At 68.2% G+C, this 57671-nt stretch carries 52 protein-coding genes (1 of these 52 running past the window's edge); 43 read left to right on the top strand and 9 right to left on the bottom strand.

The window, feature by feature from the left end; translation table 11 throughout:
• The 3 genes from ACFVWR_RS08615 to ACFVWR_RS08605 form a co-directional block, all read left to right on the top strand.
• Positions 1-854, top strand: partial view of a DNA-directed RNA polymerase subunit alpha gene (locus tag ACFVWR_RS08615; protein WP_387210079.1) — the 3' portion only. Its footprint begins 142 nt before the window's first position; 854 of the gene's 996 nt are visible here — the last part of the coding sequence; the start codon falls outside the window, past its left edge; the stop codon is at positions 852-854.
• Between the two features lie 68 nt (positions 855-922).
• Entirely contained in the window at positions 923-1471 is a 549-nt protein-coding gene (gene rplQ / locus ACFVWR_RS08610) for a 50S ribosomal protein L17 (RefSeq protein ID WP_387210077.1), read from the top strand.
• Positions 1472-1584: 113 nt separating this feature from the next.
• The gene (locus ACFVWR_RS08605) at positions 1585-2634 is read left to right on the top strand and encodes a GNAT family N-acetyltransferase (protein ID WP_387210075.1); all 1050 of its coding nucleotides are present in this window, start codon (positions 1585-1587) and stop codon (positions 2632-2634) included.
• Positions 2635-2661: 27 nt separating this feature from the next.
• Here ACFVWR_RS08605 and ACFVWR_RS08600 read toward each other — a convergent pair whose 3' ends face one another.
• On the bottom strand, positions 2662-4641 hold the full coding sequence (locus ACFVWR_RS08600; protein ID WP_387210073.1) for an acyltransferase family protein: 1980 nt from the start codon (positions 4639-4641) through the stop codon (positions 2662-2664).
• An 89-nt stretch (positions 4642-4730) separates the two neighbouring features.
• On the opposite strand from ACFVWR_RS08600, the gene ACFVWR_RS08595 reads away from it, so the two are divergent.
• The 4 genes from ACFVWR_RS08595 to glmM all read left to right on the top strand — a co-directional run bounded on the left by ACFVWR_RS08595 (position 4731) and on the right by glmM (position 8275).
• On the top strand, positions 4731-5600 hold the full coding sequence (locus ACFVWR_RS08595) for a tRNA pseudouridine synthase A (RefSeq protein WP_387210071.1): 870 nt from the start codon (positions 4731-4733) through the stop codon (positions 5598-5600).
• A gap of 293 nt (positions 5601-5893) precedes the next feature.
• Positions 5894-6340, top strand: coding sequence for a 50S ribosomal protein L13 (rplM, locus tag ACFVWR_RS08590; protein WP_387210069.1), 447 nt, complete (start codon positions 5894-5896; stop codon positions 6338-6340).
• Positions 6341-6388: 48 nt separating this feature from the next.
• Positions 6389-6886 (top strand): 30S ribosomal protein S9, encoded by a 498-nt coding sequence (gene rpsI / locus ACFVWR_RS08585; protein ID WP_387210067.1) that lies wholly within the window; start codon positions 6389-6391, stop codon positions 6884-6886.
• Between the two features lie 27 nt (positions 6887-6913).
• Positions 6914-8275: a phosphoglucosamine mutase gene (gene glmM / locus ACFVWR_RS08580; RefSeq protein ID WP_387210065.1), complete on the top strand. Its 1362-nt coding sequence runs from the start codon at positions 6914-6916 to the stop codon at positions 8273-8275.
• 356 nt (positions 8276-8631) lie between these two features.
• Here glmM and ACFVWR_RS08575 read toward each other — a convergent pair whose 3' ends face one another.
• Together ACFVWR_RS08575 and coaA are read right to left on the bottom strand one after the other, a co-directional pair.
• Positions 8632-8937 carry a helix-turn-helix domain-containing protein gene (locus ACFVWR_RS08575; protein ID WP_387210063.1) on the bottom strand — a complete coding sequence of 102 codons (306 nt, stop codon included), beginning with the start codon at positions 8935-8937 and terminating at the stop codon, positions 8632-8634.
• Between the two features lie 78 nt (positions 8938-9015).
• Positions 9016-9981: a type I pantothenate kinase gene (gene coaA / locus ACFVWR_RS08570; RefSeq protein WP_387210061.1), complete on the bottom strand. Its 966-nt coding sequence runs from the start codon at positions 9979-9981 to the stop codon at positions 9016-9018.
• Positions 9982-10024: 43 nt separating this feature from the next.
• Between coaA and glmS the strand changes: the two genes are divergently transcribed.
• From glmS to ACFVWR_RS08530, 8 genes are all read left to right on the top strand, one after another.
• Positions 10025-11875: a glutamine--fructose-6-phosphate transaminase (isomerizing) gene (glmS, locus tag ACFVWR_RS08565; RefSeq protein WP_387210059.1), complete on the top strand. Its 1851-nt coding sequence runs from the start codon at positions 10025-10027 to the stop codon at positions 11873-11875.
• 8 nt (positions 11876-11883) lie between these two features.
• On the top strand, positions 11884-12246 hold the full coding sequence (locus ACFVWR_RS08560) for a holo-ACP synthase (protein WP_387210057.1): 363 nt from the start codon (positions 11884-11886) through the stop codon (positions 12244-12246).
• A complete protein-coding gene (gene alr / locus ACFVWR_RS08555; RefSeq protein WP_387210055.1) occupies positions 12239-13384 on the top strand; it encodes an alanine racemase in 1146 nt (381 codons plus the stop codon). Before ACFVWR_RS08560 ends, alr begins: the two co-directional genes overlap by 8 nt.
• Entirely contained in the window at positions 13381-13926 is a 546-nt protein-coding gene (gene tsaE, locus ACFVWR_RS08550) for a tRNA (adenosine(37)-N6)-threonylcarbamoyltransferase complex ATPase subunit type 1 TsaE (protein WP_387210053.1), read from the top strand. Before alr ends, tsaE begins: the two co-directional genes overlap by 4 nt.
• 9 nt (positions 13927-13935) lie before the next feature.
• Positions 13936-14556: a tRNA (adenosine(37)-N6)-threonylcarbamoyltransferase complex dimerization subunit type 1 TsaB gene (gene tsaB / locus ACFVWR_RS08545; protein WP_387210051.1), complete on the top strand. Its 621-nt coding sequence runs from the start codon at positions 13936-13938 to the stop codon at positions 14554-14556.
• Positions 14553-15056 carry a ribosomal protein S18-alanine N-acetyltransferase gene (gene rimI, locus ACFVWR_RS08540; RefSeq protein ID WP_387210049.1) on the top strand — a complete coding sequence of 168 codons (504 nt, stop codon included), beginning with the start codon at positions 14553-14555 and terminating at the stop codon, positions 15054-15056. The genes tsaB and rimI overlap by 4 nt, the downstream gene beginning before the upstream one ends.
• Positions 15053-16123: a tRNA (adenosine(37)-N6)-threonylcarbamoyltransferase complex transferase subunit TsaD gene (tsaD, locus tag ACFVWR_RS08535; RefSeq protein ID WP_387210047.1), complete on the top strand. Its 1071-nt coding sequence runs from the start codon at positions 15053-15055 to the stop codon at positions 16121-16123. Before rimI ends, tsaD begins: the two co-directional genes overlap by 4 nt.
• Positions 16124-16305: 182 nt before the next feature.
• Complete coding sequence (locus ACFVWR_RS08530) at positions 16306-16905, top strand: DUF4190 domain-containing protein (protein WP_387210045.1); 600 nt, start codon at positions 16306-16308, stop codon at positions 16903-16905.
• Positions 16906-16980: 75 nt separating this feature from the next.
• Here ACFVWR_RS08530 and ACFVWR_RS08525 read toward each other — a convergent pair whose 3' ends face one another.
• A complete protein-coding gene (locus tag ACFVWR_RS08525; protein WP_387210043.1) occupies positions 16981-18174 on the bottom strand; it encodes an SAM-dependent methyltransferase in 1194 nt (397 codons plus the stop codon).
• A 128-nt stretch (positions 18175-18302) separates the two neighbouring features.
• Between ACFVWR_RS08525 and groES the strand changes: the two genes are divergently transcribed.
• The 4 genes from groES (at position 18303) to ACFVWR_RS08505 (ending at position 23019) form a co-directional block, all read left to right on the top strand.
• Complete coding sequence (groES, locus tag ACFVWR_RS08520; protein WP_387210041.1) at positions 18303-18599, top strand: co-chaperone GroES; 297 nt, start codon at positions 18303-18305, stop codon at positions 18597-18599.
• Between the two features lie 74 nt (positions 18600-18673).
• Complete coding sequence (gene rarD / locus ACFVWR_RS08515; RefSeq protein ID WP_387210039.1) at positions 18674-19633, top strand: EamA family transporter RarD; 960 nt, start codon at positions 18674-18676, stop codon at positions 19631-19633.
• 99 nt (positions 19634-19732) lie between these two features.
• Entirely contained in the window at positions 19733-21235 is a 1503-nt protein-coding gene (guaB, locus tag ACFVWR_RS08510; protein ID WP_387210037.1) for an IMP dehydrogenase, read from the top strand.
• A 95-nt stretch (positions 21236-21330) separates the two neighbouring features.
• Positions 21331-23019: an ABC-F family ATP-binding cassette domain-containing protein gene (locus tag ACFVWR_RS08505; RefSeq protein WP_387210035.1), complete on the top strand. Its 1689-nt coding sequence runs from the start codon at positions 21331-21333 to the stop codon at positions 23017-23019.
• A 10-nt stretch (positions 23020-23029) separates the two neighbouring features.
• Here ACFVWR_RS08505 and ACFVWR_RS08500 read toward each other — a convergent pair whose 3' ends face one another.
• Positions 23030-24175 carry a MalY/PatB family protein gene (locus tag ACFVWR_RS08500; RefSeq protein ID WP_387210033.1) on the bottom strand — a complete coding sequence of 382 codons (1146 nt, stop codon included), beginning with the start codon at positions 24173-24175 and terminating at the stop codon, positions 23030-23032.
• 70 nt (positions 24176-24245) lie between these two features.
• Between ACFVWR_RS08500 and ACFVWR_RS08495 the strand changes: the two genes are divergently transcribed.
• The 7 genes from ACFVWR_RS08495 (at position 24246) to guaA (ending at position 32128) form a co-directional block, all read left to right on the top strand.
• Entirely contained in the window at positions 24246-25364 is a 1119-nt protein-coding gene (locus tag ACFVWR_RS08495; RefSeq protein WP_387210154.1) for a GuaB3 family IMP dehydrogenase-related protein, read from the top strand.
• A 37-nt stretch (positions 25365-25401) separates the two neighbouring features.
• Positions 25402-27237: a glycerol-3-phosphate dehydrogenase/oxidase gene (locus ACFVWR_RS08490; protein ID WP_387210031.1), complete on the top strand. Its 1836-nt coding sequence runs from the start codon at positions 25402-25404 to the stop codon at positions 27235-27237.
• Between the two features lie 90 nt (positions 27238-27327).
• Positions 27328-27858, top strand: coding sequence for a cation:proton antiporter regulatory subunit (locus ACFVWR_RS08485; protein WP_387210029.1), 531 nt, complete (start codon positions 27328-27330; stop codon positions 27856-27858).
• Positions 27859-27860: 2 nt separating this feature from the next.
• Positions 27861-29234, top strand: coding sequence for a cation:proton antiporter (locus tag ACFVWR_RS08480; RefSeq protein WP_387210027.1), 1374 nt, complete (start codon positions 27861-27863; stop codon positions 29232-29234).
• A 45-nt stretch (positions 29235-29279) separates the two neighbouring features.
• Entirely contained in the window at positions 29280-30074 is a 795-nt protein-coding gene (locus ACFVWR_RS08475) for an SURF1 family cytochrome oxidase biogenesis protein (protein ID WP_387210025.1), read from the top strand.
• Between the two features lie 4 nt (positions 30075-30078).
• The gene (locus ACFVWR_RS08470; RefSeq protein WP_387210023.1) at positions 30079-30540 is read left to right on the top strand and encodes a DUF3817 domain-containing protein; all 462 of its coding nucleotides are present in this window, start codon (positions 30079-30081) and stop codon (positions 30538-30540) included.
• Positions 30536-32128 carry a glutamine-hydrolyzing GMP synthase gene (gene guaA, locus ACFVWR_RS08465; RefSeq protein WP_387210152.1) on the top strand — a complete coding sequence of 531 codons (1593 nt, stop codon included), beginning with the start codon at positions 30536-30538 and terminating at the stop codon, positions 32126-32128. The genes ACFVWR_RS08470 and guaA overlap by 5 nt, the downstream gene beginning before the upstream one ends.
• Before the next feature lie 65 nt (positions 32129-32193).
• On the opposite strand, the gene ACFVWR_RS08460 is transcribed toward guaA, so the two are convergent.
• On the bottom strand, positions 32194-32982 hold the full coding sequence (locus ACFVWR_RS08460; protein WP_387210021.1) for a Bax inhibitor-1/YccA family protein: 789 nt from the start codon (positions 32980-32982) through the stop codon (positions 32194-32196).
• Positions 32983-33043: 61 nt separating this feature from the next.
• Positions 33044-33598 (bottom strand): hypothetical protein, encoded by a 555-nt coding sequence (locus tag ACFVWR_RS08455; protein WP_387210019.1) that lies wholly within the window; start codon positions 33596-33598, stop codon positions 33044-33046.
• A 62-nt stretch (positions 33599-33660) separates the two neighbouring features.
• On the opposite strand from ACFVWR_RS08455, the gene ACFVWR_RS08450 reads away from it, so the two are divergent.
• From ACFVWR_RS08450 to ACFVWR_RS08425, 6 genes are read left to right on the top strand one after another with little or no spacing between them, the layout of a single operon-like run.
• A complete protein-coding gene (locus ACFVWR_RS08450; protein ID WP_387210017.1) occupies positions 33661-33999 on the top strand; it encodes an ArsR/SmtB family transcription factor in 339 nt (112 codons plus the stop codon).
• A gap of 1 nt (position 34000) precedes the next feature.
• On the top strand, positions 34001-34648 hold the full coding sequence (locus ACFVWR_RS08445) for a dihydrofolate reductase family protein (protein WP_387210015.1): 648 nt from the start codon (positions 34001-34003) through the stop codon (positions 34646-34648).
• 9 nt (positions 34649-34657) lie between these two features.
• Positions 34658-35119 (top strand): SRPBCC domain-containing protein, encoded by a 462-nt coding sequence (locus tag ACFVWR_RS08440; RefSeq protein ID WP_387210013.1) that lies wholly within the window; start codon positions 34658-34660, stop codon positions 35117-35119.
• 24 nt (positions 35120-35143) lie between these two features.
• A complete protein-coding gene (locus tag ACFVWR_RS08435) occupies positions 35144-36196 on the top strand; it encodes a glycerophosphodiester phosphodiesterase family protein (protein WP_387210011.1) in 1053 nt (350 codons plus the stop codon).
• Between the two features lie 49 nt (positions 36197-36245).
• Positions 36246-38789, top strand: coding sequence for an ATP-dependent helicase (locus ACFVWR_RS08430; RefSeq protein WP_387210009.1), 2544 nt, complete (start codon positions 36246-36248; stop codon positions 38787-38789).
• Positions 38790-38848: 59 nt separating this feature from the next.
• The gene (locus ACFVWR_RS08425; protein WP_387210007.1) at positions 38849-39889 is read left to right on the top strand and encodes an FUSC family protein; all 1041 of its coding nucleotides are present in this window, start codon (positions 38849-38851) and stop codon (positions 39887-39889) included.
• A 23-nt stretch (positions 39890-39912) separates the two neighbouring features.
• On the opposite strand, the gene ACFVWR_RS08420 is transcribed toward ACFVWR_RS08425, so the two are convergent.
• The gene (locus ACFVWR_RS08420) at positions 39913-40725 is read right to left on the bottom strand and encodes an oxygenase MpaB family protein (RefSeq protein WP_387210005.1); all 813 of its coding nucleotides are present in this window, start codon (positions 40723-40725) and stop codon (positions 39913-39915) included.
• Positions 40726-40820: 95 nt separating this feature from the next.
• Positions 40821-42296, bottom strand: a complete 1476-nt coding sequence (locus tag ACFVWR_RS08415; RefSeq protein WP_387210003.1) for a hypothetical protein — start codon at positions 42294-42296, stop codon at positions 40821-40823.
• 253 nt (positions 42297-42549) lie between these two features.
• Here ACFVWR_RS08415 and sucC point away from each other — a divergent pair, with 253 nt between their 5' ends.
• The 11 genes from sucC (at position 42550) to ACFVWR_RS08360 (ending at position 57587) form a co-directional block, all read left to right on the top strand.
• On the top strand, positions 42550-43713 hold the full coding sequence (gene sucC / locus ACFVWR_RS08410; protein ID WP_387210001.1) for an ADP-forming succinate--CoA ligase subunit beta: 1164 nt from the start codon (positions 42550-42552) through the stop codon (positions 43711-43713).
• Between the two features lie 14 nt (positions 43714-43727).
• Positions 43728-44615 carry a succinate--CoA ligase subunit alpha gene (gene sucD / locus ACFVWR_RS08405; RefSeq protein WP_085370209.1) on the top strand — a complete coding sequence of 296 codons (888 nt, stop codon included), beginning with the start codon at positions 43728-43730 and terminating at the stop codon, positions 44613-44615.
• Positions 44616-44734: 119 nt separating this feature from the next.
• Positions 44735-46144 carry a hypothetical protein gene (locus tag ACFVWR_RS08400; protein WP_387209999.1) on the top strand — a complete coding sequence of 470 codons (1410 nt, stop codon included), beginning with the start codon at positions 44735-44737 and terminating at the stop codon, positions 46142-46144.
• 78 nt (positions 46145-46222) lie between these two features.
• Positions 46223-47461 (top strand): DUF6350 family protein, encoded by a 1239-nt coding sequence (locus tag ACFVWR_RS08395; protein ID WP_387209997.1) that lies wholly within the window; start codon positions 46223-46225, stop codon positions 47459-47461.
• Complete coding sequence (locus tag ACFVWR_RS08390; RefSeq protein ID WP_387209995.1) at positions 47458-48786, top strand: threonine/serine exporter ThrE family protein; 1329 nt, start codon at positions 47458-47460, stop codon at positions 48784-48786. The genes ACFVWR_RS08395 and ACFVWR_RS08390 overlap by 4 nt, the downstream gene beginning before the upstream one ends.
• 34 nt (positions 48787-48820) lie before the next feature.
• Positions 48821-49414 carry a phosphoribosylglycinamide formyltransferase gene (purN, locus tag ACFVWR_RS08385; RefSeq protein WP_387209993.1) on the top strand — a complete coding sequence of 198 codons (594 nt, stop codon included), beginning with the start codon at positions 48821-48823 and terminating at the stop codon, positions 49412-49414.
• Positions 49411-51027 carry a bifunctional phosphoribosylaminoimidazolecarboxamide formyltransferase/IMP cyclohydrolase gene (purH, locus tag ACFVWR_RS08380; RefSeq protein WP_387209991.1) on the top strand — a complete coding sequence of 539 codons (1617 nt, stop codon included), beginning with the start codon at positions 49411-49413 and terminating at the stop codon, positions 51025-51027. The genes purN and purH overlap by 4 nt, the downstream gene beginning before the upstream one ends.
• A 115-nt stretch (positions 51028-51142) precedes the next feature.
• Positions 51143-52222 carry a Glu/Leu/Phe/Val dehydrogenase dimerization domain-containing protein gene (locus ACFVWR_RS08375; RefSeq protein ID WP_387209989.1) on the top strand — a complete coding sequence of 360 codons (1080 nt, stop codon included), beginning with the start codon at positions 51143-51145 and terminating at the stop codon, positions 52220-52222.
• A 25-nt stretch (positions 52223-52247) separates the two neighbouring features.
• Positions 52248-53477, top strand: coding sequence for a dimethylargininase (gene ddaH / locus ACFVWR_RS08370; protein WP_387209987.1), 1230 nt, complete (start codon positions 52248-52250; stop codon positions 53475-53477).
• A 457-nt stretch (positions 53478-53934) separates the two neighbouring features.
• A complete protein-coding gene (locus tag ACFVWR_RS08365; RefSeq protein WP_387209985.1) occupies positions 53935-55776 on the top strand; it encodes an ABC transporter ATP-binding protein in 1842 nt (613 codons plus the stop codon).
• The gene (locus ACFVWR_RS08360; RefSeq protein WP_387209983.1) at positions 55773-57587 is read left to right on the top strand and encodes an ABC transporter ATP-binding protein; all 1815 of its coding nucleotides are present in this window, start codon (positions 55773-55775) and stop codon (positions 57585-57587) included. The genes ACFVWR_RS08365 and ACFVWR_RS08360 overlap by 4 nt, the downstream gene beginning before the upstream one ends.
• Positions 57588-57671: the final 84 nt, after the last annotated feature.

Here is a 57671-nt window from a genome sequence, read left to right as displayed (position 1 = left end):
GCGCTGCCGTGACGAGCATCCGCATCGACGGTGTTCTGCACGAGTTCAGCACCGTTCCGGGCGTGAAGGAAGACGTCACCGAGATCATCCTGAACATCAAGGGTCTCGTGGTCTCGAGCGAGCACGACGAGCCCATCACCGCCTACCTCCGCAAGACCGGCTCCGGCCAGGTCACGGCCGCCGACATCTCGGCGCCCGCCGGTGTGGAGATCCACAACCCCGAGCTCGTCATCGCCACTCTCAACGAGAAGGCGAAGTTCGAGGTCGAGCTGACCATCGAGCGTGGCCGCGGCTACGTGTCGGCGACCCAGAACCGCAACGAGTACAGCGAGGCGGGCCAGATCCCGATCGACTCGATCTACTCGCCGGTTCTCAAGGTCACGTACCGCGTCGAGGCCACCCGTGCCGGTGAGCGCACCGACTTCGACCGCCTCGTGGTCGACGTGGAGACCAAGCCCGCGATCAGCCCGCGCGACGCCATCGCTTCGGCCGGCCGCACGCTGACCGAGCTGTTCGGCCTCGCCCGCGAGCTGAACACCGCTGCCGAGGGCATCGAGATCGGCCCCGCGCCGGTCGACGCCGTTCTCAGCTCCGAGCTGTCGATGCCGATCGAGGATCTCGACCTGTCGGTCCGCTCGTACAACTGCCTCAAGCGTGAGGGCATCAACACCGTGAGCGAGCTCGTGTCGCTCTCGGAGACGCAGCTGATGAACATCCGCAACTTCGGTCAGAAGTCGGTGGACGAGGTCAAGGACAAGCTCACCGAGATGGGCCTCTCGCTCAAGGATTCGGTTCCCGGCTTCGACGGCGCCCACTTCTACAGCGGCTACGAAGAAGACGAGACCAACGTCTGAGATTCGTCTTCGCGACGAGCCCTGACAGATCACCACTGACGACTTTCACAAACTGGAGATAACCGATCATGCCCAAGCCCACCAAGGGCCCCCGCCTCGGAGGCGGCCCCGCGCACGAGCGTCTGATGCTCGCCAACCTGGCGGCTGCGCTCTTCACGCACAAGAGCATCAAGACCACCGAGACCAAGGCGAAGCGCCTTCGTCCGCTCGCCGAGCGTCTCATCACGTTCGCGAAGCGCGGCGACCTGCACGCCCGTCGTCGTGTGCTCACCGTCATCCACGACAAGACCGTCGTGCACGAGCTCTTCACCGAGATCGCTCCGCTGGTCGCTGAGCGTGAGGGCGGCTACACCCGCATCACCAAGCTCGGGTTCCGCAAGGGCGACAACGCTTCCATGGTGCAGATCGAGCTCGTTCTCGAGCCCGTCACCCCGAAGGTGAAGTCGACCAAGTCGTCCACGAAGGCCGCTCCGGTCGCCGAGCCCGTCGCTGAAGAGGCGCCGGCCGAGGCCACCGCCGAGACCGAGGCCACCGAGGCCGAGGTCGTCGAGGAGAGCACCGGCGACGCCGCTGCCTCCGAGGAGACCACCGCCGAGGCTGAGGCCGAGAAGGCGTAACACCCTCCGCAGGTTCGAAGGCCCCGCATCCGTTCTCGGATGCGGGGCCTTCTGCTGTTCGGGCAGCGAGCCCCGAGATCTCGACGTGGATACACGCGGATACAGTGGAGCGCATGGCCGACAACCTTGCACCCGACGACCTGAAGCCGGTGAACGAGCGTCTCACCGCACCGGCGAGCTACCGCCCCGCGCATCCGCTGGTCGCCGAGTGGCGGGCAGCGACGGCGGACGACGTCGAGGCGGTCTGGCAGCTGATGCAGGCGATCGACGGCGCCGACCACCCCAACTATCTGACGTCGCGTGAGGAGGCGGAGGAGGACTTCGGGTACTCGTTCGTCGACCTCTCGACCGATTCGATCATCGCTGTCGCGGCCGACGGAACCTTCATGGCGGTCGGCCTCGTCGTGATGCCTCCGTTGCAGAGGACCCTCGTTCGGTCTTTCCTGCGCGGCGGCGTGCATCCAGACCACCGCGGTCAGGGCATCGGCCGTGAGCTCCTCGCCTGGTCGCAGACTCGTGCGCAGCAGCAGCTCGCGGCCTCAGAGAAAAGACTGCCGGCCTGGATTCTCGCCTATGCGGACGAGCGGGCGCCGCAGAACGTGCGACTGCTGGAGCGCGCGGGTTTCTCCATCGCGCGCTACTTCGTGGCCCTGGAGCGAGACCTCAGCGAGCGGATCGATGAGGTGGAGCCGCACCCCGGCATCCGCATCGTGCCGTTCTCGGACGACCTGGTCGAGGCGACGCACGCGGCCATCACCGACTCCTTCCGCGATCACTGGGCCAGTCAGCCGATGAGCCCGGAGCAGTGGCAGGCGTGGCGCGACGGGAGCTTCCGGCCGGATGTCTCCTTTGTCGCTCTCGCAGAGGGCGACAGCGGAACCGAGGTGGTCGGCTTCGTGCTCTGCCAGGTCAACGAAGACGACTGGACGGCTCAGGGATTCACGGGCGCCTACATCGGGTTCGTCGGCACTCGACGGGCCTGGCGCGGGCGACGGATCGCTCCCTCGCTGCTCGGCCGCGTGCTGCGTGCCTGCGCCGACCAGGGCTGGGAGAGGGTCACGCTCGACGTCGACTCGGAGAGCCCGACGGGCGCACTCGGGTTGTACACGCGCTCCGGATTTCGCCCCACCACCTCGGAGCTGGCGCTCACCCGAGAATTCTGACCCGACCCGGGCGGCCGGGCAGTCCGCCTATTGGGGGCGCGGGCCCGCTTTGTCCCAGGGATTCGCAACGCGCACGGGGGAGCGTTCCGCGAGGCGCAGGAGTGCACTGTGCAGGGCGTCGGAATAGATTCGGCCGCCCTTCATGCCCGGATGGATCTGATCGTCGGCGAGCAGATCGAGATGCGGGGCGATCGACTGCTGCCACTCGGCGATGACGACCTGTTTCGGATGCTCGCCGGCGAAAGCGCGAAGCGTCTCGTTCACGCCGGGGGTCCACGAACGCGGGGCTTGCACCGACACGAGCACCAGTCGGCGGTCGTCGCCGATCGTCTGGCGCAAGCGCTCGAGTGAATCGGCGGAGATCGATCCGTTGGTGCCGAGGCCCACGAGCACGACCTTGCGAAGGGACCCGGCCGCCTTCGCGTGCTGAACGAGGTCCGGCGCCTTGCTCATCTGGCGTGACACCACCGCGTCGATCGAGATGCCCGGGAACCTCTCCTGCAACGCGGGCGCGGAGGCGAGCATGACCGAGTCGCCGAAGGCCGAGATGTCGGGCCCGGTGGCCACGGGATGCGGGTCGGGCGGCACCCGCAGCGTCTCCCAGTCTCCGGTCGGCGGCCTATGCGTCGCAGGATGCTGCGATTGCGGCTGGTTCTGGAGAGACGCCTTGCCGTTCTCGATGAAACCCTGCGCCCCGGTGCCCGTGGGGGCCAGCACGATCGCGGCGGCGGTGCCGACCGTCAACAGTGTGGCGACGGTGATCGTGGCGATGCCGGCGGTTCGTGCACCGGCCGAGGCGCGCATCCGTCGCGCGCCGAGCCGCACCACTCCGCGAACACCGTGTCGGCGGATCGGGAGCTCGACGTAGCGATACGAGAGAAGGGTGGCGGCGGTCGCGATCGCGAGCGAGCCCAGGCCGACGAGCGCGGCGACCGAGGGGTCGTTCTCGTCGGGGATGATGGCGCAGACGAGCACGAACACCGACCAGTGCCAGAGGTACAGGCCGTACGACCGCGTGCCGACGTAGCGCAGCGGGCGCGCGTCGAGCGCGCGGCCCAGCCAGGAGCCCGGCGACACGGCAGCCCAGATCACGATGCCCGTCAGCGCGCTGACGATGACGAGTCCGCCGCGGTAGGTGAACGCTGCGTCGTCGTGCATCGCCCAGGCGGCCCAGAGCACGCCGGCGAACGACGCGAGGCCCAGTGCGGGCAGACCGCGACGGGTGAAGGCCTGCATGGCGGTCTCGCCGGCATCCAGGTCGATCGGGCGCATCCGCGAGACCAGGATGGCGACAGCTGCCCCGATGGCCAGCCCGAAGCTGTGGGTGTCCGAACCGAAGTAGACCCTCGTCGGGTCGCCGCCCGGTGTGTAGAGCACGAACATGGCGGCCGCGGATGCGAGGGCGATCGAGCCGACGATCGCGAGCCGCACCCACCACGAGCGCACCAGCGCGAGCGCGAGGATCGCCATGGGCCAGACGAGGTAGAACTGCTCTTCGACGGCGAGCGACCAGAGATGCCGAAACAGTTCGGGCGCGTCCTGTGCGAAGTAGCTGCTGTTCGCCGCGATCGAGAGCCAGTTGGCACTGAACGTCGCCGCGCCCAGCACCTGACGCCCGAGGCCGACGAGCACGTCGCCGCCGATCGCGAGCGCCGCCGTCGAGCACACCACCACGAGCACGGCGATCGCGGGCATGAGACGTCGCGCTCTGCGCACCCAGAAGCGCTTGAGGCCGATCCTCCCGGTGCGGGCGCGCTCGCGCATGAGCAGACTCGTGATGAGGAATCCGCTGATCACGAAGAACACGTCGACGCCGATGAAGCCGCCTGGCAGGATGCCGGGGAACAGGTGGTAGACCAGCACGGCGGCGACGGCAACGGCGCGAAGGCCGTCCAATCCCGCGAACCGCTTGGCGCCGACGGCGGGGCGGGACAGGGAGATCTCCGGGTGGAGGGAGAGCTCTGGTGGGGCAGGGGGAGGGGCGGGGGAAGTCAGGCTGGAAGTCACAGGTGGAGTCATCGGGGTCGAGTCGAGCGACGAGAACCTCCACGATAACAACGCCCGCTGACAGTTCTCCGCCTCCCTAGAATTGGTGTGTGGACACCCCGGCGACAACCCGTTTTCGGCTCGACATCGCCTATCAGGGCACCGACTTCAACGGCTGGGCGATCCAGCCCGGGCTGCGAACCGTGCAGGGCGAGATCGAGGCGGCGTTGGCGACGATCTTCCGCAGGCACGGCGGCGCACCGCAGCTCATCGTCGCCGGCCGAACGGATGCCGGGGTGCACGCCCGGGGTCAGGTCGCCCACGCCGATCTGACCGCCGACCAGGTGAAGACGCTGCTCAAGCCGCGCGGACATGCCGCCCCCACGGATGCGGGCACGACCCTCGCGCGCCGGCTGAACGGCATCTTCGGCCCCGTGCCCGACGTCGTCATAACGAGGGCGTCGGTGGCCCCGGCGGGCTTCGACGCCCGGTTCTCCGCCATTTGGCGCCGCTACGAATACCGGGTCGCCGACAGTATCTCGCTGCGCGACCCGCTGCAGCGTCACCGCACCTCCTGGCTACCGACCGAGCTCGACCTCCCCGCCATGGACGAAGCAGCAGTCAGCCTTCTGGGCCTCCACGACTTCGCGAGCTACTGCAAGCCCCGCACCGGCTCGACGACCATCCGGACCCTCCTGAACTTCGCCTGGGCCCGCGATGCCGACGGCGTGCTCATCGCGTCGGTTGAGGCCGACGCCTTCTGCCACAGCATGGTTCGCGCCCTGGTCGGCGGCTGCGTCACGGTGGGGGAGGGAAAGCTGCGGGCATCCGATCTCGTCACCCTGCGTGACGAACGCAAGCGCACGAGCGCCTTCCGGGTGATGCCCGCGAGAGGGCTGACCCTCACCCAGGTCGGCTACCCCGAAGACATCGGCCTCGCGATCCGCGCGGAGCAGACCCGGGCGATGCGCTCGCTGTAGCGCTCGCGCCGGAGAACTCGGCCGGGGGTGCGGCGTGTCGACCGTCGTGCCGGAGAAATGGGCCGGGATGTGCCGGATTCTCCGGCGGGAGGCGGCGGGACGCGACGCGACGCGGGCCGAATTGACCGCGATGGGCGGGCTCGCGTACTATTGATCTTTGGTGTCTGTGCCACTGCGGCACGACCCACGAACGTGAGCCCTCCGATTGATCGGTTTCCGTCTCCTCGAGACGACAACCGTCCTGGAGCGGGATTCACGAACACCTCCGTTCGATACAGAAAGCAGCCACTACTGTGACGCGCACTTACACCCCGAAAGCAGACGAGATCCAGCGCGACTGGGTCGTCATCGACGCGACCGACGTCGTGCTCGGTCGTCTCGCCAGCCACGCCGCCGCTCTCCTCCGTGGAAAGCACAAGGCCACCTTCGCCCCGCACATGGACTCCGGTGACTTCGTCATCATCGTCAACGCGGAGAAGGTCGCCCTCACCGGCTCCAAGGCAGCCCAGAAGAAGGCATACCGCCACTCGGGTTACCCGGGCGGCCTGTCGGCTGTCACCTACGCCGAGCTCCTCGAGAAGAACCCGACCCGCGCTGTGGAGAAGGCCATCCGTGGAATGCTCCCCAAGAACTCGATCGGCCGCGCCCAGCTCCGCAAGCTGAAGGTCTACACGGGAAGCGAGCACCCGCACGCCGCCCAGCAGCCGAAGCCGTACACCCTCGGCCAGGTCGCGCAGTAAGCGCGCCAGCAGACCTTTAAGACTTAGAGACAAAGGATTATCACCATCGTGGCGAAGATCGCAGACAGCATCGAGTCGGCCCAGGCCGACAACGTCGAGTCCTACTCGACCGAGACCCCGGCAAGCGAGGCCCCCCAGGCCCAGCGCCCCGTCCTCACCGTTCCCGGTGCGGCCGTCGGCCGCCGCAAGCAGGCCATCGCCCGCGCGCGGCTCGTTCCGGGCTCCGGCACCATCACGGTCAACGGCCGTGAGTTCGCCGACTACTTCCCCAACAAGCTGCACCAGCAGCTCATCACCGACCCGTTCAAGGTTCTCGACCTCATCGGCGGGTACGACGTGGTCGCCAAGATCACCGGCGGCGGCCCCTCGGGTCAGGCCGGCGCTCTGCGTCTGGCGATCGCCCGTGCGCTGAACGAGATCGACCGCGACAACAACCGCGCCACCCTCAAGAAGGCCGGCTTCCTCACCCGTGACGCTCGCGTCATCGAGCGCAAGAAGGCTGGTCTCAAGAAGGCCCGCAAGGCGTCGCAGTTCTCCAAGCGCTAAGCGTTCCCAACGCTTAGGCTTCGGTACATGCCCCGCCTTTTCGGTACCGACGGAGTCCGCGGACTCGCGAACGGATCCCTCACCGCCGACCTCGCGCTCGGTCTCGCTCAGGCAGCTGCTGCTGTTCTGACGCGAGGCCGCAGCGCCGAGGCGCGGCGTGCCGCCGGTAGACGTCCGGTGGCGATCGTCGCCCGTGACCCTCGAGTCTCGGGCGAGTTCATTTCGGCCGCCGTCGCCGCCGGGCTCGCCAGCTCGGGAATCGACGTGCTCGACGCGGGAGTCATCCCCACCCCGGCAGCGGCCTTCTTGATCTCGGACATCGACGCCGACTTCGGCGTGATGGTCTCCGCATCCCACAACCCGGCGCCCGACAACGGCATCAAGATCTTCGCCCGCGGCGGCACGAAGCTCCCGGATGAGGTCGAAGACCGCATCGAGGAGCACCTCGGCCTCGAGAAGCTCGCTCCCACGGGTGCGGCGGTCGGGCGCATCCGCCGATTCGCCGACGCCGAAGACCGGTACGTCGTGCACCTCCTCGCGAGCCTTCCGCACCGTCTCGACGGCATCCACGTGGTGCTCGACTGCGCGCACGGCGCCGCCGCCGGTGTGTCGCCGGAGGTCTTCACCGACGCGGGCGCCCGCGTCACCGTCATCGGCGACTCGCCCGACGGCATGAACATCAACGACGGGGTCGGCTCCACCCACCTCGACAACCTCGCCGAAGCCGTGCTCGCGGCCGGAGCCGACGTCGGCATCGCCCACGACGGCGACGCCGACCGGTGCCTCGCGATCGATGCGAACGGCAACGTCGTCGACGGCGACCAGATCATGGCCATCCTCGCCCTCGGCATGAAGGAGCGCGGCAAGCTGCGCGACAACACGCTCGTGGCGACGGTGATGAGCAACCTGGGCCTCAAGCTCGCCATGAAAGAGAACGGCATCCGCATCGTCGAGACGGCGGTCGGTGACCGGTACGTGCTCGAGGAGATGAACGAGCACGGATACTCGCTCGGCGGCGAGCAGTCGGGCCACGTCATCATGAGCGACTTCGCGACGACGGGTGACGGCATCCTCACCGGACTGCACCTGCTCAGCGAGATGGCCCGCCAGCACAAGTCGCTGGCCGAGCTCGCCCAGGCGATGACGGTCTACCCGCAGCTGATGGTGAACGTGAAGAACGTCGACCACCACGCCGTGCACACGGATGAAGTGCTGAAGGCCGCCGTTCAGGCGGCGGAGGCAGCGCTCGGCGACACCGGGCGCGTGCTGTTGCGGCCGTCCGGCACGGAACCACTCGTGCGCGTGATGGTGGAAGCCGCCGATCAGGGCACGGCGGAACGGCTGGCCAACGAGCTCGCCGACGTCGTGCGCGAGCGGCTGGCCCTCTAGCTGTTCTGACCTCGACCGTAGTTGATTCGGTCGATCACGAGGCCTTCGAGAGCAGCGCCGCCCCTGCCGCTGCCGCACTCCCATCGAGGGGCCCCAACGCGCCGTGAGGCGCCTGCGCCAGACGGCGTGTTGGGACCCCTCGTTTTTGTGGGTGCTTGCCGGGATGCGTCCGGCGTCCGGCGTCCGGCCCGCGACGCGCGGAAGATCCGCCGGGCGAGGGGCGAGGGGCGCGTTGTTGCGGGCGGGAAAGGGGCTGAGGCCGCAAGGACTCGCCCCTCGTAAGCGCCCGGGACGACGGAGCTCTCTCCCGCGTCAACAACGACCCAGGTTTGTACAGCCAGTTCCGGCTAGGCCCTCTAGTCGTCGGCGGCCTTCTGTGCCGCGATGAAGTCGGTGACGGAGAACGCGCGCGTGCGACCGGGGAGCATCCCCGCGCCGTAGAGTCCCGCCAGCAGTTCGGCGGGATCGGTGTCGAGTGCTGTCGCCAGGCGCACGATCGTGTGCAACTCCGAGTTGGCCTCTCCGCGTTCGATGCGACCGTAGTTGGTCACGTGCATGTCTGCGAGGTTGGCGATGTGCTCCTGGCTGAAGCCGAGCGCGAGCCGCGCTTTGCGCACCCGCTCGCCGAACAGCTCGGCGGCGCGGGAGCGAGGGGCTGGCATACCTCATGAGTACGGCACACAGGCCGCCATGACCAGAGTTCACAAACCTGTGGCTCTTATGCCTCAGGTCGGACGACGTCAGAGCTTGCGGAGCAGCACCGAGCTGACCGTGTGATCGGCGCCTTTGCGCAGCACCAGCTTCGCCCGCGAGCGCGTCGGCCGGATGTTCTGGGTGAGGTTGGGCTCGTTGATGCTGCTCCAGATGCCGGCCGCTCGCCCGCGCGCCTGCTCCTCGGTGAGCTCCGCGAACCGGTGGAAGTACGACTGGGGATTCGCGAACGCGCCCCGCTGCAGTTTGAGGAAGCGCTCCTCGTACCAGCGTGCGATGTCGCGGGTGCGCGCGTCCACGTACACACTGAAATCGAAGAGGTCGCTCACCGCCAGACGGTTGCCGCCCCCCGCCGGCTGCAGCACGTTGAGCCCTTCGACGATCAGGACGTCGGGGCGGCGCACGACGATCTCGGCGTCGGGCACGATGTCGTAGCTCAGGTGCGAGTAGAAGGGCGCCCGCACCTCGGCGGCGCCGCTCTTCACCGCGGTGACGAACCGCAGCAGCGAGCGACGGTCGTACGATTCGGGAAACCCTTTGCGTTCCATCAACCCACGACGGGCGAGCTCGGCGTTCGGCAGGAGGAAGCCGTCGGTCGTGACGAGTTCGACGCGAGGAGTGTCGTCCCAGCGCGACAGCAGTTCGCGCAGCAGGCGGGCGATGGTCGACTTGCCGACAGCGACCGACCCGGCCACGCCGATCACGAACGGCGTGCTCGCCGCACGCTCTCCAAGGAACTGACTGGTCACCCGGTGCAGCTGTTTGGCGCCACCGACATAGAGGTTCAGCAGCCGGCTGAGCGGCAGATAGACCTCTTCGACCTCGCGCATGTCGAGCGGATCGCCGAGCCCGCGCAACTGCACGATCTCGGTCTCTTTGAGCGGGAGCTCCGTGCTCTCGGCGAGATCGGCCCAGTCGGCTCGCGACAGTTCGACGAAGGGGGACGACTCGCCGTTGCCTGTGGATCCGCCTTGTGCTGCGCCGTGCTCCGCCATAGGCGTCAAGTCTAGGGTGTCCGCCCAGGCTAAAATCGGCTGCATGTGTGGAATCGTCGGGTACGTCGGAACGGATAAGAGCCTCGAGGTGCTCCTCGGCGGGCTGAAGCGTCTGGAGTACCGCGGGTACGACTCCGCGGGTGTCGCGGTCATCGGCCCGAACGGTGAGCTGGGCACCGCCAAGAAGGCGGGCAAGCTGTCCGCGCTGGTCGGCGAGCTCGAGAGCCACCCCATCCCGAACGGCGGCACGGGGATCGGGCACACCCGCTGGGCGACCCACGGCGGCCCGACCGACGTCAACGCCCACCCTCACCTCGGCGACGACGGCAGGCTCGCCGTCATCCACAACGGCATCATCGAGAACTTCGCGACGCTCAAAGACGAGCTGCTCGCCGACGGCTTCACGTTCGAGTCGGAGACCGACACCGAGGTCGCAGCCGTCCTCCTCGGCCGCGAGTACCACGCCACCGGCGATCTGAACGAGGCGTTCCGCCGTGTCGTCTCCCGGCTCGAGGGCGCGTTCACGCTGCTCGCCCTGCACAAGGACCAGCCGCACGTCGTGGTCGGCGCCCGCCGCAATTCCCCGCTCGTGATCGGGCTCGGTGACGGCGAGAACTTCCTCGGCTCCGACGTCGCGGCCTTCGTCGAGTACACCCGCAATGCCATGGCGATCGGTCAAGACCAGATCGTGACGATCACGCCCGACTCCGTGACGGTGACCGATTTCGGGGGCGTTCCCGTCGAGGTCGAGCCGTTCGAGGTCGCCTGGGATGCGTCGGCGGCCGAGAAGGGCGGCTGGTCGTCGTTCATGGCCAAGGAGATCGCCGAAGAGCCGGATGCGGTGGCGAACACCCTGCGCGGCCGCCTCGTCGACGGCACCGTGCACATCCCGGAGCTCGACACGCTCGGTGACGACGCGCTCGCCGGCGTCGACCGCATCACCATCATCGCCTGCGGCACGGCCGCTTACGCCGGGATGGTCGGCAGCTACGCCATCGAGAAGTGGGCCCGCGTTCCCGTCTCGGTGGAGCTGAGCCACGAGTTCCGGTATCGCGAGCCGGTGATCTCCCAGGGCACGCTGGTGATCTCGATCAGCCAGTCGGGCGAGACCATGGACACCCTCATGGCCGTGAAGTACGCCCGCGACGCCGGAGCCAAGACGATCTCGGTCTGCAACACCCAGGGCGCCACCATCCCGCGCGAGTCGGACGCCGCGCTCTACACGCACGCCGGCCCCGAGGTCGCCGTGGCCTCGACGAAGGCGTTCGTGGCGCAGATCACCGCCCTGTACCTGTTCGGCCTCCACCTGGCGCGCGTGCGCGGCACACTGACCGACGCCGTACAGCGCGAGGCCATCGACGAGCTCGCCGCGGTGCCCGAGAAGATCGCGACCGTGCTGGAATCGCACGAGACCATCGCACAGCTGGCCCGCTGGATGTCCGACACCCGCTCGGTGCTCTTCCTCGGCCGTCACGTCGGGTACCCGATCGCGCTCGAGGGTGCGCTCAAGCTCAAAGAGCTCGCGTACATCCACGCCGAGGGATTCGCGGCGGGCGAGCTCAAGCACGGCCCGATCGCGCTGATCGAGCCGGGCCAGCCCGTGTTCGTCGTGGTGCCGAGCCCTCGCTTCTCCGACGAGATGCACAAGAAGGTCGTCTCGAACATCCAGGAGATCCGCGCCCGTGGCGCCCGCGTGATCGCGATCGCCGAGGCCGGTGACGCCGCTGTGCTCCCCTTCGCCGACGAGGTCATCCGCATCCCCCTCGCCGAGCCCCTGTTCGAGCCGCTGCTCGCGGTGGTTCCACTGCAGATCTTCGCGATGGAGCTGTCGGCGGCCAAGGGCCTCGACGTCGACCAGCCGCGCAACCTGGCCAAGTCGGTCACGGTCGAGTAAGCGCGCTCATGATCGCCGGCATCGGGGTCGACGTGGTCGATCTGGCGCGCTTCACGCGGGCCATCGACCGCACGCCACGCCTCCGGGAGCGGCTCTTCACCGAGGCGGAGCGGCTTCTTCCGGTGCACTCGCTCGCCGCGCGTTTCGCAGCGAAGGAAGCACTGATCAAAGCCCTCGGCGGTTCGGAGGGCGTGCGCTGGCACGACATGGAGATCGTCGCCGACGGCGAGGGCAACCCGGGCTTCGTGCTGCACAACGTGGTGGAACAGGATGTGCGCGCTCGCGGGATCTCCCACATCCACGTGACGATGAGCCACGATGCGGGGGTTGCGACCGCGTTCGTGGTCGCCGAACGGGACGACCGTGGCTGATTCACCCGTCTTCCGCGAAGCGGTCATCGATCTCGCCGCGCTCACGTCGAACGTCGCGCACCTCCGGGAGGTCGTCGGCACCGAGCACGTGATGGCCGTGGTCAAGGCGAACGCCTACGGTCACGGTGCGGTCGAGTGCGCACGCGCTGCGCTGGCCGGCGGCGCCGACTGGCTCGGCGTGGCCGACGTGACGGAGGCGCTGCAGTTGCGGCGAGCCGGGATCGACGCCCCGGTGCTCGCTTGGCTGCACGATCCCGGCATCGACTTCGGGCCGTCCATCGAGGCGGGCATCGACCTCGGCATCAGCTCGATCGCTCACCTGGACGCGGTCGCCGAAGCGCGCCGCGCGTCGGTCGCCGCCGGACGGCAGCAAGGCCCGGCGTTCGTGCAGCTCAAGCTCGAGACCGGACTGAGCCGCAACGGGATCTCCGAGCCCGAGTGGGCTGCGGTGTTCGCCCGCGCGGCGGAGCTCGAGGGAGCGGGCGATGTGCGCGTGCGCGGCATCTTCAGCCACGTCTCGAACGCGTCGCCCGACGACGACGCCGCTGCCGTCGAAGCTTTCACCCGCGGCCTCGACGCCGCAGAAGCCGCCGGTCTCAGCCCGGAGCTACGGCATCTTGCGGCTTCGGCCGCCGCGCTCCGCATCCCGGAGGCACGGTTCAACCTCGTGCGCTTCGGCATCGCCATCTACGGCCTCTCGCCTTTCGAAGACGCCTCGAGCGCAGACCTCGGCCTCACACCCGTGATGACCCTGCGCGGTCGCGTCGCCGCCGTGCGCCGGGTGCCGGCGGGCACCGGGGTCTCTTACGACTACACGTACCGCACCACGAGCGAGTCGACGCTGGCCCTGGTTCCGCTCGGCTATGCAGAGGGCATCCCGCGTCACGCGTCGAGCCGCGCGCCGGTGCGCATCGGCGAGAAGACCTTCACGATCAGCGGGCGCGTCGCGATGGACCAGTTCGTGGTCGACGTGGGCGACGCCGCGGTGCAGGTCGGAGATGAGGTCGTACTCTTCGGCGACCCGGTCACCGGGGCGCCGTCTGCCGCAGACTGGGCGGCCGCAGCCGACACGATCAACTACGAGATCGTGACCCGCATCGGGGCTCGCGTGCGCCGCACATACCCGGAGCCGTCATGACTGGCCTGTGGCCCCCGACCACCCGCGTGATCCCCGACTCCGCTGCCATGCACACGCTCGGCATCGAGCTCGCGGGGATCCTGCGCGCGGGCGATCTCGTGGTGCTGAACGGCCCGCTGGGCGCCGGTAAGACCACCCTGACCCGCGGCATCGGCGACGGTCTGCAGGTGCGCGGCCCGGTGACCAGCCCGACCTTCGTGCTCGCCCGAACGCATCCGAGTCTCGTCGGGGGAGCGCCGTTGGTGCACGTCGACGCCTACCGGCTCAGCAGCGCGCTCGAACTGGACGATCTCGACATCGACTTCGCGCGCTCGATCGTGGTGGTCGAGTGGGGCAGCGGGATGCTCGACGGCGTCGCCGAGTCGTGGCTCGACATCGACATCGTGCGCCCGACGGGCGGCTCGGAGCAGGCTCCGTTGCCGGCGGACGACGATCCGGCGGAAGACGAGGACATCGAAGACGCCGACCGCGATGACGCCCTCGACGCCGAGGAGCCCCGCCGGGTCACCGTGACCGGCTACGGGCCCCGCTGGCTCGCCTAGGCTGGAACCATGCTTCTCGCGATCGACACCTCAGCCGGCACCAGCGTCGCGGTGGTCGACCGTGACGGCGGGGTGCTCGCCGAGGCCTCCGAGGCCGACACCATGCGTCACGCCGAGGTGATCGGCACGCTCATCGACGAGGTGCTCCGCACATCCGGAGTCGCGGTCTCGTCGTTGTCGGGCGTCGTCGCCGGGATGGGACCCGGCCCGTTCACCGGGCTCCGCGTCGGCATCGCCGCGGCCAAGGCCTTCGCCTTCGGCGCCGCGAAGCCGCTCGTTCCCGTCGTGAGTCACGACGCGGTCGCGTTCGAGCGCTACGCCGCCGGTCAGGAGGGAGGGCTGCTCGTGGTGACGGATGCGCGCCGCCGCGAGCTGTACTGGTCGGCCTACGTCGGCGTCGACGAGACGGGCCTGCCCATCCGGGAGGACGGGCCCGGTCTGGGCGAGCCCGACGCCCTGCCGCATCCCTCGCTCACCCGCTTCGACGCGCACCAGATCTCCGCGGGCGCCCTCGGGATGCTCGCCGAACTCCTCTACGCGAACGGTCGCCCTTTCGCGCCCGACGAACCCCTGTACCTCCGCTCGCCCGACGTGACGCTCTCGGCCGGGCCGAAACGGGTGAGCGCGTGACCGGCACGGTCTCGGGAGCCGCGTGGCAGCTGCGCCGGGCGACCATCGACGATGTCGAGCCGATCATGGAGCTCGAACGATCGACGTTCGTGAGCGATGCGTGGTCGGAAGAGTCCATGCGCGCGGAGATCGCGGGCGAGCACGGCTACTACCTCGTCGCTTTCGAGCCCGAGCAGCCGGAGCGCATCGACGCGTACGCCGGGCTGCTGGCTCCGCGGGGGGCGATCGAGGGCGACATCCAGACCATCGCCGTCGCGCCGCGAGCGCGTCGCAACGGCCTGGGTCGCGCGCTGATGCTGGCGCTCGTCGGCGAGGCACGCAAGCGCGGCGCCCGCGAGGTCTTCCTCGAGGTGCGGGCGGACAACCCCAGCGCCCAGACGCTGTATCGCGGCCTCGGCTTCGAGGAGATCGGCGTGCGCCCCCGCTACTACCAGCCCGACGGCGTTGACGCGATCGTGATGCGTCTCACCATCCCGACTCCGGAGACGACGACAGCATGAATCGCACGAACCCTCTCGTTCTCGGCATCGAGACCTCGTGCGATGAGACCGGGATCGGCATCGTGCGCGGCACGACGCTGCTGTCCAACACGATCGCGTCGTCGATGGACGAGCACGCGCGCTACGGCGGTGTGGTTCCGGAGGTCGCGGCCCGAGCGCACCTCGAGGCGCTGACGCCGACCCTCCGCACCGCCGTGGCGGACGCCGGCATCGAGCTGTCCGAGATCGACGCCGTCGCCGTCACCAGCGGCCCCGGTCTCTCCGGCGCGCTCATGGTCGGTGTGGGGGCGGCCAAGGCGCTCGCCGTGTCTCTGGGCAAGCCGGTGTTCGCCGTGAACCACCTCGTCGGCCACGTCGGCGCCGACCTGCTCGACGCCGCGGGCGGCCCAGGCCATCCGGTCGAGCTGCCGACGATCGCGCTTCTCGTGTCGGGCGGCCACACCTCTCTGCTGCTCGTGCGCGATCTCGTCTCGGATGTCGTGCTGCTCGGCGAGACGATCGACGACGCGGCGGGGGAGGCGTTCGACAAGGTCGCCCGCCTGCTCGGCCTGCCGTATCCGGGCGGCCCGCAGATCGACCGCGTCGCCGTCGGCGGCGACCCGAAGGCGATCCGCTTTCCCCGAGGGCTCACCAAGCCGAAAGACCTCGAAGCGCACCGGTACGATTTCTCGTTCTCGGGGCTCAAGACGGCCGTCGCCCGCTGGGTCGAGCAGCGGCAGGATGCGGGCGAGCCCGTTCCCGTGGCCGACGTGGCGGCCAGCTTCCGCGAGGCCGTGGTCGACGTGCTGCTCACGAAAGCGATGGCCGCCTGCCGGGATCACGACGTTCCCCGGCTGCTGCTCGGCGGCGGGGTCGTCGCGAACGCACGCGTGCGCGAGGTGGCGGCGCAGCGGGCCGCGGATGCCGGGGTCGCGCTACGCATCCCCGCCCTCTCGCTCTGCACCGACAACGGGGCGATGATCGCGGCGCTCGGAGCCCAGCTGATCATGGCGGGGCGGGAGCCGAGCGGCCTGACGTTCGCGGCCGACTCCACGCTTCCGGTGACCGACATCCACGTCGTCCGCTGAGCCGGCCAGCGCTTTCCTGCGTGGTACCGCGGTGCCGTTTTCGGGGCTATTCCGCCGATCGAAGCGCCCGAAGCAATAGTGTGGGGATGCGGCTGTGCGGGGAGGCCATTCGTTGACACCTCCCGAGCCGCCTGCCACCATGGCAGCGCTCAGCAGTCCTTCTACCTAAGGAGATTGGCCTCATGACCGATCCGAACGTGCCCGCCGACCCGGCGGACCCCAACGCCTCCGCCGATCAGACCGGCAACGTTCCCCCGGTTCCGCCCACGCCGCCCGCGCCTCCTGCGCCGCCCGCGCCGCCGGTTCCGCCGCAGCAGCCGTACGGCCAGCAGGCTCCGCAGCAGCCGTACGGTCAGCAGCCGCAGCAGCCGTATGGACAGCAGCCGCAGCAGCCGTATGGACAGCAGCCGCAGCAGCCTTACGGTCAGCAGCAGCCCTACGGCCAGCCGCAGTACGGCGCACCGGCCTACGGTCAGCCCGCCCCCGGCTACGCACAGCCGTACGCCCCGCAGGCGAAGTCGCCGATCCTCAGCATCCTGTCCATGGTGGGCGGCATCATCGGCGTCGTGCTCGGCTGGGTCTACGGCATCGGCTTCCCGTTCGGTGTCGCCGCCGTCATCCTCGGGTTCATCGGCAAGAAGAAGGAACCGGCCGCCAAGGGCTTCTGGCTCACGGGCATCATCACCGGATTCGTGAGCATCGCGTTCTCGCTCATCATCTGGGCAGTGATCATCTTCTTCGTCGTCGCGTTCTCGGCGACACGCTCCACCTACAGCTACTGAGTCACTCAGTCGGCGAAGGCCGGGCGACGCGCAAGCGTGCCCGGCCTTCGTCGGTGCTGCGCCCGTGGCGGACGGTCAGCGTTCGAGGCGTTCCACCAGCAGGGCGGTGTGCTTACCGGCGACGCGGGTCAGAATGACCGTCGCCGAGTTCTGACCCGTGAGCGACAGGCGCTTGCGCAGGGCCGCAGGATCGACGTCGACGCCGCGCTTCTTGATCTCGAGCACGCCGATGCCGCGCTGCTTGAGTGCACGCTTCAGCTCGCGCTCCTGATACGGGAGGGTGTCGAGCACGCGGAATCCCGTGGCGAACGGCGTGCTCTTCGCCTCGTCGGAGGTGAGATAGGCGATGCCGTCGCTCAGCATCCCCGCGCCGAGGCTGCGCGCGAGGTCGCCGATCAGGCGCGCCCGGATGACCGCTCCGTTCGGTTCGTAGACGTACTCGCCGAGGTCGGTCGTCTCGGCGTCTTCGCTGTCGGAGCCTGCGGTGAGCTCGGCCGTGTCGTCTCCGTCGACGACGAGCGCGGCGCGACGGATGCCGTGCCGGGTCAGCGCGCCGAACCACAGGCCCATCTCGACGAGCTGTCCGTCGATCGAGATCCACTGCGCCTCGGCGCTCGACGGGATGAGGTCGCGGTCGAGACCAGGCCCGAGCTTCAGGCCGACGGACCGCCCGGTGGCGAGTTCGAACGCGAACCCGAGCGAGGGCGAGTAGTCGTCGGGGTCGGTGATGCGGGAGGTCTGCCCGTGGCCGGCGGTGCGGCGGGCGGGGTCGAGGAAGATGCCGTCGATGCCCCTCAGGTCGGTCTTCTCCGCGCTCTGGTGCAGCACGGTGGCGTTGCCGAACGGAGCCAGGTTGAAGCTCGCGATTGCAGCCGTGACCTCGTCGGCCTCGACGGCCGTCACGTCGAGATCCAGCCCGGCGAAAGCCATCGCGTCACCGCCGATCCCGCAGCCGAGGTCGGCGACGTTGGTGAGTCCTGCGGCCGCGAACCGGGTGGCGTGCCGGGCGGCGACGGGCAGACGCGTAGCCTGCTCCAGACCGGCCTCGGTGAACAGCATCCGGCCGGCGAACTCGCCGAACTTGACGCGAGCCTTCGAGCGCAGCCTCGCCTGAGTGAGCACCGCGGCGACGAGCGCAGGGGAGTGGCCCGCCTTGCGAAGGTCGCTGACCATCTTCAGAACATCGCGCTCAGAATGGTAGGGCGGCAGCGAATCGAGCAGCCTCAGGCCCTCGGGGGTGAGCACTTCCAGCAACTCGGACCGATCCATGTGATCACGGTACCTCTTGGCACTCACGTTGCGTGACTGCTAACGAACCCTCTAAACTCCTTTTAGCACTCTCACTGTGAGTGTGCTAACTCAAGTCTTAGTCAAGAAGTCAGAAAGAGGGGTCAACCGTGTCGGTCTCCATCAAGCCGCTCGAGGATCGCATCGTTATCAAGCAGGTCGAGGCTGAGCAGACCACTGCCTCGGGTCTGGTCATCCCCGACACCGCCAAGGAGAAGCCGCAGGAGGGCGAGGTCATCGCCGTCGGTCCCGGTCGCATCGACGACAACGGCAACCGTGTGCCGCTCGATGTCGTCGTCGGCGACAAGGTGCTCTACTCCAAGTACGGCGGCACCGAGGTCACCTTCTCCAACGAGACGTACCTCGTGCTCTCCGCTCGCGACGTTCTCGCAGTGGTCGTGCGCTGACCTCAGAAGTCAGCGAGACAGAAGGCCCGGATGCGTAACGCATCCGGGCCTTCTGCATGCGTATGATCTGTGGAGTGTCCCAGAGCGTTCAGCCAGCAGAAGAGAAGCCCCTCACCGAACACCGGCGCTCGGGCCTGATCTACGCCATCTCGGCCTATGTGCTGTGGGGCATCCTGCCGATCTACTTCCTGTCGCTCGTGCCGGCCAGCGCGTTCGAGATCGTCGCGTGGCGTGTGCTGTTCTCCCTGGTCTTCTGCGCCATCCTGCTCACGGTGACCCGCAAGTGGCGGGTGTTCGGTGCGTTGCTGACGAACAAGCGGGTGCTGTTCACGATGGGCGCCGCCGGAGCACTCATCTACGTCAACTGGCAGACGTATGTGCTCGCGACGGTCTCGGGGCACGTCGTGGAGGCCGCGCTCGGGTACTTCATCAACCCGATCGTCACCGTCTTCCTCGGAGTGATCGTGCAGCGGGAGAGGCTGCGCGTCGCCCAGTGGGTGGCCGTCGGGGTGAGTGTCGTCGCGGTGGTCGTGCTCGCCATCGGGTACGGATCGCTGCCTTGGATCGCCCTGCTCCTGGCCTTCTCGTTCGGCTTCTACGGGCTGATCAAGAAGCGCGTCGGCGGCTCGGTCGACGCGGTCTCGGGACTCACCCTCGAGACCATGTGGCTGACGCCCGTAGCGATCGTGCAACTCATCGTCGTCGGTGCGACCGTCGGCATCACGCTCGGCACGATCAGCGTCTGGCACACGGTGCTGCTGGTCGGAGCCGGAGTGATCACGGCCGTGCCGTTGCTGTTCTTCGCGGCAGCGTCCCGCAGGCTGCCCTTGGTCTACATGGGGTTCATCCAGTACTTCGCCCCGTTCATCCAGTTCCTCGTCGGCGTCGCCATCCTGCACGAGGCGATGCCGCCGGAGCGCTGGCTCGGGTTCGGCATCGTGTGGCTGGCACTGCTCATCCTGACCGTCGACATGATCGTGGCCGCCCGGTCGGGTCGTCGCCAGGTCGCGCTCGACGTCGCCACCATCGAGTGATCCTGGAATAGAACCCCAAGGTTCTGCCGTTAGAGTTGAATATCCGTTGGCGCTGGTGGCGGGCGGATCCTCATATCCACTCGACTCATAAGGGGTGAAATGGATCAGCACGATCCGTTCGGCTTCATCGGTTTGACCTACGACGACGTGATGCTCCTGCCCGGGTATACAGACGTCATCCCGAGTGAGGTGGACACCTCGTCCCGGCTCACCAAGCGCATCTCCGTCTCCGCGCCGCTCCTGTCGAGCGCGATGGACACCGTCACCGAGTCGCGCATGGCCGTCGCCATGGCGCGGCAGGGCGGCATCGGCATCCTGCACCGCAACCTCTCGATCGAAGACCAGGCGGCACACGTCGACAAGGTCAAGCGGTCGGAGTCGGGCATGATCACCAACCCCGTCACCACGACCCCCGACGCCACCGTCGAAGAGGTCGACGCCCTCTGCGGTCAGTTCCGCGTCAGCGGGCTGCCCGTGGTCGAGCCGGACGGCACCCTCGTCGGCATCATCACCAACCGCGACATGCGTTTCGTGTCGCCGTTCGAGCGCACCACCACCTACGTGCGCGACGTGATGACCCGCATGCCGCTGATCACCGCGCCGGTCGGGATCGACCCCGACTCCGCGGTCGCCATCTTCGCCGAGCACAAGATCGAGAAGCTGCCGCTCGTCGACGCCGACGGCCGTCTGCGGGGGCTCATCACCGTCAAAGACTTCGACAAGAGCGAGCAGTACCCCAACGCCACCAAAGACGAAGAGGGCCGGCTGCGCGTCGGCGCCGCCATCGGCTTCTTCGGCGACGGCTGGGAACGCGCGATGACCCTCATCGACGCGGGCGTCGACGTCATCGTCGTCGACACGGCGAACGGCGAGAGCCGCGGCGTGCTCGACATCATCAGCCGTCTCAAGCACGAGCCGCGTGCCGCTCACGTCGACGTGATCGGCGGACAGGCGGCCACGCGTTCCGGCGCCCAGGCGCTCATCGACGCCGGAGCCGACGCGATCAAGGTCGGCGTCGGGCCCGGCTCGATCTGCACCACGCGCGTCGTCGCGGGTGTCGGGGTTCCCCAGGTGACCGCCGTCTACGAGTCGTCGCTCGCGGCGCGGCCGGCCGGCGTGCCCCTGATCGCCGACGGAGGGCTGCAGTACTCGGGCGACATCGCGAAGGCGCTCGTCGCCGGCGCCGACACCGTCATGCTCGGCTCGCTGCTCGCCGGAACCGCGGAGTCGCCCGGAGACCTGGTCTTCGTCAACGGCAAGCAGTTCAAGAACTATCGCGGCATGGGCTCGCTCGGCGCGATGCAGACCCGCGGCAAGAAGACCTCCTACTCCCGCGACCGCTACTTCCAGGCGGATGTGCCGAGCGACGAGCAGCTGATCGCCGAAGGCATCGAGGGTCAGGTTCCGTATCGCGGGCCTCTCTCGGCTGTGGCCTACCAGCTGCTGGGTGGCTTGCGTCAGTCGATGTTCTACGTCGGCGCCCGCACCATCCCCGAGTTGAAGGAGCGCGGCAAGTTCGTGCGCATCACCCCGGCCGGGCTCAAGGAGTCGCACCCGCACGATGTGGCGATGGTCGTGGAGGCGCCGAACTACCGCAGCTGACGCCCCGCCGCCAGCGCCCGCACACCGTGTAGGCTGGAAGGCTCGTTCGACGCGGGCGCCCTGTTGCGGGGCTCGCATCGGATGAGGGATTTTCCGTGGGTTACATCGACGTCTCGGCCGTCAGCTACTCGCTGGCCGATGGCAGGCCATTGCTCGACGACGTATCGTTCCGCGTGGGCGAGGGTTCCGTCTCGGCCCTGATCGGCGCGAACGGGGCGGGAAAGTCGACCCTCCTGCGCATCATCCGCGGCGAGTTGAAACCGGATGCCGGCAGCATCGGGATCGATGGCGGTCTCGGGGTCATGGATCAGTTCGTCGGGCACGTGCGCGACGAGCGCACCGTGCGCGACCTGCTCGTGTCCGTGGCGCCGCCGGTGGTGCGGTCTTCTGCGGAGCGACTGTCGCGCGCGGAGGACGCGATCGTCGAGCGCGACGAGACCGACACCCAGCTCGCGTACGCTACGGCGCTCGCCGAGTACGCGGACGCGGGCGGATACGACCACGAAGTCGTGTGGGACCACTGCACGATGGCGGCGCTGGGCATCCCGTTCGAGCGTGCGCAGTTCCGCGGGCTGCGCTCGCTGTCCGGCGGCGAACAGAAGCGGCTCGCACTCGAGGCCCTGCTGCGTGGGCCGGAGCAGGTGCTGCTGCTCGACGAGCCAGACAACTATCTCGACGTGCCCGCCAAGCGCTGGCTCGAACAGCAGTTGCGCTCGACGCAGAAGACGGTGCTACTCGTCTCCCACGACCGGGAGCTGCTCGCGAACGCCGCCGACCGCATCATCACCCTGGAGCTCGGCGCGGCCGGCAACACCGTTTGGACCCACGGCGGCGGGTTCGCCGGCTACCACCAGGCGCGCGACGACCGGATGGCGCGCTTGGAGGAGCTGCGGCGCCGGTGGGATGAGGAGCACGCCAAGCTGAAGGCACTGGTGCTGCGGATGTGGGAGAAGGCCAAGTACAACAGCGACATGGCGCCCGCCTACCGAGCGGCCCAGACGCGCCTGGCGAAGTTCGAGGAGGCAGGCCCGCCGCAGCTGCGCCCGCGCGAGCAGAACGTCACGATGCGGCTGACCGGCGCGCGGACAGGACGCCGCGTCGTCGAGTGCTTCGACCTCGAACTGACCGGTCTCATGCGGCCGTTCGACGCCGAGATCTGGTTCGGTGAGCGGGTGGCCGTGTTGGGCTCGAACGGCTCGGGCAAGTCGCACTTCGTGCGTCTGCTGGCGTCGGGCGGCACCGATCCCGACCCGGCGGCCGGTCATCTCGCCTCCGCCGACCAGGTGGGGACACCCGTGCCGCACACCGGAGTGGCCAAGCTGGGCGCGCGGGTCGTGCCCGGTCTGTTCGCTCAGGCGCACGAGCATCCCGAGCTGGTCGGTCGAACGCTCCTGGAGATCCTGCATCGTGGCGACGACTTCCGTGACGGACTGCCGCGGGATGCCGCCAGCCGGGTGCTCGACCGCTACGGCCTGGCGTCGTCGAGCGAGCAGACGTTCGAGTCGTTGTCGGGCGGTCAGCAGGCACGCTTGCAGATTCTGCTGCTCGAGCTGTCGGGCGCCACGCTTCTGCTGCTCGACGAGCCGACCGACAACCTCGATCTGGTCTCGGCCGAAGCGCTGGAGGAGGGGCTCCGCGGTTTCGAGGGCACGGTGGTCGCCGTCACCCACGATCGCTGGTTCGCTCGCGGATTCGACCGCTTCCTCGTGTTCGGCGCCGACGGCGCCGTCTACGAATCCGACGCCCCCGTCTGGGACGAGTCGCGCGTCTCCCGCTCCCGCTGACCTCGAAGCGCTAGGGGGTGACGGCGGCCAGGCGGAGGACGGCTTCGGTGAGCACCGAGGGGGAGCAGGCGAGGTTCAGACGAGCGAAGCCGCGACCCTGCTCGCCGAAGTCCGGACCGGGCACCAACGCGACACGCGCCTCGTCGAGTGCGAGCGCGCTCGGGTCGACTCCCCAATCGAGCGCGCGGAAGTCGAGCCAGGCCAGGTAGCTGGCCTGGGGCTCGCGGTAACGGACCTCGGGAAGGTAGTGGTCGAGCAGGCGGGTCAGCAACGCTCGATTGTCTTCGACCGCGACCAGCACATCCCGCAGCCAGTCCCGTGAGTCGCGGAAGGCGGCCTGCGTGGCGATGGCGCCGAACAGGCTCGTGCGCTCTTCGACCTCGAAGGGGAGGCGGTCGAGGATGCGCTGGGTGCGCTCGCTCGCCGCGACGAAGAGCGCGCACTTGAGCCCGGCGAGATTCCATGCCTTGCTCGCCGAGTGGGCGGCGATGCCCACCTCCCTTGCGGCGTCGGACACCGACAGGAACGGGGTGAAGGATGCGTCGGAGTGCGTCAGCGGCGCGTGCACCTCGTCGCTGACCACGGTAACGCCGTAGCGTGCGGCCAGGTCGGCGACGGCCGAGAGTTCGGCCGCGGTGTGCACGAGGCCGAGCGGGTTGTGCGGATTGCAGAGCAGGAAGGCCCGCGCTCCCGAAGCGAACGCACGCTCGAGCCCGGTCAGATCGAGCGCCCACCCGCTGTCGCCGACGGTCAGCGGCACCTCGTCGACGACGCCGCCGGCCTCGGTCACCATCCCGAAGAACGGCGGGTACACCGGAGGCGTGATCACCACCCGGTCGCCGGGTTCGATCAGCAGACGCAGGGATTCGACGATCACCGTGCTGATGTCGGTGGACGTCGTCAGACCAGCGGGGTCGACCGCCCAGTTCCAGGCGTCGCCGGCGTACTCGGCGAAAGCGTGCTTCGCGCGGCCGTCGGGACCGATGTACCCGGTGTCGGATCGGCGCACCGCGGCGATCAGGGCGTCGGCGATCGGCTGCGCCAACGGGTAGTCCATCTCGGCAACGAAGAGGGGGAGAACGTCGTCGGGATAGGCCCGCCACTTCTCGCTCGTCCTGGTGCGGAGTTTCTCGAGGGAGTCGGCTTCGATCGTCATGGCTCCACTCTGCCCGGGTCGGCCCGGGGGCGCATCCCCCTCGGCCTCGCCATAGACTGAGTTCGTGAGTATGGAGATTGAGATCGGGCGCGCCAAGCGCGCTCGCCGCGTTTATGCCTTCGACGACATCGCGGTGGTGCCGAGTCGGCGCACTCGTGACCCCGAAGACGTGTCCGTCTCGTGGTCGATCGATGCGTACCAGTTCTCCATCCCTTTCCTCGCCGCTCCGATGGACTCGGTCGTCTCGCCGACGACGGCCATCATGATGGGCCAGCTGGGCGGCCTCGGGGTGCTCGACCTCGAGGGGCTCTGGACCCGTTACGAAGACCCCGAGCCCCTGCTCGCCGAGATCCGCGGTCTTTCCGCGGCCAAGGCGACGGGCCGGATGCAGGAGATCTACTCCGAGCCGATCAAGCCCGAGCTCGTCACGAGCCGCCTCGCCGAGATCCGGGAGGCCGGCGTCACGGTCGCCGGCGCGCTCTCGCCGCAGCGCACGCAGGAGCTCTACGAGACAGTCGTCGCCGCCGGCGTCGACCTGTTCGTCATCCGCGGCACCACGGTCTCCGCCGAGCACGTGTCGAAGAACGCCGAACCCCTCAACCTCAAGAAATTCATCTACGAACTGGATGTGCCCGTCATCGTGGGCGGCGCGGCAACCTACACCGCGGCCCTGCACCTGATGCGCACCGGCGCTGCCGGCGTTCTCGTCGGCTTCGGCGGCGGCGCGGCGTCGACGACGCGTTCGACGCTCGGCATCCACGCCCCGATGGCCACGGCGGTCGCCGACGTGGCCGGCGCCCGCCGCGACTACATGGACGAGTCGGGCGGTCGTTACGTGCACGTGATCGCCGACGGCGGCCTCGGCAGCTCGGGCGACATCGTGAAGGCGATCGCCTGCGGTGCGGATGCCGTGATGCTCGGCTCGACGCTCGCACGGGCCACCGACGCCCCCGGCGGCGGCTGGCACTGGGGTGCCGAGGCGCACCACGCGCAACTGCCGCGCGGGAACCGCGTCGAGGTCGGTCAGGTCGCTCCGCTGGAGGAGATCCTCTACGGTCCGGCTCCGGTCGCCGAGGGCACCGCGAACCTGGTCGGCGCATTGCGCCGGTCGATGGCCACCACGGGATATTCGGATCTCAAGGAGTTCCAGCGCGTCGAAGTCGTCGTCGCGCCGTACAACGCGCGTTGATCACCCGGCCGAAGAGGGCCGGGAGAGGGAGAGAAAGATGGTCACGACCAGAACCACCTCCAACCCGTCCGTCTCGGGGGCTACGCGCCTCGGACCGGCCGAACGCGCGGATGCGATAGCGGCGCTCAAGGAGACCGAGCTCGACATCCTCGTCGTCGGCGGTGGGATCGTCGGCACGGGCAGCGCGCTCGACGCGGTGACGCGCGGGCTCACCGTCGGCCTCGTCGAGGCGCGAGACTTCGCCTCCGGCACGTCGAGCCGGTCGTCGAAGCTCGTGCACGGCGGAATCCGCTACCTGGAGCAGTTGGACTTCCGGTTGGTGCGGGAGGCGCTCATCGAGCGCGGTCTGCTGTTGCAGCGCATCGCGCCGCACCTCGTGAAGCCCGTGCGGTTCCTCTACCCGCTCAAGAAGCGTGTGATCGAGCGGTTCTACGTGGGCGCCGGCATGATGCTCTACGACATCTTCTCCTACACCGGCGGGCGTCCTCCCGGCGTGCCCCACCACCGTCACCTCAGCAAGCGCCAGGTGCAGCGCGCCATCCCGAGCCTCGCCTCCGATGCCCTCGTGGGCGGAATCACCTATTACGACGCCCAGGTCGACGACGCCCGCTACGTGGCGAACCTCGCCCGCACGGCGTCGCACTACGGCGCCCACGTCGCCTCGCGGGTGCGGGTCGAAGGCTTCGTGAAGGTCGGCGAGCGCGTCGTCGGCGTGCAGGCTCATGACCTGGAGACCGACGAGCGGTTCGAGATCCGTGCCAAGCAGGTCGTCAACGCGACGGGTGTCTGGACGGACGACACCCAGGCGATGGTGGGGGAGCGCGGCCAGTTCAAGGTGCGCGCGTCGAAGGGCATCCACCTGGTCGTTCCGCGCGACAGGTTCCAGTCGAAGATGGGGCTGCTGCTCCGCACCGAGAAGAGCGTTCTGTTCGTGATCCCGTGGGGCCGGCACTGGCTCGTCGGAACGACGGACACCGACTGGCATCTCGACAAGGCGCATCCCGCCGCCACGGCCGCCGACATCGACTACGTGCTGGCGCACGTCAACTCCGTGCTCGCCGTGCCGTTGACCCGCGAAGACGTCGAGGGCGTGTACGCGGGCCTCCGACCGCTGCTCGCCGGGGAGTCCGACCAGACGTCGAAGCTCTCCCGCGAGCACCTCGTTGCGCACTCGGTGCCGGGGCTCGTCGTCATCGCCGGCGGCAAGTGGACCACCTACCGCGTGATGGCGAAGGATGCGATCGACGCGGCCGTCGACGCGCTCGACGGCAAGATCCCCAAGAGTACGACGGAAGACATTGCGCTCGTCGGCGCCGAGGGATACCAGGCCGCCTGGAACCGCCGCTCCCGGATCGCGCAGGAGAGCGGGCTGCACGTCGCACGCATCGAGCACTTCCTCAACCGTTACGGAACGCTCGCGGCCGACGTGCTGGACCTCATCCGGGAAGACCCGTCGCTCGCCGAGCCGCTTCCCGGCGCCGACGACTACGTCGGAGCCGAGGTCGTGTACGCCGCCGCGAACGAGGGTGCCCTGCACCTCGAAGACGTGCTCGCCCGTCGCACCCGCATCTCGATCGAGGCCTGGGACAGGGGCGTCTCGGCCGCGCCGGTCGCCGCGCGTCTGATGGCCGGCGTGCTGGGCTGGGACAAGGCCCGCACAGAGCGCGAGGTGCAGACCTACCTCAAGCGCGTCGCCGCCGAGCGCGCCAGCCAGCTGCAGCCCGACGACGAGTCGGCCGACCGCATCCGGCTCGAAGCCCCCGACATCGTGGATGTGGACGCCGCGGCGGCGAAAGCGGCGAAGGCCGCGCGGGCGGCCACCCGCGCCCGGGCGCCTCGCAAGCCGGCGGCAGACGGGCAGGCGACCGCGTAGGTCGCGCCCGTACACCATCACGACCGGAGCCGCCCTCAGGCGGCTCCGGTACTCTTGTATGACCGCCCTCGAATCTTCTGGAGACGCAAAATGGTTGACGTTCGACGGGTCAAGCTGCCCGGTGTCGGGGTGCTGCACACCTTCGTCACCGACGATGGCGGCAAGGTCGGTGTCATCGCGCACCGTTCCGGGCACAACGACCTCATCACGTTCTCTGATCACGAAGACGGCGCCGACGTGACGAAGGTCTCGCTCCGCCTCAGTGAGGACGAGGCGCGCACGCTCGCCGAGTTGCTCGGCGGAACCCAGATCACCGAGTCGCTCACGGCGCTCGACCAGATCCCCGGGCTCAGCATCGACTGGTTCTCCGTCGACTACGACGACTACATCGCGGGTCAGCCTCTCGGCAGCCCGGCCGATCGGGGGATCGTCGGCCTGACCGTCGTGGCGGTCGTGCGCAACGAGTCCGCGAATCCCGCCCCCTCGCAAGACTTCAAGGTGTTCCCCGGCGACACGCTCGTCGTGGCGGGGTCGCCCGAGAAGGTCGCCAAGGCGTTCACGTTCTTCCGGTCCGGCGAACTGCCCGTGCGCTCCACCGTCGACGCGCCGCCCGGAGGATAGGCATGCACCTCGGCGCTGACCTCATCGTTCTCGGCATCCTGCTGCTCGTCGCCTACGTGCTCGGGCGCCTCGGAAAACTGGTGGGACTCCCCGCCATCCCCATCTACATGCTGGTCGGTCTGCTGGCGAGCCCGCACACCGGCTGGTTCCCCCTCGACTTCGACAGCCATTACATCGAGCTGATCGCCATCTTCGGGCTGATCCTGCTGCTGTTCAACCTGGGGCTCGAGTTCGATCAAGACGAGTTCTTCGGCAACTTCGGCAAGCTCATCATCTCGGGCGGCTCGTACATCGTCGTCAACATGGGTGTCGGACTCGTGTTCGGCTTCATGCTCGGCTGGGGAACGCGGGAGGCGCTCATCGTGGCCGGCATGACGGCCACCTCGTCGAGCGCCATCGTGACGAAACTGCTCATCGAACTGAATCGTCTGGCGAACAGAGAGACGCCGATGATCCTCGGCGTCACCGTGGTCGAAGACATCTTCATCGCGATCTATCTGGCGATCGTCTCGGTGGTGCTGAGCGGAGAGTCGGACTTCTGGCCGATCGTCGGCAAGCTGGCCATCGCCTTCACGTTCCTGGTCGTGATGTTCACGATCGCGCGCTGGGGCGGCCGCTTCGTCTCGCGGTTGTTCCACACCAAAGACAACGAGCTCTTCACCATCCTTTTCTTCGGCTTCGCCGTGCTCTTCGCCGGCATCGGCGAGGTTCTCGGGGTGACGGATGCGATCGGCGCGTTCCTGATCGGGCTGGTGCTCGGCGCGACCAAGTTCCGCAACAAGATCGAGCAGATCGCGATCCCCTTGAGGGATGTCTTCGCCGCGTTCTTCTTCCTCAACTTCGGCCTCGCCCTGAACCCGGCGAAGTTCCCCGACGTCGTCATCCCGGTGCTGCTCGCGGTGGTGCTCACCATCGTGCTGAACATCGGCGCCGGCCAGCTCGTCGCGTGGATCAACGGGCTGGGCGTTCAGGCCGGCATCAACACCACCGTGATCCTGCAGAACCGCGGCGAGTTCGCGCTCATCCTCGCGACCCTGTCGCTGAGCGCCGGGCTCGACGAGCGCATCCAGCCGTTCGCCGGTCTCTACGTGCTGGTCATGGCCGTCATCGGCCCCGTGCTCGCAGCAAATTCAGAGAAGATCGGTGCGATGATTCTGCGGACGGGCCGATCGTCCCGAAAGCGAGCCGCAAGGCGCGACGACGACGCAGGCAACCAGGCAGACCCCATGTTCGACGAGGAGATCGCGCTCGTCGAGGCGGCGACGGCCGGGCTCGACTCCGACGACCGCATCGCCGACAGGACGGACGCCATCGACCGGGTCGTCGAGCAGGCCATGCAGCAGCAGGACATCACCGGGGACCGAAAGCGGGATTGAACCATTAGCGAGACGACCGGCAGCGGCGAGACCACGCTGTTCAGAATGATGCTGCGACCGCGCTGGATCGGTGCGCTCGTGCTCGCGCTGGCTCTGGCCGCAGGATTTGCCGCCCTGGGGCAATGGCAGCTGGAACGTGCGATCGACGCGGGCAAGGTGATCGACGCCCCGAGCGAGACCGTGCTCCCGCTCAGCCAGGTGGCCCAGCCGAGCGGACCGATCACCGACAAGGCCACCGGGCAGCTGGTGACGCTCGATGGCTCGTTCGTGCCGACCGACTACCAGCTGCTGGAAGGTCGCCTCAACAAGGGCACCGCGGGTTGGTGGGTGGTCGCCCACGTCACGATCGGCGGCGCGGATGCCTCGTCGTCGCCGGTCGCCCTCGCCGTCGCGCGTGGGTGGGCTGCGGACGAGAAGACGGCCAAGGCGGCGATGGCGCGTCTCGCCGCCGCGCCGGAGACCGAGCAGACCATCGTCGGGCGACTGGTGCCGACGGAGGCGCCGGAGGTGCCAAAAGACAAGAGCCACCCGACCCGGATGACGACGATGTCGGTGGCGGCGCTCTACAACCTCTGGTCGGGTGTCGACGGCCGCGACGTCTACTCCGCCTACGTCGTCGAGGCCACGCCGCCCGCCGGCCTCGTGAAGATCGACTCCCCGCCGCCGGTGCAGGAGCGCACGCTCAACTGGCTCAACATCTTCTACGCGGCCGAGTGGATCATCTTCGCCGGGTTCGCGGTGTTCTTCTGGTATCGCCTCGTGAAGGACGCCAAGGAGAAGGAAGACGAACTGCTTGAGCTGGAGGGCGAATCCGCCGCTCCACTCGGGAAAGTAGAATAAGACCATGCCCCTCGCCCCCAAGCCCGAAGCCTTTCCCAAGATCCGGGGGGCGCTCCGGCTCTACCAGGTGTGCGCGTACATCACCGGCATCATGCTGCTGCTGCTCTGCGCGGAGATGCTGCTGAAGTACGCCTTCGGGTACGAGTTCTGGGCGTTCGGCAACTACGGTTTCCTGGCGTTCGTGCCCTACAGCCCCGACGGGCAGATCGGTCAGCCGCCGACCGGCGTCAACCTCAGCATCGGCATCCTCGTCGCCCACGGCTGGCTGTACGTGCTCTACCTGTTCTCCGACTTCCGGCTCTGGAGCCTGATGCGGTGGAACTTCGTCCGTTTCGTGGCGATCGCCCTCGGCGGCGTCATCCCATTCCTGTCGTTCTTCGTCGAAGCGCGAATCACGAAGCAGGTGAAGACCTATCTGGCCGGCCGGGAGGCCGAAGAAGCGACCCTCGTGGAGGCATCAAATTAGCACCGAGCCCGTAGACAACCGGCCCGTTCTCGTCGTGGACTTCGGCGCGCAGTATGCGCAGCTGATCGCCCGCCGGGTGCGCGAGGCGAGCGTGTACTCCGAGATCGTGCCGCACACGGTGACGGCGGCCGAGATCGTCGCGAAGAACCCGTCGGGCATCGTGCTCTCCGGCGGCCCGTCGAGCGTGTACGAGGAGGGCGCTCCGCAGTTCGACTCCGCCATCTTCGACCTCGGCGTTCCCGTGCTCGGCATCTGCTACGGGTTCCAGGTCATGGCGACCGCCCTCGGCGGCGAGGTGGCCCACACCGGCTTGCGCGAGTACGGTTCCACCGCCGTGCGCATCAGCGAGTCGGCCAGAACCGACGGGAACATCCTGCTCGACGGCCAGCCGGTTGAGCAGGTCACCTGGATGAGCCACGGCGACTCGGTCTCCCGCGCGCCGGAGGGATTCCAGGTGCTGGCATCCAGCGACTCCACCCCGGTGGCCGCCTTCGCCGACGACGAGCGCAAGCTCTACGGCGTGCAGTGGCACCCCGAGGTGAAGCACTCCACCTTCGGCCAGGCCGTGCTCGAGAACTTCTTGCACCGCGCGGCGGGCATCCCTGCCGAGTGGAACAGCGGCAACGTGATCGCCGACCAGGTTGCAGCGATCCGTGCCCAGGTCGGCACCGGCAAGGTCATCTGCGGCCTCTCGGGAGGCGTGGACTCCGCGGTCGCCGCGGCACTCGTGCACAAAGCGGTCGGCGACCAGCTGGTCTGCGTCTTCGTCGACCACGGGCTGCTGCGCAAAGACGAGCGCCGCCAGGTCGAGGAGGACTACGTCAAAGCCACCGGCGTGCGGCTCATCACGGTCGATGCCGAGAAGCAGTTCCTCGACGCCCTCGCCGGCGTGAGCGACCCGGAGACCAAGCGCAAGATCATCGGGCGTGAGTTCATCCGCACGTTCGAGCAGGCTCAAGCAGACCTCATCCTCGAGGCCGCGGCCGAGGGCGACCCCATCCGCTTCCTGGTGCAGGGCACCCTCTACCCGGATGTCGTCGAGTCGGGCGGCGGGTCGGGCACGGCCAACATCAAGAGCCACCACAACGTGGGCGGTCTGCCCGAAGACCTGCAGTTCGAGCTGGTCGAGCCGCTGCGCACACTCTTCAAAGACGAGGTGCGCGCGATCGGCCGCGAACTCGGTCTGCCCGAGGCGATCGTGGGGCGCCAGCCGTTCCCCGGCCCTGGCCTCGGCATCCGGATCGTCGGAGAGGTCACGCACGAGCGTCTGGAGCTGCTTCGCGACGCGGATGCGATCGTGCGCGCCGAGCTCACCGCCGCCGGCCTCGACTCCGAGATCTGGCAGTGCCCCGTCGTGCTCCTCGCCGACGTGCGCTCGGTCGGTGTGCAGGGCGACGGCCGCACCTACGGCCACCCCATCGTGCTGCGGCCCGTCTCCAGCGAAGACGCGATGACGGCCGACTGGACGCGCCTGCCGTACGACCTGCTGGCCAAGATCTCCAACCGCATCACCAACGAGGTCGACGGCGTGAACCGCGTCGTGCTCGACGTCACGTCGAAGCCGCCGGGAACGATCGAATGGGAGTAGTACTCCCGTGAACGACGAAGGGGCCGGGATGCGAACGCATCCCGGCCCCTTCGTGTTGCGGTGCGCTAGTTGCGCGCGATCGCGAACATGCGCAGCAGTTCGAGGTACAGCCACACGACCGTCACCATGATGCCGAACGCTCCGGCCCACCCCTGGGCGCGGGGCACACGATTCTTGACGCCCTGCTGGATCGCGTCGAAGTCGAGCACGAGCGCGTACGCGCACATGATGACCACGAGTACGCCGATCACGAGCCCGAGCGGAATTCCGAGGATGTGGAAGCTGCCACGAAGCCCCCACGGGTCGCTGACGGTACCGGTCAGCATGAGGACGAAGTTGATGATCGAGAAGAGGAAGTACCCGGCGAACGCGATGAAGAAGACCTTCGTCGCTTTCGCGGATGCGCGGATCTTGCCGCTCGCGAAGAGCGCGAGGGTCACCCCGACGACGACGATCGTGCCGATGACCGCCTGAACGACCACCCCGTCGAAGAGCGACTCGTACATGGAGGACAAGCCGCCGACGAGGAGGCCCTCCGCACCCGCATATGCAAGGGTCAGCCCGGCAGAGGGCAGCTTCTTGCGGTTGTGGAAGATATTGACGAAGGCGAGCACCAGGCCACCCACGAGCCCGACGATCCAAAGCAAGGGCACGAGCCATCCGATGACGGCGCCCACGAGGAGGACACCGAAAGCCACCGCCGTTTTGCGAATGGTGTCTTCGACCGTCATGCGGTCGGTCTCGACCGACGTTGCGGACGGAGACTCGTACATCTCCTGCAGCTTCTCCGGGCTCAACGTCGCCTGGTTCTGGAAGGCCGGGCTCTGCGAGAATGCCGGGTTGGACGTTGCCATGGGTTCCTCTGCTCACTTGGTGGGTCTGGGAAGACCGAGTTTGTCAGCCCAATCTATCGAGTTATGTTCTGAGAGTTCTGACAGATTGCCTTGAACTCGCGACGATCGCGATCCATCGTGCGAGCCAGGCGGCCGCCACGATGACGAGGGTGCTCACGAGGATGGAGATCCAGCCCACGGAGTAGTCGGGCACCGTTCGGGCGAGCACGATGCTCGAGATGATCGGGAGCAGTAGCACGGTGAACGAGATCAGCGGCCGCAGACGCACGAGCAGCCACGCCGCGAGGGGAACGACGAAGCACCACGCGAATCCGGAGCCGCCGAGCATGAGCCAGGTGAACCCCAGAACCGGCAGCACCACGGCCACCCTGCGACCGATCGTCGAGGGCAGAACGGCCCACCCCGCCGGCTGCAGCAGCGAGCCGGCCAGCAGGAGCAGGAGGCTGTAGGTGGTCGTCGCGAGCACGAGGCCGGTGCCGACGACGATCATCCCGAGCCCGAACAGCAGTCGTGAGCGGTAGGAGCCCCACTGCAACGGCAGGATGCTCGTGGGTTCGACCCAGCGTGCGGGCGCGCCGCCGGGCTTGTCGGGGGCGGGCTGGTCGGGAGCGGGCACGCGATGATTCTGTCACCGACAGCCTCTTGACGAACACCCGTCGCGTCTGATTACTTAGGTAAGTGCCTAAGTATCATGATCGTCTCGACGCCGTGCTCCGCGCCCTCGCGGACCCCACGCGCCGAGCCATCGTGGAACGCCTGGCGATATCGCCGGCCGTCGTGTCCGAACTCGCCGCGCCGTTCTCGATGGCCCTGCCCTCGCTCCTGCAGCACGTGCGCGTGCTCGAGGATGCGAGAGTGGTCACGTCGCAGAAGGTCGGACGCGTTCGCACGGTGAGTCTGCGGCCGGGATCGCTCGACGTGCTGCACCTGTGGCTCGGCGAGCAACGAACGCCCGCAGAGCACCAGGCCGACCGGCTCGGCATCCATCTCGTCCGCACCACCACCAAGGAGACCTGAAATGACCCGCGTTCGCATGGACCTGTTCCTCTCGCTCGACGGCCGCACATCGACGGGCGACCGGCCGGTCGAAGACCCGATGGGACCGGACTGGGGGCGGCTGACGGCCGCATACACCGCGACCCGCACGTTCCGTGAGCGCGTCTTCGGCGACACCAGCGGAGCCGGAACGACGGGCGTTGACGATGCGTACGCCGCCGCGTTCTTCGAGGGCGTCGGCGCCGAGATCATGGGGGCCACCATGTTCGGTCTGCACGCGTTTCCCGACGACCCCGATTGGAAGGGGTGGTGGGGCGACACGCCGCCGTTCGGCAGCCCGGTCTACGTTCTCACCCACACGGCGCCCCGCCCGTCCATTCCGATGGCGGGCGGCACGACGTTCCATTTCCGCAGCGGCTCGATCAAGGATGTGCTCGCCGAGGCCGTAGCGGCCGCCGGCGACGCGGATGTGCGGGTCGGCGGGGGAGTCGGCACGGCGCGGGAGTTCTTGCGCGCCGGCCTCGTCGACGATCTGCACCTGACCGTCGCGCCCATCGTTCTCGGGCGCGGAACCCGTCTGTGGGACGAGCTGCCGAGCCTCGACCTCACGCACACGGTGAAGACCGACGTCGCCGAGAGCGGCACCATCCACATCACCTTCAGCCGATAGGACACCCGAATGACGATCGAACGCCGACTCGCCCGCGCCGAGTTCACCCTGACCCGCGACTACCCGGCACCGGTCGCGAGGGTCTGGGGTTCGTTCGCCGACGAGCAGGAGAAGCTGCGGTGGTGGGGTGCCGGAGACGCGATGGAGCCCGGCGAGTGGGCCTTCGACTTCCGTGTCGGAGGCCGCGACATCGCCGAAGGCACGTTCCACAACGGGCCCGTGTCGCGCTATGTCGCCACGTACACCGACATCGTCGAGCACGTGCGGATCGTCACGACCTACGACATGTGGCTCGACGGCATCCACATGTCGACATCGGTGGCTTCGCTGGAGTTCGAGCCGATCGCCGACGGCACTCGCTTCACGCACACCGAGCACGGAGTCTTCTTCGACCAGTTCTGGGCCGACGGTGTGGGACGGGAGACGGGCACCAGGGGGTTGCTGGACGCTCTGGGCGTCTATCTGGGCTGAATCGCCGCGGGCTAGTATCTGGGCATGCGTGCGCATTCGTCCCCGCTGATCATCGGGCACCGGGGTGCGTCGGGGTATCGTCCTGAGCACACCGCGGCCGCTTACGACCTCGCGTTCCGCCTGGGCGCCGACGCGGTGGAGCCCGATCTCGTGGCCACCAAAGACGGCGTTCTCGTTCTGCGCCATGAGAACGAGATCTCGGGCACGACCGATGTGGCCGATCACGCCGAGTTCGCCGATCGGCGCGCCACGAAAGAGATCGACGGTGTGGAGCACACCGGCTGGTTCACCGAAGACTTCACCTGGGCGGAACTCGCCACGCTGCGCGCGAAGGAAAGGCTCGGCGGCATCCGGCAGACCAGTTCGACGTTCGACGGGCGCTATCCTCTGCTCCGGATGCGCGACCTGTTCGGCTTGGTCGACGCCGCCTCCGACGACGCGGCACGGCTGCTCGGCATCGTCGCGGAGCTGAAGCACGCCACGTACTTCTCCTCGATCGGTCTGCCGCTCGACGAACTGTTCAGCGACGAGCTGGCGGAGGCCGGCTGGACGGACAATCCGGAACTGGTCGTCGAGAGCTTCGAGAAGACGGTGCTGACGCAGCTGTACCGCCGGGGCTTCCGTGGCCGGCGGGTGTATCTGCTGGAAGACGATGGCGCTCCGGCCGACCGGGTGGCCGTCGACGGGTCGTCGGCCAGGGGATACCGGCACGACCTCACCGAGATGGGGCTGTACGCCCTGTCGGCAGGGGGTCCAGCCGATCGTGTCGACGGCATCAGCGTCGAGACGGCACTGGTGCTCTCGGAGCGGACGGTGTCGGCAGCCCTCGATGACGAGGAGGACGAGGCGGCGCTCACCTCCGATCTGGTCGACACCGCGCACGCCGCCGGGCTCGGGGTCTACTGCTGGACGCTGCGGCCGGAGAATCCGTTCCTGCGACCGGAGTTCCGGGTCGAGGGCCCGGATACGGCCTGGGGCGACTGGGAGCGGATGTTCGCCGCCGTCATGCGCTCGGGCGTCGACGGCGTGTTCGTCGACCAGCCCGACCTCGCGGTGGCCGTGCGCGACGGACGCTGAGCGCCCGCGGCCTCGGATGACGGTGGTGGAGGCTAAAATCGTTGAAGACATGACGAGCCTCTCCGACCCCTCCTCCACCAACTCCGCCACCCCGATCATCCTCGACGGTCGGCAGGGCCCGGGGCACTCCGTCAACGACGGCGCGAGCTTCCGCGCCGGGGGTCACGGCTCGGCCGGCCCGGGCGGCAACGCGTTGTTCGACGGGTTGAACCCGCAGCAGCGCGAAGCGGCCGAATACCGTGGCGCAGCGCTGCTGATCGTGGCGGGTGCGGGGTCGGGCAAGACGAGCGTGCTCACGCGTCGCATCGCAGGCCTGATCCAGAGCCGGGAGGCCTGGCCGAGTCAGATCCTCGCCATCACCTTCACCAACAAGGCCGCCGCCGAGATGCGCGAGCGCGTCGAGGCTCTGCTCGGCGGCGCATCCCAAGGCATGTGGATCTCGACGTTCCACTCGGCGTGCGTGCGCATCCTGCGGCGCGAGGCAGAGACGATCGGCAAGACCCAGAGCTTCACCATCTACGACTCCGGCGACTCGCGCGCGTTGCTCAAGCGGATCATCAAGGGACTCGACGCCGACACCCTGGGATTCACGGTCGCAGGCGCCGCCAACCGCATTTCGAAGCTCAAGAACGAGCTCACCGACATCGAGACCTATGCGCGGTCGGCCAATCTGAGCGACCCGCAGGAGGTGATGTTCCTCGAGATCTTCCGCCAGTACACCCGGCAGCTGCGCGCGGCCAACGCGTTCGACTTCGACGACCTCATCGCCGAGACCGTTTTCCTGTTCCGCGCGTTCCCGAAGGTCGCCGCCCTGTATCAACGGCGCTTCCGGCACATCCTGGTCGACGAGTACCAAGACACGAACCACGCCCAGTACTCGCTCATCCGCGAGCTGACGATGCCGATCGCGCCGGCGATCGCCGACGAGCTCGAAGCGCAGGGGCACCACGTGGAGTCCATGCGCGACGCGATCGGCGTCATCCCCGGGGCTTCGCTCACGGTCGTGGGTGACTCGGATCAGTCGATCTATGCCTTCCGCGGCGCCGACATCCGCAACATCGTGGAGTTCGAGCGCGACTTCCCGGGTGCGAAGGTCATTCTGCTCGAGCAGAACTACCGGTCGACCCAGAACATCCTCAGTGCCGCGAACTCCGTGATCGCCAACAACTTCGACCGTAAAGACAAGAAGCTCTGGACGGCCGTCGGCGACGGCGAGAAGATCATCGGCTTCACCGGATACTCGGGGCACGACGAAGCGCAGTTCGTCGCCGACGAGATCGAGAAGCTGCACGGCGACGGGATGGCTTACAAAGACATCGCGGTCTTCTACCGCACCAACGCGCAGACCCGAGCGCTCGAAGAGATCTTCATCCGATCGGCGCTGCCGTACCGGATCATGGGCGGCACCAAGTTCTACGAGCGGGCCGAGATCAAAGACGCGATGGCCTACTTGATCGCGGTTGCCAATCCGGATGACACGCTCGCCCTGCGGCGCATCCTGAACACCCCGAAGCGCGGCATCGGCCCGGCGACGGAGACGCAGCTCGGCAGCTACGCCGACGACAACGGCATCAGCTTTCGCCAGGCCATGCGCGACGCGGGCTCCCTCGGTCTCGGTCCCAAGGTGACGGCGGCCATCCTGCAGCTCGCCGGTCTGCTCGACGAGGCGACCACAATGGTCGACCCGGCGAACCCTGCCGGCGTCTCGCCCGTCGCCGACGTTCTGACTTTCCTGCTCGACAAGAGCGGCTACCTCGACGTGCTGCGCAACAGCCGCGACCCGCAAGACGAGGCACGCGCCGAGAACGTTGACGAGCTCGTCGCGGTCACCAGGGAGTTCGCGCGCAACAATCCCGACGGCGGGCTCATCGACTTCCTCACCGAGGTGTCGCTGGTCGCCGCCGCAGACGAGATCGACGACTCGAGCGGAACGGTCTCGTTGATGACCCTGCACACCGCCAAGGGGCTCGAGTACGACGCGGTCTTTCTCACGGGTATCGAAGAAGATCTGCTGCCTCACAGGATGTCGGCGAGCGAGCCGGGCGGGCCGGCCGAGGAGCGGCGGCTCTTCTACGTGGGAATCACCCGGGCCAAGAAGCGTCTGTTCCTGTCGTTGGCGATGACCCGCGCGCAGTTCGGCGAGACTGCGGTGGCCATGCCGAGCCGGTACCTGCAGGAGATCCCCGCCGACCTCATCGAGTGGAAACAGTCTCCCGGTATGGCCAACGGCCGCGGCGGCACGCAGTCGCGGGCGCTCAATGCGCGGCGGCCGGGGCTCGGTTCTGGTTCGGGCGATTCCGGCGGCTCCGGTGGCTCCGGCTCGCGCTGGAACGACAGCCCGAGTTCGGGTGGATTCTCCGGTGGCGCGTCGGCGCGCCCGAAGGCGGAGTGGCCCAACCGGGTGACCGGGCAGGTGCGCGACAACGGTGACCTCGAACTCGTCGCCGGCGACCGCATCCGCCACACCGATTTCGGCGACGGTCGCGTGACGAATGTCACGGGAGTGGGGCCCAAGCGCGTCGCCCACGTGCAGTTCGAGAAGGTGGGCGCGAAGAAGCTCCTCATCAAGATCGCCCCTATCGAAAAACTGTGATGGCCGTCGCGCCCCGTGGTGCGGGTTCTTCGGGCCGGCCGCGCCCCACGCTGTCGACCGTGCTGTCTTCTCCGAACGTCGAGGTCGGCATGCGTGCTGGTCTCGCGGTTGCGGTTCCCCTGCTGCTGCTGCTCCTCGTCGGCCGGCTCGACCTGGCGGCGTATGCGACGTTCGGTGCGTTCACCGCTCTGTACGGGCGCAACGAGCCGTATCGCCTCCGCGTTCGCAGCTTGACGGTCGGCGGCGGCACGGTGCTGGTCAGCATCGTGCTGGGCACGGTGGTCGCGGCGCTCGGTGAGCCGTTCTGGTTGCTCGTCGTGCTGCTCTTGATCGTGGTGGCCGGCGGCACGCTGATCGTCACCACTTTTCAGCTGGTTCCGGCTCAGCCGCTGTTTTTCGTGTTCGCCCTGCTGGTCTGCGCCGCCGTGCCGACCCCGGCGGACGAGATCGCTTTTCGCCTCGGGCTCGCGGCGCTGACAGCCGTGTTCGCGTGGCTGTTGACGATGTCGGGCTGGACACTGCGCCGCGCCCGCCCGCACGGCCTTTTCCGCGGTTTCCCGTGGAAGGAGCTCGCCCGGCGCCCTCGCGTCGACCGTACGGCGATCACCGATCCGCTCGTCTGGATCACGGTGGCACAGAACGTGCTCGGAGTGGTGATCGCCGGAGGTATCGCGCTCTCGTTCGGGCTCGGTCACGTGTACTGGGCCGTCGTGAGCCTCGTCGCGGTCATCCCGCCAGCGCGTGCCGCCCACTCGATCTCGCGTTCGATTCACCGCGTGGTGGGAACGATCGTCGGTGTCGGGGTCACGGCTCTTCTGCTCTTCTGGTCGCCTCCTCCGCTGTTCCTCATTCTCGTGATCGTCGCGTGTCAGGTCTTCGCCGAGATTCTCGTCGGCCGCCACTACGGCTCCGCGCTGGTGTTCATCACGCCGATGGCGCTCGCCGTCTCCCACCTCGCCACCCCCACACCGCTGAACGTGCTCGTGGTCGACCGTGTGCTCGAGACGATCCTCGGCGCCGGGGTCGGCATGCTTCTCGTTCTCGCCGCGAAAGGTATAGAGAGGATGCCGGCGGTCGAGCGGTGGCGCCGCTCGCGCTGAACCGCGGGCGCCCGCCCTGGCCGCTACTCGCCGCCCGCCGCTATTTGCGCACGAAGTCGGCGCAGGTACAGCTCTTTCGGGCGGACGCGCCACGAGCGCGGCACGCGGTGATACACGGAGGCGGCCCACCGCATCCAGCGGTCGTAGCGTCGCTGCGTCGCGTCGTTCCAGTCGAGACCGAAATCGTCGCGAACGGTCGGCGGCAGGAGGCCGGCGGTCACCAGACGCGCTTGAGGGAAGAGCGCGCGCAACCAGAGCGGAACCCCTCGCGGGTGGAGGATCTGACGGGCGACGGCACGAGTGGCGTCGGTCGAGCGGAGCGTGGTCAACATTCCGTTCCAATACACGCGGAACGCGTCCCGATCGGCGGGCCAGCGGTCGCTCGGCACCTGCAGTGCCGAACCGAGAACGGTGAACTCGCGGTACACCCGGTCGGCATCGTCGGGCCGGAGCGCGCCGAAGAATCGTTCGTACAGCGTCATCATCGTGTCGTACAGCGTGGCGGCCACCCACAACTGCAGTTCCGGGTCGTACGCGTTGTAGGCGGGACCAGCCTGGTCGGCGTCCGCACGAACAGGCGCGTGAGCCCGATTGACCGATCGTCGCACCACGGCGAACTCTTCGGGAGTCGCGTAGACCGAGGCATAGACGAAGGTCATCGTGGCGTGAAGTCGCTCCAGCATCCTGTTCGCGAAATCGCTGTGTTCCGCGACCCCTCGGCCGACCGCGGGGTGGGCGATCTGGAGCAGCAGCGCACGACCGCCACCGGCGAGGTACAGGGCCTCGGCAGCGATGTCCCGCGCGGTTATCCCAGGGCCGGCGGATGGTGTGCTCACCGGGACATTGTGTCGCCTCTTCCTGCGTGATCCCGGGAGAAGCGGCGGCGGTGGAGTCTCGCGCCGAGCGCTCTCTCGTCATGACGCTCGCCGAGTCAGCGGTCGGCTCGAGCTGCACGGTGCTTCTTCAGTCGTCGGCCTCTCGAGAACCCGAGCAGCGCGGTTCCCGCCCCCAGCACGCCGGCGCCCGCGAGCACGGCGCCGTTCACGTCCGTGCCGGTCGAGGCGAGGCTCGCCGGTTTCGGTGTCGCGTCGTTCGGCGGAGCCGGGGAGGCAGGCGGAGCCGCGACCAGTGTGATCTCCGAGGCCACGCCGAACGGCGACCGCCAGGGGAGCATCCGATCGCCGCCGAGATCGTCGCCCGTGCGAGCCGGATCGATCTTCTCGACCCAGACGTATGCTCCGGGGCCGGGAAGAACGCATCCCGGCGTCTCGTACTCTCCGGGGCCCGTGACGGTGACCTCGACCGTGCAGACGACCGGAGCATCGTCGGGGGCTGTCGGCGCGGGAGTGATCTCAGTCGCGAACGGACCGAGCAGCGTGCTTTCGACGATCGCCTCGATCGGGGTGACCGCATCGCCGTCGGCCAGCACGCCCCACGTGTCGAGGCGGCCGTCGCCCGGTTCGACGTCAACCGTGAGATGGTCTGAGATCGTCGCGCCGGCTGTTGCTTCCGCAGCACTCGTCACGGTGCTGACCCGCGGCTGAAACGGCAGCGGTGAGACCCCCGTGTCGCCGCCCTCGGCTCGGGCGGAAGTCGTGGCCGGTATCGCGACGAGCAACGCCTGTGCGTCGTCGCGCGCGACGGCGACACGGATGCTGTCGCCGTACGGCAGCCCGTCGAACGCGGACGTGGCCGACACGGTGACGGTCGGATCGGTGCCTGTGGGCGTGATCGGGAGAGCCGTGCCGTTCGGCGCGATCGTCGACGTGCTGCCGTCGGCGAAGGCCGCGTCGACCAGCTCTATGCGGCCGGTGTGCTCGGCGGGAGCGAGGAGGCTCGGCCCTGAGATCTTGTCGACCGTGAGGTCGACCAGCACGGTCGCAGCGCCGGGCTGGGCGAGATCCACGGTTATCGTCGCAGTGGCGTCGCGCGACCCCTCGCGAGCCGCCTCGGCTGCCATGGAGCGGGCTCGGGCCAGCACCGCGTCTCCGTCTGCACCGGCTCGTGCGGCGTAGAACTCCGGACTCTGACCGTTCATGCCGCTGACCATCCAGGTGGCGAGCTGACCGGCGGCCGCGGTGACCCTGTCGTCGGTGGCGGCCCAGGTTCGGGAGATGTAGGCGAGTTGGGCCGACTGGTCAGGGGTGTACCAGCCGAGCGCGGCTCCGTCGACGTAGTCGGACTCGTGCCCGATCGGCGACGGACGCCCGGCCTGGAGGCAGAAGGCGCGCGAGCCGTCATCGAGGGAGTAACTGCCGAGATACCAGCCCGAGCTCGACGTGTAGCCGACGCCGTGGCCGTTCGAGGAGAGCGCGGAGGCGCTCGTCGCCCCGTGCAGCGCGGCGAACAGGATCAGGAGCGCGCCGAGGGCGAACGCCGTGACGAATGATGAGATGCGATGTGTCATGCGTTCCACGGTCGCGGGATGTTCGCGCGGCTGGGGCGCCGCCGGCAGACCGGTGGACAAGTCGCCGGGAGCGACGGATGTGGAGGAGAGCACGCGCGCTGGTCGGGCTCCGTTGCGCGAGCGTTCAGGCTGAAGCGCTAGAGTTCTATCTGGCGAATTTATCTCGGCGTCGAGCTATTTAGCGTCGAAACCGCCTAGGAGAAACCACAAGGCTGCGTCACGAGCGCGCCTGGCACCAGCGGATTGGATAACCGTGGATCTATACGAGTATCAGGCCAGAGACCTGTTTGAGCAGTACGGCGTCCCGGTCCTTCCGGGCATCGTCGCGGACACTCCCGAGGAGGTGCGCGCAGCGGCCGAGAAGCTCGGCGGCGTGGTCGTCGTCAAGGCGCAGGTGAAGGTCGGTGGTCGTGGAAAAGCCGGCGGCGTCAAGGTCGCCAAGAACCCCGACGAGGCCGAGGAAGCGGCTCGCGCCATCCTGGGTCTCGACATCAAGGGCCACGTCGTCCGCCGCGTGATGGTGGCCGGCGGCGCCCGCATCGCCACGGAGTTCTACTTCTCCGTGCTGCTCGACCGGGCCAACCGCTCCTACCTGTCGCTGACCAGCGTCGAGGGCGGCATGGAGATCGAGCAGCTCGCGGTCGAGAAGCCCGAGGCGCTCGCCCGCATCGAGGTCGACCCGATCGAGGGCGTCGACCTGGCGAAGGCCACCGAGATCGCGAAGGCCGCCGGATTCCCGGATGAGCTGGTCGCCAAGGTCGCGAACGTGTTCGTGAAGCTCTACGAGGTCTACAAGGGTGAGGATGCGACGCTCGTCGAGGTCAACCCGCTCGTGCTCACCGAGGAGGGCGACATCATCGCCCTCGACGGCAAGGTCACGCTCGACGAGAACGCCGGCTTCCGTCACCCGAACCACGAGGCGCTCGAAGACAAGGCCGCCGCAGACCCGCTCGAGGCGAAGGCCAAGGCCAGCGACCTCAACTACGTCAAGCTCGACGGCGAGGTCGGCATCATCGGCAACGGCGCGGGCCTCGTGATGAGCACGCTCGACGTCGTCGCCTATGCCGGCGAGAAGCACAAGGGTGTCAAGCCGGCGAACTTCCTCGACATCGGCGGCGGAGCATCCGCTGCCGTCATGGCCGCCGGTCTCGATGTCATCCTGAACGACCCGCAGGTCAAGAGCGTGTTCGTCAACGTCTTCGGCGGCATCACGGCCTGCGACGCGGTGGCGAACGGCATCGTCAAGGCCCTGGAGATCCTGGGCGACGAGGCGAACAAGCCGCTGGTGGTGCGACTCGATGGGAACAACGTCGACGAGGGCCGCCGCATCCTCACCGAAGCCGCGCACCCGCTGGTGACGCTGGCGCTCACCATGGACGAAGGCGCCGACAAGGCCGCCGAACTGGCTGCGAAGTAAGGGCGCGAACGAGAATGTCTATCTTCCTCAACAAGGATTCCAAGGTCATCGTGCAGGGCATCACCGGCGGTGAGGGCACGAAGCACACCGCCCTCATGCTGAAGGCCGGCACACAGGTCGTCGGCGGCGTGAACGCGCGCAAGGCCGGCACGACCGTCACGCACGGCGACGTCGAGCTGCCCGTCTTCGGCACGGTTGCCGAGGCCATCGAGAAGACCGGCGCCGACGTGTCGATCGCCTTCGTGCCCCCGGCGTTCACCAAGGATGCGGTGATCGAGGCGATCGACGCCGAGATCCCGCTGCTGGTGATCATCACCGAGGGCGTTCCCGTGCAGGACTCGGCCGAGTTCTGGGCCTACGCGCAGGAGAAGGGCAACAAGACCCGCATCATCGGGCCGAACTGCCCCGGTATCATCACGCCCGGCGAGTCGCTCGTCGGCATCACCCCGGCGAACATCACCGGCAAGGGCCCGATCGGCCTCGTCTCGAAGTCGGGCACCCTGACCTACCAGATGATGTACGAGCTGCGCGACCTCGGCTTCTCGACCGCCATCGGCATCGGCGGAGACCCGATCATCGGCACCACGCACATCGACGCGCTCGCCGCGTTCGAGGCGGACCCCGAGACCAAGGCGATCGTGATGATCGGCGAGATCGGTGGCGACGCCGAAGAGCGTGCCGCCGACTTCATCAAGGCGAACGTCACCAAGCCGGTCGTCGGCTATGTGGCCGGCTTCACCGCTCCCGAGGGCAAGACGATGGGCCACGCCGGCGCGATCGTCTCGGGCTCCGCCGGAACCGCACAGGCCAAGAAGGAGGCCCTGGAGGCCGCCGGTGTGAAGGTCGGCAAGACCCCGAGCGAGACCGCAGCTCTGCTGCGCGAGGTGTACGCCGCCCTGTAGAACCTGTCTCTCCCCAGAAGCGGGCTCCGTGGAACTTCTCCACAGAGCCCGCTTCTGCCGTATCGGCGGGGCCGAACGCGGCGCTACAGTGAGCAGCACACCTGGGGAACGGGGTCGACATGGCACGGGTCACCAATGCCGAACTGCTCGCGAAGATCGCGCAGCTCGAGACGGAGAACGCCGCCCTGCGCGAGACGGTGCGGGGCGGAGCGGAACCGGCGGGCGGAATCGACGGCCTCGACGGGAGAATCGACGCTGCCCCCGGTGAGCCGCTCCGCCACCGGCGCGGCTGGGGCTGGACCCTGCTCGCGACCGTGCTCATCGTCATCGGGGCTGTTCTGGCGCCGGTCTCGGCGGTCGCATCGTGGGCGCGGGTGCAACTGACCGACACGGACTCGTTCGTGGCGGCGTACTCACCGTTGGCCGACGACCCCGGTGTGCAGGCTTTCGTGACGGATCAGACCGTGGATGTCATCGAGCAGAACGTCGACGTCGCCGGACTGACCTCGCAGGTCATCGACGGCATCACCTCGCTCGGCACCGGGCCGGCCGCGACCCGTGCGCTCGAGGCGCTCAAAGGCCCCGCGACGCAGGGCATCCTGTCGGTCATCCGGTCGGGGGTGAGCACGTTCGTCGAATCGGACTCGTTCCGCCAGGTGTGGCAGGAGGCCCTTCGGCTGAGTCACTCCCAGCTCGTCGCGACCATGCAGAACGATCCCAAAGCAGCTATCGCGGTCGGCTCAGACGGCTCCCTCGGCATTCAGCTGGGACCGATCGTCGAACGGGTGAAGCAGGTGCTCTCCGATAGTGGTCTGACGTTCGCGGCCCAGATCCCCGCCATCGACCGAACGATCACGGTGGCTCAGACGTCGTCGCTGCCGACCATCCAGATCTTCTACAACCTCGCCGTCGCCGCCGGTTCGTGGTTGCCCTGGATCAGCCTGCTGTTCCTCGCCGCCGGCGTTCTCGTCGCCCGGCGCCGGGCGCTCGCGCTCGTGTGGGCGGCGGTGGCGCTCGCCCTCGGAATGGTCGTGATCGTCGCCGGGCTGGCGATCGGCCGACTCGTGTTCATCGCGTCGGTTTCGCCCTCCCTTCTCCCCGCCGGTGTGGGGCGCACGGTCTTCGACACGTTGACGACGGCGATGAAAGACACGGGCGTCGCGGTGCTCGTGCTCGCCATCGTCGTGGCCGTCGTCGCCTGGTACTCAGGGCCGTTCACCTTCCCACGCAGGCTCAGGGGATTCTTCGGCTCAGGGGTCGCCTGGGTGCGCAGTGCCGCAGAAAGCCACGGCGTCTCGACCGGGCGCACCGGTGAATGGATCTATGCTCAGCGCACGCTCCTGCGTGCCGCCGTCGCCGTGATCGCCGCTGCGATCGTGCTCTTCGTGCGCCCGCTCTCACCGGGCCTCATCATCTGGACGCTCGTCATCGCGGCCGTGGTCGTGGCGATCCTGGAACTCGTGCAACGCCCCGCCATCATCGTGCCGGAGACGGCCGACGAAGACACTCCCGTGATCTCGGTTCCGTGACCGGAAGCTGAACCTCGCCTGTTCGTGCGAAGTGTCGGCCCGGCTCGGGGAGCCCTGAACGGTAGTCTCCTTTCGGTCATGAATCGCACAACCGTCGCCCTGCTCGCCGCACTGGAGGCGGCCATCGTCGTCGCGATCGGTCTCGCGATCTGCCTCGTTCCCCTCACTGTGCTGTGGGCGACGCAGTACCACCTCGCCGCCGACTGGTTCACCTTCTGGCGCTCGGGGGTCGACGTCTGGCTCGTCGGGCACGGCGTGAACCTCACGGTCGTGCTGGATGCGAAACTCGGCGCAGCGCTCGGCCTCCCGAATGCGCTCGCGCCGTTCCAGGTCACCATCGCCGCGCTCGGGTTCGCGGCACTCACGGCAGGACTCGGCGTTCGCACGGGCCTCCGTGCGGCCGAGACGCCGTTTCGAGCGACTGGAGCGGTCAGCGCCGTCGCCACCTTCGCCGCTCTCGCGACCATCGTCACGCTCACTGCGGGCACGGCCGCGGTTCAGCCGTCGGTGTGGCAGGGCATCCTCCTTCCCCCGTTCGTGTACGGGCTCGGCGTACTGAGCGGACTCGGGTTCGCCTCGCTGCGCCGTCCGGCCGCGAGCGACCGCGCCGAGGCATCGACGCCGACCCGGCTTCCTCAGCCCGTGCGACGGTGGACAGAGGCTGTCCCGTCGGCCGTGCGAGCCGCATCCGGTGCCGCGCTCAGAGCGGGAACGGCTGCCGCTGCCCTGGTCATCGCGGGCGCGGCGCTCGTTCTCGCGCTGCTCGTCTTCGGCAACTTCGGCAGCATCATCGGCCTCTACGAGCAGCTGCAGTCGGGAGCGCTCGGCGGCGCCGCCCTGACGATCGGCCAGCTCGCGCTGCTGCCGAATCTCGTGATCTGGCTGGCCTCCTGGTTGATCGGACCGGGATTCGCGATCGGCACCGGTTCGTCGGTCGGTCCGTTCGGCACCGACCTGGGCCCGATACCCGGGCTGCCCCTGTTCGGCGTCATCCCCTCGGGCGGGTTCTCGTTCGGGATCGTGGGCATCATCGTGCCGCTGATCGCCGGTTTTCTCGCGGCGGTGGTGCTCCGTAGCCGGATCGCCGAGGCCCGGGCTCTGCACGGCACGCGCTGGCTCTTCCTGACCGCGCTCGGCGTCGGTATCGTTGCGGGCATCGAGCTCGGGCTTCTCGCGTGGTGGTCTTCGGGCTCGATGGGGCCGGGCCGGCTGCACGACGTCGGGCCGAACCCTTGGCTTGTCGGTTCCATCGCGGCGGCGGAAGTCGCCGTCGTAGCGGTCATCGGTCTGGTGGCAGGAGGGCGGACGAGACGATGAACGCCTGGCGTCTGCGGTTGCGCATCCCGAGGCTGCAGCTCCACGCCCGCTCGATCGAGGCGACGCAGTATGTGGAGAGCCCGTCGGCCCAGCTGCAGGAGTTCCTGGTGAAATTGGGCAGCGCACTGCTGTCGATCGGCACGGCCGCCACAGACATCCAGCAGACCCTCAAACGGGTCTCCATCGCACTGGGGTCACCGAACGCTGCGCTCATCGTGTTCCCGACGCTGATCTTCGTGGGCCTGCCGGAGGAGAAGGAGACGCGCTTCGAGGTCGCCGAGCCTTGGGGAGGCGAGGTGCGCTTCGACCGCGCAGCCCGGGTGTACGCCGTGGTCGATCGAGCACTGGCGGGCACGATCACGGCCGCGGAGGGAATCGAGGCGATCGAGGCGATCGTCGCGGCGAAACCGCGGTTCCGGATGCCGCTGCGAGTGCTCGGCCACGGGATAGCGGCCGCCGGCGTCGGACTCGTGCTCCTCGGCGCCGACCCGCTCAGCATGCTGTATGCGTTCATGCTCGGCGTGCTCGTCGGGATAGCCAAGCTGCTCATCAAACCGGGCACGTACGCGGCGATCCTGTTCCCGATCCTCACGGCCTTCGCCCTCGCGACGATTGTCTTCGCTGCGGCTTCGCAGTTTCCGCATGTCGTGGCCGAGCCGTTGCAGGTGCTTGTGCCGCCGCTGGTGACCCTTCTGCCGGGTGCCGTGCTGACCACGGGCATCCAAGAGCTGGCTGCCGGCGACATGGTCGCGGGGTCGAGCCGGCTGGTGTCCGGAATCGCCCAACTGCTCTTTCTGGCCTTCGGGATCATCGCCGCGCTGACCATCACCGGGGTTCCGGCGTCGGTGGCGCTGTTCTCGTCGCACCCACCCCTCGGCGCCTTTCAGCCGTGGTTGGGAGTCGTGCTCTTCTCCCTCGGCATCTTCTTCTACTACTGCGGCCCGCGTCGTTCGCTGTACTTCCTGACCCTCGTGCTGGCCGTCGCCTACGGCGGCCAGATCCTCGGCGCGGTGCTGGTGGGCAGTGTGTTCAGCGGATTCTTCGGAGCGTTCGCGCTCACGGTCGTCGCCTATCTCGTGCAGTCGGTGCGAGGCGCTCCTCCGGCCGTCGTCTGCTTCCTCCCGGCGTTCTGGCTGCTCGTGCCGGGCGCCACCGGCCTGATCGGGTTGACGCAGAGCGCCGCGGGAACCGACATCGACGCGAGCAGTCTCACCTCCCTGGTCGGTTCCATCGTTGCGATAGCCCTCGGTGTGCTCTCGGGCACGGCGCTCTACCGACAGATCTTCCGGGTCGCGCCCGCCCGCTGGGGACTCCGTCTCGTCTGACGATCGCGCGGGCTGGGGCCGGTAGGCTGGTCGCGTGCTCTCGATTGTCGTGCTGATCTCTGGCGGCGGGTCGAACCTGCGCGCACTCCTCGAAGCCTCCGAAGACGCCGAGTTCCCCGCTCGCGTCGTCGCCGTCGGCGCGGACAGGGATGCGGATGGGCTCGCCCACGCCGAAGAGTTCGGCATCCCGTCGTTCACGGTGCCGTTCACCTCTTACGACAGCCGCGACGAGTGGGGAGACGCACTGCTCGAGCAGATCGAGCAATGGCAGCCCGACCTCGTGATCCTTTCGGGCTTCATGAGGCTGGTCCCCCCGCGCATCGTCGCGGCGTTCTCGCCTTTCCTGATCAACACGCACCCGGCCTTCCTTCCCGAGTTCCCCGGCGCGCACGGCGTTCGGGATGCGCTCGCCGCCGGCGCCACGCAGACCGGCGCCAGCCTGATCGTGGTCGACGACGGCGTCGACGCCGGCCCCATCATCAGTCAGGAGCGCGTGCCTGTGCTGCCCGGTGACACCGAGGCCGCCCTGCACGAACGCATCAAACCCGTGGAACGTCGCCTGCTCGTCGACGCCGTTCTCGACATCGCCAACGGACACATCGACCTCAAGGAGCTCGCAAGAGTATGAGTGGACCTCGCCACGACGCCAGCCTGTACCGCGAACGGGACGTCGTTCCCATCCGTCGCGCCCTGATCTCCGTCAGCGACAAGAGCGGCCTGCTCGACCTCGCGACCGCTCTGGCCTCCGCCGGCGTCGAGATCGTCTCCACCGGCACGACCGCCTCCACGATCCGGAACGCGGGCTTCGAGGTCACCGACGTCGCCAGCGTCACCGGGTTTCCCGAATCGCTCGACGGACGCGTGAAGACCCTGCACCCGGCGATCCATTCTGGGCTGCTGGCCGACCTGCGGCTCGAATCGCACGAGGCACAGCTGAAAGACCTCGACATCAGACCGTTCGAGCTCGTCGTGGTGAACCTCTACCCGTTCGTCGAGACCGTCGCCTCGGGCGCGGTCGGCAACGACGTGGTCGAGCAGATCGACATCGGTGGTCCCGCCATGGTGCGCGCCTCGGCAAAGAACCACGCCAATGTCGCGATCGTCGTCTCGCCCTCCCACTACGGCCAGATCGTCGACGCGATCGCGGCCGGCGGCACCACGTTCGACCAGCGCCGTGCCCTTGCTGCCGAGGCCTTCGCTCACACGGCCGCCTACGACGGCGCCGTCGCCGCTTGGTTCGCCGGTGACGTGCGGTCGGCCGACGACGCGGCGCTCACCGGTGCGGGGGCCGCGGCCGTCGCCTTCCCGGAGCACTTCTCCGTCGATGCCGACCTGAAGCAGACCCTGCGCTACGGCGAGAACTCCCACCAGGCCGGCGCCCTCTACGTCGACCCGAACGGTCACGGAATCGCTCAGGCCACCCAGCTCGGCGGCAAGGAGATGTCGTACAACAACTTCGTCGACGCGGATGCCGCCCTGCGCAGCGCGTACGACTTCGCCGAGCCGGCGGTCGCGATCATCAAGCACGCCAACCCGTGCGGGATCGCCGTGGACGACGACATCGCCGTCGCGCACCAGAAGGCTCACGCGTGCGACCCGGTGTCCGCCTACGGCGGCGTGATCGCGGCCAACCGCACCGTCACGCTCGCGATGGCCGAAACGGTGAAGGGCATCTTCACCGAGGTGCTGATCGCTCCCGCATTCGAACCGGAAGCCCTGGAGCTGCTGCAGACCAAGAAGAACCTGCGCATCCTGCAGCTGCCCGCCGACTACGCGCGCACGGCGGTCGAGTTCCGTCAGCTCTCCGGCGGCCTGCTCGTGCAAGACGCCGACCGCTTCGACGACTTCAGCTCCGAAGGCTGGAAGCTCGTGTCGGGCGACGAGGCCGACGAGCGCACGCGCGCCGATCTGGAGTTCGCCTGGAAGGCCTGCCGCGCCGTGAAGTCGAACGCGATCCTGCTCGCCAGTGACGGGGCATCCGTCGGCGTCGGCATGGGCCAGGTCAACCGGGTCGACTCGTGCAACCTCGCGGTCACCCGCGCCGGGGAGCGCGCCGCGGGCTCCGTCGCCGCGTCGGACGCGTTCTTCCCCTTCGCCGACGGCGCCGAGATCCTCATCTCGGCCGGAGTGCGCGCGATCGTGCAGCCCGGCGGGTCCATCCGCGACGACGAGGTGATCGCAGCGGCCCAGGCGGCCGGGGTCACCATGTACTTCACCGGCGAGCGGCACTTCTTCCACTGAGTCGCAAGCCCGGCCACGGGCGGAAGGATCCGGCGCGCGAACGCCCTCTTCGTGGAAGAATGGTCGGCGGCCCAGAAGGCCTCCGAACGAACCACGATCCCACGAGGAGACACCGATGTCCGTCCTGCCCGCGAACCTGGTCGATACGACCGGCGACACTCTGCCGCACGAAACGCTGCACGTCGTGAAGGGGAGGCGGAGCGGTCTCACGATCAGCATCGCCGTCCACTCCACCGTGCTCGGTCCGGCGCTCGGCGGTTGCCGGGTGTGGACGTACGACAGCTGGGCGGAGGCCGTCGGCGACTCCCTGCGGCTGGCCGAGGGGATGACCCTCAAGAACGCCGCGGCGGGCTTGAACCGTGGCGGCGGCAAGAGCGTCGTCTACGTTCCCCGCGGAACCGTGCTCACCGCTGAGCTCCGCTTCCAGGCGATGCTCGACCTCGGCGACGCCGTCGAGAGCCTGGGCGGCGCATACATGACCGCCGAGGATGTCGGCACGTCGGCCGAAGACATGGCGACGGTCGCCACCCGAACGGCACACGTCTGCGGCACCCCGTCGTCGGAGGGCGGGGTCGGCGAGCCCAGCGACGCGACCGCCGCCGGAGTGTACGCCGGTCTCCTGTCGACTCTCGAGCGCGCGGTCGGCACCCGTTCGGTCGCGGGCCGCCGTGTGACCGTTCTCGGTCTCGGCCACGTCGGCTCGATCATCGCGCTGCGGTTGGCGGGCGAGGGCGCCGTGCTGACGGTGACGGATGTGAACCCCGCCAAGCGCGCGCTGGCCGAGGCGATCGGCGCCGCCTGGGTCGAGCCGGCTGTCGCGCACACCGTCGTAGGGGATCTGTTCGTGCCCGCGGGTGTGGGCGGAGTGCTCACCGACCAGGTGATCGACGAGCTGAGGGTCAAGGCCGTCGTCGGGCCGGCGAACAACCAGCTCGCGCAGCGGTCGGGGGCGCAGCGTCTCGCCGCTCGCGGCATCCTCTGGGCGCCCGACTTCGTCGTCAATGCCGGCGGTGTGATCTTCCTCTCGATGATGGGGGAGGAGAACCCGTCCGCTGAGGCGACCGCGCGACGCGTCGAGGAGATCGGCGACACGGTCACCGCGATCTTCGATGTCGCCGAACAGCGCGCGGTGACGACGCTCGAAGCGGCCGAGGAGATCGCGATGGCGCGTCTGCACGAGACAGCAAACGCATAGAAACGCTCTACTAGGGTTGGTTCCCATGACCATCTCGTGGGGCCGTCGGCTCATCGCATCCCTTGTCGTCGCCTTCGTGGTGGCCATCGTCGCGCACGCCGCGATGATCGTCGCCTTCTACATCGGAAGCCTCGGCACGTCGACGGCCCCCTCGGGGTCGCTCATCGTGGCGGTGAGCAACTACTTCTCGCTCACGAGCGTGTTCTCGTTCGTCCTGCTCTTCATCGCCGGCGTGGTCGGTGCGTTCGATCGCTGGTGGACCGCTCTCATCGCCGGCGTCATCGCCGGCGTGCTCGCTCCCGTCGTTGGAACGCTCGTGACCGCCACTTCCGGAGCGAACGGATCGCCGTTCAGCGGTGAGCTCATCGGGGCCGTGTTCGGAACGCTGCTCGGCCTGAACCTGCTGTACGCGCTCGCCATCGCCGTGCTCACGCCGACCTTCGGGCGCTGGCTGTTCCGCATCGTCGAAGGCACCCGCAGCCGGTTCGAGACGGACCGCAAGGTCGCGCTGGTGCGCATCCCGGCCACGAACCTCTCCGAGGGCCTGATCACGCACATCGAGCGCGAGCCCGTGGATGCCGAACTCGCCGACAAGCAGTGGGATGCGTACGTCGCCGCGCTCTCCGAGGCGGGCTGGCAGACGGTCGAGGTGACCTCGGCCGACACCCTCGCCGACTCCGTCTTCGTGGAGGACACCGCCATCGTCTTCGGCGACGTCGCCGTCATCTCTCTCCCCGGCGCCGACGAACGACGCGCCGAGACGCCGGGAACCGAGGCTGCTCTCCGCGCTCAGGGCCTGAGGATCGAGCGCATCGAGGCTCCGGGAACGCTCGACGGCGGTGACGTGCTCAAGGTCGGTTCGACCGTGTACGTCGGCCGCGGTGGTCGCACCAACGCCGAGGGCATCCGTCAGCTCCGCGCACTCGTCGCGCCCCTCGGCTACACGGTGGTCGCGGTTCCTGTCACCAAGGCGCTGCACCTCAAGACCGCCGTCACGGCCCTTCCCGACGGCACCGTCATCGGCTACGAGCCGCTCGTCGATAACGTCACGGTGTTCGACCGCTTCCTGCCTGTTCCCGAAGCGCACGGCACAGCCGTCGTCGTGCTGTCGGACGACACCGTGCTGATGTCGTCGTCGGCGCCGCAGTCGGTCGCGCTGGTCGAAGACCTCGGCTACCGGGTCGTGCAGGTCGACATCTCGGAGTTCGAGAAGCTCGAGGGATGCGTCACCTGCCTGTCCATCCGCATCCGCTGACGACTTTCTTCAAACCCCTCTTGTGCACAGCTGAGATTCAGTCATAGGCTGTAGGGCTGCCGTGCGGCAAGAAATTGCCGGCGCGGCCCTAATTGATCGCATCGGGCTGAGGAGGACGCCATGACAACGACAGGTATCGCACGAACCGTGACCGTGTTCGAACCCGTCGCCGCTGTCGGCGCTGCGTCCCCGGATCTCGCCCCGGCCTGGTAGGTCCCAGGCTTCCACGCGATTCCGGCCGAACGTCGCCGGCGAACAACGGTCGGGGCCGAAGCGCGGCCCCTGCGGTTCTCTGATCCTCGTTCGAGGATCTCTGGCGACCTCTCACGCGCGTCATCGATGACGCATCGGCGATACCGGCGTCCACCAGTGCCGACCGACACTGCGCCGACCGGCTGCTTCGGCAGCCCGCCGACAGCTCACAACCTGCACACTCACAGAAGAAATCGGATCGAGAATGTCTGTCGCTGAACATCAGCACCCCCCTCAAATCGAAAAGAAGGCGAAGCTCGGAACCGCTCGCACCCTGCTGCGGATCCTCCCCTTCGCCAAATCCGCCGCGCCGCGCATCCTGCTCGGCATGATCGCCGCGCTGCTCGCGAGCCTCGTGGCCTTGAGCATCCCCCAGGTGCTGCGTTGGCTCGTCGACGGCCCGCTCTCCGAGGGCGACTCGGCGTCGGTATGGCCGGCCGCGCTGCTCGTGGTGGGTCTCGGCGCCGCCGAGGCCGTGTTCATCTCCCTGCGGCGCTGGTTCGTGCTCACCCCGGGCACCCACGTCGAGGCGAAGATGCGCAACGGGCTCTACGCGCAACTCCAAGACCTGCCCGTGGCGTTCCACGACCGCTGGCCGAGCGGCCAGCTGCTGTCGCGGGCGGTGAGCGACCTGAACCTGATCCGCCGCTGGATCTCGTTCGGCGTGGTGCTGCTCGTCGTCAACGTCGTGACGATCGTCGTCGGCTTCGGCATCCTGATCGCCTGGAACTGGCTGCTCGGCGTGATCTTCCTGGTCTGCTCGGTGCCGCTGTGGATCTACGGCTTCGTGTTCGAGGCCAAGTACTCGGTGATCGCTCGCCGCAGCCAAGATCAGGCCGGAGACCTGGCGACCGCCGTCGAGGAGTCGGTTCACGGCATCCGTGTGCTGAAGGCGTTCGGCCGCGGAAAGCACGCGCTCAAGAACTTCGAGTCGCAGGCGGAAGAGCTCCGCAGCACGGAGATCGCGAAGGCCAAGGCGATCGCGGGCATCTGGCTGTGGCTGCTGCTGATCCCGGATGTGGCGTTCGGCATCTGCCTGGTGATCGGCGTCTGGCTGTCGTCGCAGGGTCAACTGTCGGTCGGCGAGCTGGTGGCGTTCTTCGCGACCGCGACCGTGCTGCGGTTCCCGATCGAGTCGATCGGGTTCCTGCTGTCGATGACGTTCGACACCCGCACCGCGGCCGACCGGTTCTTCGAGGTCATGGACGAGGTCAACACCATCCAGGACCCGGCGGAGCCGAAGAAGATCGTGAACCCTCGCGGAGAGCTCGTGTTCGATGACGTGCACTTCCGCTACCAGGACTCCCCGGAGCGCTACCCCGACCTGCTCGACGGCGTCGACCTGAGAATCGAGCCGGGGGAGACCATGGCTCTGGTCGGGCTCACCGGATGCGGCAAGTCGACGCTCACCGCCCTCACCACGCGCCTGTACGACGTGACCGGCGGCTCCATCAGGATCGACGACGTCGACGTGCGAGACCTCACCCGCTACGACCTGCGGAAGAGCATGGCGATGGCCTTCGAAGACGCGACGCTGTTCTCCGCCTCGGTGCGCGAGAACGTGCTGCTCGGTCGCGACGACCTCGACGTGCACTCGGATGAGGCGCAAGCCGTGCTGTCCGAGGCGCTCGAGATCGCGCAGGCCGGCTTCGTCTACGACCTGCCGGAAGGCGTGGAGACGAAGGTCGGTGAAGAGGGCTTGAGCCTGTCGGGCGGCCAGCGTCAGCGGCTCGCGCTTGCGCGGGCGGTGGCGGCGAACCCGTCGGTGCTCGTGCTCGACGACCCGCTGTCGGCGCTGGATGTGGACACCGAGGCTCTGGTCGAGGCAGCGCTCCGTCGAGTGCTCGCCGCGACCACCGCGCTGATCGTCGCCCACCGTCCGTCGACGGTGATGCTCGCCGACCGGGTGGCCCTCCTGGAGAACGGCCGCGTGACCGCGGTCGGAACCCACCACGACCTGCTCGCCTCGAGCGAGCACTACCGATTCGTCATCTCCAGTCTGGAAGACGATCAGAACGAAGAACTCCTTCAGGAGGTGAACCTGTGAGCACAGCAACCGTATTGGGAGTCGAGGGCGAAGAGCGCAACGACTTCACGAAAGAGGAGAGCCGGCAGATCCGCCGGCGCTCGCTGCGCCTGCTCGGCTCGCTGATGCGTCCGCTGCGTCTGCGGCTGATACTGACCGCGATCGTCGTCGTGGTCAGCACCGCGGGCCAGGTCGCGGGCCCCGCGATCATCGCGTTCGGCATCGACAACGGCCTGCCGGCCCTGCTCAAGCAGGACTGGTTCCCGCTGGCGGCGGCCGGTGCCGCGTACCTGTTGACCGGCGTGATCGGCGCTGTGCTGATCGCCTGGTACACGGTGCTCAGCGCGCGCATCAGCCAGTCCATCCTGATCGACCTGCGCAAGCGGGTGTTCCTGCACACCCAGAAGCTCAGCCTCGAGTTCCACGAGTCGTACACGTCCGGCCGCATCATCTCGCGGCAGACCAGCGACCTGGACTCGATCCGCGAGCTTCTCGACTCGGGCATCAACCAGCTCGTGCAGGGCTTCCTCTACATGCTGTTCATCGCGATCATGCTGTTCTCCCTCGACTGGGTGAGCGGCGTGGTGCTGTTCTGCTCGCTGATTCCGCTGTACTTCCTGACCCGCTGGTTCCAGAAGCGGTCGCAGGTGCTCTTCCGCATCTCGCGGGTGGCGTCGGCGAAGCTGATCGTGCAGTTCGTGGAGACCATGACGGGCATCCGCGCCGTCAAGGCCTTCCGCAAGGAGAAGCGCAACGAGAAGGAGTTCGGCGGCCTCGTCGAGGACTACCGAGACGTCAACGCGCGCGTCATCCAGCTGTTCGGGATCTTCGACCCCGGCCTTGTGATGATCGGCAACCTCACCGTCGGCGTCGTGCTGCTGGTCGGCGGTTTCCGCGTGGCCGACGGGCAGCTCGCGATCGGCGTGCTGCTGGCGACGCTGCTCTACACCCGCCGGTTCTTCGACCCGATGGAGGAGATGGCGATGTTCTACAACTCCTACCAGTCGGCTGCGGCCGCGCTCGAGAAGATCTCGGGTGTGCTGGAGGAGGAGCCGACCGTCCCCGACCCGGTGAAAGCCGTGGACCTGTGGGATGCGTCGGGTCACGTGAACTTCGACAAGGTGACGTTCGCCTACAAGAAGGACCGTGTCATCCTGCCGAACTTCAGCCTGGACATGCCGGCCGGGCAGACGATCGCGCTGGTGGGCTCCACCGGCGCGGGGAAGTCGACGCTGGCCAAGCTGATCTCGCGGTTCTACGATCCGACCGACGGATCGGTGACGCTCGACGGCGTCGACCTGCGCGACCTGCATCCGAAAGACCTGCGACGCGCCATCGTGATGGTGACACAGGAGGCCTACCTGTTCAGCGGGTCGGTCTCCGACAACATCGCGCTCGGTAAGCCGGATGCGACCCGCGAGGAGATCGCGAACGCCGCGCGCGCGGTCGGAGCCGACGAGTTCATCCGTGGTCTGCCGAACGGCTACGACACCGACGTGAACAAGCGCGGTGGACGGGTCTCGGCCGGTCAACGGCAGCTGATCTCCTTCGCTCGGGCGTTCCTGGCCGACCCGGCCGTGCTCATCCTGGACGAGGCGACCAGTTCGCTCGACATCCCGAGTGAGCGGCTGGTGCAGGAGGCGCTGCAGACGCTGCTCGCCGACCGCACAGCCGTGATCATCGCGCACCGTCTGTCGACGGTCGCGATCGCCGACAGGGTGCTGGTGATGGAGCACGGCAAGATCGTGGAAGACGGCACGCCCGACGACCTGATCTCGGGCACCGGCCGGTTCGCCCAGCTGCACGCCGCCTGGCGTGACTCGCTGGTCTGACGGCGCCTTCCGCACCGACACGGTCTCACCGAACAACGCCGAGGGGCGAGTCCTTGCGGGCCGGATGCGCATCCGGCGCGCAAG

The sequence above is a fragment of the Leifsonia sp. NPDC058292 genome (assembly GCF_042880955.1).
Classification (GTDB): Bacteria; Actinomycetota; Actinomycetes; order Actinomycetales; family Microbacteriaceae; genus Leifsonia.
The sequence above is the reverse complement of the archived record's forward strand: the minus strand, read 5'-3'. Positions and strand labels throughout refer to the sequence as shown.

Bases quoted from the DNA above. Each gene is read 5' to 3' on its own strand.
- ACFVWR_RS08435 (WP_387210011.1), top strand. From the start codon at position 35,144: ATGCGTGCGCATTCGTCCCCGCTGATCATCGGGCACCGGGGTGCGTCG.
- ACFVWR_RS08395 (WP_387209997.1), top strand. From the start codon at position 46,223: ATGAATCGCACAACCGTCGCCCTGCTCGCCGCACTGGAGGCGGCCATC.
- purH (WP_387209991.1), top strand. From the start codon at position 49,411: ATGAGTGGACCTCGCCACGACGCCAGCCTGTACCGCGAACGGGACGTC.
- ACFVWR_RS08375 (WP_387209989.1), top strand. From the start codon at position 51,143: ATGTCCGTCCTGCCCGCGAACCTGGTCGATACGACCGGCGACACTCTG.
- ACFVWR_RS08490 (WP_387210031.1), top strand. From the start codon at position 25,402: ATGGTCACGACCAGAACCACCTCCAACCCGTCCGTCTCGGGGGCTACG.
- ACFVWR_RS08485 (WP_387210029.1), top strand. From the start codon at position 27,328: ATGGTTGACGTTCGACGGGTCAAGCTGCCCGGTGTCGGGGTGCTGCAC.
- ACFVWR_RS08495 (WP_387210154.1), top strand. From the start codon at position 24,246: ATGGAGATTGAGATCGGGCGCGCCAAGCGCGCTCGCCGCGTTTATGCC.
- ACFVWR_RS08365 (WP_387209985.1), top strand. From the start codon at position 53,935: ATGTCTGTCGCTGAACATCAGCACCCCCCTCAAATCGAAAAGAAGGCG.
- ACFVWR_RS08475 (WP_387210025.1), top strand. From the start codon at position 29,280: ATGATGCTGCGACCGCGCTGGATCGGTGCGCTCGTGCTCGCGCTGGCT.
- ACFVWR_RS08530 (WP_387210045.1), top strand. From the start codon at position 16,306: ATGACCGATCCGAACGTGCCCGCCGACCCGGCGGACCCCAACGCCTCC.
- glmM (WP_387210065.1), top strand. From the start codon at position 6,914: ATGCCCCGCCTTTTCGGTACCGACGGAGTCCGCGGACTCGCGAACGGA.
- coaA (WP_387210061.1), bottom strand. From the start codon at position 9,981: ATGGCGGAGCACGGCGCAGCACAAGGCGGATCCACAGGCAACGGCGAG.
- ACFVWR_RS08390 (WP_387209995.1), top strand. From the start codon at position 47,458: ATGAACGCCTGGCGTCTGCGGTTGCGCATCCCGAGGCTGCAGCTCCAC.
- ACFVWR_RS08470 (WP_387210023.1), top strand. From the start codon at position 30,079: ATGCCCCTCGCCCCCAAGCCCGAAGCCTTTCCCAAGATCCGGGGGGCG.
- ACFVWR_RS08500 (WP_387210033.1), bottom strand. From the start codon at position 24,175: ATGACGATCGAAGCCGACTCCCTCGAGAAACTCCGCACCAGGACGAGC.
- ACFVWR_RS08400 (WP_387209999.1), top strand. From the start codon at position 44,735: ATGGCACGGGTCACCAATGCCGAACTGCTCGCGAAGATCGCGCAGCTC.
- ACFVWR_RS08415 (WP_387210003.1), bottom strand. From the start codon at position 42,296: ATGACACATCGCATCTCATCATTCGTCACGGCGTTCGCCCTCGGCGCG.
- ddaH (WP_387209987.1), top strand. From the start codon at position 52,248: ATGACCATCTCGTGGGGCCGTCGGCTCATCGCATCCCTTGTCGTCGCC.
- ACFVWR_RS08480 (WP_387210027.1), top strand. From the start codon at position 27,861: ATGCACCTCGGCGCTGACCTCATCGTTCTCGGCATCCTGCTGCTCGTC.
- ACFVWR_RS08605 (WP_387210075.1), top strand. From the start codon at position 1,585: ATGGCCGACAACCTTGCACCCGACGACCTGAAGCCGGTGAACGAGCGT.
- sucD (WP_085370209.1), top strand. From the start codon at position 43,728: ATGTCTATCTTCCTCAACAAGGATTCCAAGGTCATCGTGCAGGGCATC.
- ACFVWR_RS08430 (WP_387210009.1), top strand. From the start codon at position 36,246: ATGACGAGCCTCTCCGACCCCTCCTCCACCAACTCCGCCACCCCGATC.
- glmS (WP_387210059.1), top strand. From the start codon at position 10,025: ATGTGTGGAATCGTCGGGTACGTCGGAACGGATAAGAGCCTCGAGGTG.
- ACFVWR_RS08445 (WP_387210015.1), top strand. From the start codon at position 34,001: ATGACCCGCGTTCGCATGGACCTGTTCCTCTCGCTCGACGGCCGCACA.
- tsaB (WP_387210051.1), top strand. From the start codon at position 13,936: ATGCTTCTCGCGATCGACACCTCAGCCGGCACCAGCGTCGCGGTGGTC.
- guaB (WP_387210037.1), top strand. From the start codon at position 19,733: ATGGATCAGCACGATCCGTTCGGCTTCATCGGTTTGACCTACGACGAC.
- ACFVWR_RS08525 (WP_387210043.1), bottom strand. From the start codon at position 18,174: ATGGATCGGTCCGAGTTGCTGGAAGTGCTCACCCCCGAGGGCCTGAGG.
- rplQ (WP_387210077.1), top strand. From the start codon at position 923: ATGCCCAAGCCCACCAAGGGCCCCCGCCTCGGAGGCGGCCCCGCGCAC.
- tsaE (WP_387210053.1), top strand. From the start codon at position 13,381: ATGACTGGCCTGTGGCCCCCGACCACCCGCGTGATCCCCGACTCCGCT.
- ACFVWR_RS08575 (WP_387210063.1), bottom strand. From the start codon at position 8,937: ATGCCAGCCCCTCGCTCCCGCGCCGCCGAGCTGTTCGGCGAGCGGGTG.
- tsaD (WP_387210047.1), top strand. From the start codon at position 15,053: ATGAATCGCACGAACCCTCTCGTTCTCGGCATCGAGACCTCGTGCGAT.
- ACFVWR_RS08460 (WP_387210021.1), bottom strand. From the start codon at position 32,982: ATGGCAACGTCCAACCCGGCATTCTCGCAGAGCCCGGCCTTCCAGAAC.
- ACFVWR_RS08440 (WP_387210013.1), top strand. From the start codon at position 34,658: ATGACGATCGAACGCCGACTCGCCCGCGCCGAGTTCACCCTGACCCGC.
- ACFVWR_RS08560 (WP_387210057.1), top strand. From the start codon at position 11,884: ATGATCGCCGGCATCGGGGTCGACGTGGTCGATCTGGCGCGCTTCACG.